At 48.2% G+C, this 57,671-nt stretch carries 48 protein-coding genes (1 of these 48 cut by a window edge); 36 read left to right on the top strand and 12 right to left on the bottom strand.

The window, feature by feature from the left end; translation table 11 throughout:
- Positions 1–894: the 5' portion of a 6-phosphofructokinase gene (locus ACJJIE_RS12460; protein ID WP_444891901.1), read on the bottom strand. 369 nt of this gene lie to the left of the window's left edge; 894 of the gene's 1,263 nt are visible here — the first part of the coding sequence; the start codon lies at positions 892–894; the stop codon falls past the left edge of the window.
- A gap of 287 nt (positions 895–1,181) precedes the next feature.
- On the opposite strand from ACJJIE_RS12460, the gene mpl reads away from it, so the two are divergent.
- The 4 genes from mpl to ACJJIE_RS12440 all read left to right on the top strand — a co-directional run bounded on the left by mpl (position 1,182) and on the right by ACJJIE_RS12440 (position 6,236).
- Positions 1,182–2,564: a UDP-N-acetylmuramate:L-alanyl-gamma-D-glutamyl-meso-diaminopimelate ligase gene (mpl, locus tag ACJJIE_RS12455; protein ID WP_444891900.1), complete on the top strand. Its 1,383-nt coding sequence runs from the start codon at positions 1,182–1,184 to the stop codon at positions 2,562–2,564.
- Positions 2,565–2,595: 31 nt separating this feature from the next.
- Complete coding sequence (locus ACJJIE_RS12450) at positions 2,596–3,258, top strand: flavin prenyltransferase UbiX (RefSeq protein ID WP_444891899.1); 663 nt, start codon at positions 2,596–2,598, stop codon at positions 3,256–3,258.
- Positions 3,248–3,535, top strand: a complete 288-nt coding sequence (locus ACJJIE_RS12445; RefSeq protein WP_444891898.1) for an Rdx family protein — start codon at positions 3,248–3,250, stop codon at positions 3,533–3,535. The genes ACJJIE_RS12450 and ACJJIE_RS12445 overlap by 11 nt, the downstream gene beginning before the upstream one ends.
- A 118-nt stretch (positions 3,536–3,653) precedes the next feature.
- A complete protein-coding gene (locus tag ACJJIE_RS12440; protein ID WP_444891897.1) occupies positions 3,654–6,236 on the top strand; it encodes an efflux RND transporter permease subunit in 2,583 nt (860 codons plus the stop codon).
- Between the two features lie 73 nt (positions 6,237–6,309).
- On the opposite strand, the gene ACJJIE_RS12435 is transcribed toward ACJJIE_RS12440, so the two are convergent.
- Positions 6,310–6,591 (bottom strand): peptidylprolyl isomerase, encoded by a 282-nt coding sequence (locus tag ACJJIE_RS12435; protein ID WP_282931463.1) that lies wholly within the window; start codon positions 6,589–6,591, stop codon positions 6,310–6,312.
- Between the two features lie 194 nt (positions 6,592–6,785).
- Here ACJJIE_RS12435 and ACJJIE_RS12430 point away from each other — a divergent pair, with 194 nt between their 5' ends.
- From ACJJIE_RS12430 to ACJJIE_RS12365, 14 genes are all read left to right on the top strand, one after another.
- Entirely contained in the window at positions 6,786–7,361 is a 576-nt protein-coding gene (locus ACJJIE_RS12430; RefSeq protein ID WP_413663148.1) for an LON peptidase substrate-binding domain-containing protein, read from the top strand.
- 96 nt (positions 7,362–7,457) lie between these two features.
- On the top strand, positions 7,458–8,741 hold the full coding sequence (locus tag ACJJIE_RS12425) for a glutamate-5-semialdehyde dehydrogenase (RefSeq protein WP_444891896.1): 1,284 nt from the start codon (positions 7,458–7,460) through the stop codon (positions 8,739–8,741).
- Positions 8,742–8,765: 24 nt separating this feature from the next.
- A complete protein-coding gene (nadD, locus tag ACJJIE_RS12420; protein WP_444891895.1) occupies positions 8,766–9,473 on the top strand; it encodes a nicotinate-nucleotide adenylyltransferase in 708 nt (235 codons plus the stop codon).
- Positions 9,470–9,847 (top strand): ribosome silencing factor, encoded by a 378-nt coding sequence (rsfS, locus tag ACJJIE_RS12415; protein ID WP_413663146.1) that lies wholly within the window; start codon positions 9,470–9,472, stop codon positions 9,845–9,847. Before nadD ends, rsfS begins: the two co-directional genes overlap by 4 nt.
- 5 nt (positions 9,848–9,852) lie before the next feature.
- Positions 9,853–10,329: a 23S rRNA (pseudouridine(1915)-N(3))-methyltransferase RlmH gene (gene rlmH / locus ACJJIE_RS12410; protein WP_282931467.1), complete on the top strand. Its 477-nt coding sequence runs from the start codon at positions 9,853–9,855 to the stop codon at positions 10,327–10,329.
- Between the two features lie 120 nt (positions 10,330–10,449).
- Positions 10,450–12,348 carry a penicillin-binding protein 2 gene (gene mrdA / locus ACJJIE_RS12405; protein WP_282931468.1) on the top strand — a complete coding sequence of 633 codons (1,899 nt, stop codon included), beginning with the start codon at positions 10,450–10,452 and terminating at the stop codon, positions 12,346–12,348.
- Complete coding sequence (gene rodA / locus ACJJIE_RS12400) at positions 12,341–13,486, top strand: rod shape-determining protein RodA (protein ID WP_444891894.1); 1,146 nt, start codon at positions 12,341–12,343, stop codon at positions 13,484–13,486. Before mrdA ends, rodA begins: the two co-directional genes overlap by 8 nt.
- 42 nt (positions 13,487–13,528) lie before the next feature.
- Positions 13,529–14,539: a lytic murein transglycosylase B gene (mltB, locus tag ACJJIE_RS12395; RefSeq protein ID WP_282931470.1), complete on the top strand. Its 1,011-nt coding sequence runs from the start codon at positions 13,529–13,531 to the stop codon at positions 14,537–14,539.
- Between the two features lie 147 nt (positions 14,540–14,686).
- Positions 14,687–15,562, top strand: coding sequence for a septal ring lytic transglycosylase RlpA family protein (locus ACJJIE_RS12390; RefSeq protein ID WP_282931471.1), 876 nt, complete (start codon positions 14,687–14,689; stop codon positions 15,560–15,562).
- Between the two features lie 249 nt (positions 15,563–15,811).
- Entirely contained in the window at positions 15,812–16,957 is a 1,146-nt protein-coding gene (locus ACJJIE_RS12385) for a D-alanyl-D-alanine carboxypeptidase family protein (RefSeq protein ID WP_282931472.1), read from the top strand.
- A 167-nt stretch (positions 16,958–17,124) separates the two neighbouring features.
- Entirely contained in the window at positions 17,125–17,406 is a 282-nt protein-coding gene (locus ACJJIE_RS12380; protein ID WP_282931473.1) for an HP0495 family protein, read from the top strand.
- A complete protein-coding gene (gene lipB, locus ACJJIE_RS12375; protein WP_444891893.1) occupies positions 17,406–18,107 on the top strand; it encodes a lipoyl(octanoyl) transferase LipB in 702 nt (233 codons plus the stop codon). Before ACJJIE_RS12380 ends, lipB begins: the two co-directional genes overlap by 1 nt.
- Entirely contained in the window at positions 18,100–19,083 is a 984-nt protein-coding gene (lipA, locus tag ACJJIE_RS12370) for a lipoyl synthase (protein WP_282931475.1), read from the top strand. Before lipB ends, lipA begins: the two co-directional genes overlap by 8 nt.
- 930 nt (positions 19,084–20,013) lie before the next feature.
- A complete protein-coding gene (locus ACJJIE_RS12365) occupies positions 20,014–21,729 on the top strand; it encodes an AMP-binding protein (protein ID WP_282931476.1) in 1,716 nt (571 codons plus the stop codon).
- Between the two features lie 70 nt (positions 21,730–21,799).
- Here ACJJIE_RS12365 and ACJJIE_RS12360 read toward each other — a convergent pair whose 3' ends face one another.
- The 3 genes from ACJJIE_RS12360 to ACJJIE_RS12350 all read right to left on the bottom strand — a co-directional run bounded on the left by ACJJIE_RS12360 (position 21,800) and on the right by ACJJIE_RS12350 (position 25,268).
- Positions 21,800–22,090 (bottom strand): DUF1540 domain-containing protein, encoded by a 291-nt coding sequence (locus ACJJIE_RS12360; protein WP_444891892.1) that lies wholly within the window; start codon positions 22,088–22,090, stop codon positions 21,800–21,802.
- A gap of 159 nt (positions 22,091–22,249) precedes the next feature.
- Positions 22,250–22,771, bottom strand: a complete 522-nt coding sequence (locus tag ACJJIE_RS12355) for a GNAT family N-acetyltransferase (RefSeq protein WP_444891891.1) — start codon at positions 22,769–22,771, stop codon at positions 22,250–22,252.
- A 112-nt stretch (positions 22,772–22,883) separates the two neighbouring features.
- Positions 22,884–25,268, bottom strand: a complete 2,385-nt coding sequence (locus tag ACJJIE_RS12350) for an autotransporter domain-containing protein (RefSeq protein ID WP_444891890.1) — start codon at positions 25,266–25,268, stop codon at positions 22,884–22,886.
- Positions 25,269–25,695: 427 nt separating this feature from the next.
- Between ACJJIE_RS12350 and arfB the strand changes: the two genes are divergently transcribed.
- On the top strand, positions 25,696–26,115 hold the full coding sequence (gene arfB, locus ACJJIE_RS12345; RefSeq protein ID WP_444891889.1) for an alternative ribosome rescue aminoacyl-tRNA hydrolase ArfB: 420 nt from the start codon (positions 25,696–25,698) through the stop codon (positions 26,113–26,115).
- A 265-nt stretch (positions 26,116–26,380) separates the two neighbouring features.
- On the opposite strand, the gene ACJJIE_RS12340 is transcribed toward arfB, so the two are convergent.
- A complete protein-coding gene (locus tag ACJJIE_RS12340; protein ID WP_282931481.1) occupies positions 26,381–26,938 on the bottom strand; it encodes a DUF2799 domain-containing protein in 558 nt (185 codons plus the stop codon).
- Between the two features lie 245 nt (positions 26,939–27,183).
- Between ACJJIE_RS12340 and ACJJIE_RS12335 the strand changes: the two genes are divergently transcribed.
- From ACJJIE_RS12335 to ACJJIE_RS12325, 3 genes are all read left to right on the top strand, one after another.
- Positions 27,184–28,605: an amidase gene (locus tag ACJJIE_RS12335; protein WP_444891888.1), complete on the top strand. Its 1,422-nt coding sequence runs from the start codon at positions 27,184–27,186 to the stop codon at positions 28,603–28,605.
- 473 nt (positions 28,606–29,078) lie between these two features.
- Entirely contained in the window at positions 29,079–30,638 is a 1,560-nt protein-coding gene (locus ACJJIE_RS12330; RefSeq protein WP_444891887.1) for a M20/M25/M40 family metallo-hydrolase, read from the top strand.
- A gap of 345 nt (positions 30,639–30,983) precedes the next feature.
- Complete coding sequence (locus ACJJIE_RS12325; protein WP_444891886.1) at positions 30,984–33,608, top strand: TonB-dependent receptor plug domain-containing protein; 2,625 nt, start codon at positions 30,984–30,986, stop codon at positions 33,606–33,608.
- A 139-nt stretch (positions 33,609–33,747) separates the two neighbouring features.
- On the opposite strand, the gene ACJJIE_RS12320 is transcribed toward ACJJIE_RS12325, so the two are convergent.
- The 4 genes from ACJJIE_RS12320 to can all read right to left on the bottom strand — a co-directional run bounded on the left by ACJJIE_RS12320 (position 33,748) and on the right by can (position 37,615).
- The gene (locus ACJJIE_RS12320) at positions 33,748–34,479 is read right to left on the bottom strand and encodes a glycerophosphodiester phosphodiesterase (protein ID WP_444891885.1); all 732 of its coding nucleotides are present in this window, start codon (positions 34,477–34,479) and stop codon (positions 33,748–33,750) included.
- Between the two features lie 159 nt (positions 34,480–34,638).
- Positions 34,639–35,151 carry a flavin reductase family protein gene (locus ACJJIE_RS12315; RefSeq protein WP_444891884.1) on the bottom strand — a complete coding sequence of 171 codons (513 nt, stop codon included), beginning with the start codon at positions 35,149–35,151 and terminating at the stop codon, positions 34,639–34,641.
- A gap of 118 nt (positions 35,152–35,269) precedes the next feature.
- Positions 35,270–36,862 (bottom strand): FAD-dependent oxidoreductase, encoded by a 1,593-nt coding sequence (locus ACJJIE_RS12310; protein ID WP_444891883.1) that lies wholly within the window; start codon positions 36,860–36,862, stop codon positions 35,270–35,272.
- A 96-nt stretch (positions 36,863–36,958) separates the two neighbouring features.
- The gene (gene can, locus ACJJIE_RS12305) at positions 36,959–37,615 is read right to left on the bottom strand and encodes a carbonate dehydratase (protein ID WP_444891882.1); all 657 of its coding nucleotides are present in this window, start codon (positions 37,613–37,615) and stop codon (positions 36,959–36,961) included.
- Positions 37,616–38,043: 428 nt separating this feature from the next.
- Between can and ACJJIE_RS12300 the strand changes: the two genes are divergently transcribed.
- Complete coding sequence (locus ACJJIE_RS12300; protein WP_444891881.1) at positions 38,044–38,553, top strand: GNAT family N-acetyltransferase; 510 nt, start codon at positions 38,044–38,046, stop codon at positions 38,551–38,553.
- A 78-nt stretch (positions 38,554–38,631) separates the two neighbouring features.
- Here the strand turns inward: ACJJIE_RS12300 and ACJJIE_RS12295 are convergent, their stop codons facing one another.
- The gene (locus tag ACJJIE_RS12295; RefSeq protein WP_444891880.1) at positions 38,632–39,828 is read right to left on the bottom strand and encodes an MFS transporter; all 1,197 of its coding nucleotides are present in this window, start codon (positions 39,826–39,828) and stop codon (positions 38,632–38,634) included.
- Between the two features lie 165 nt (positions 39,829–39,993).
- Here ACJJIE_RS12295 and ACJJIE_RS12290 point away from each other — a divergent pair, with 165 nt between their 5' ends.
- The 9 genes from ACJJIE_RS12290 (at position 39,994) to ACJJIE_RS12250 (ending at position 52,493) form a co-directional block, all read left to right on the top strand.
- Positions 39,994–41,910 carry an IucA/IucC family protein gene (locus tag ACJJIE_RS12290; protein WP_444891879.1) on the top strand — a complete coding sequence of 639 codons (1,917 nt, stop codon included), beginning with the start codon at positions 39,994–39,996 and terminating at the stop codon, positions 41,908–41,910.
- Between the two features lie 10 nt (positions 41,911–41,920).
- The gene (locus ACJJIE_RS12285; RefSeq protein WP_444891878.1) at positions 41,921–42,904 is read left to right on the top strand and encodes a GNAT family N-acetyltransferase; all 984 of its coding nucleotides are present in this window, start codon (positions 41,921–41,923) and stop codon (positions 42,902–42,904) included.
- On the top strand, positions 42,901–44,721 hold the full coding sequence (locus ACJJIE_RS12280) for an IucA/IucC family protein (RefSeq protein ID WP_444891877.1): 1,821 nt from the start codon (positions 42,901–42,903) through the stop codon (positions 44,719–44,721). Before ACJJIE_RS12285 ends, ACJJIE_RS12280 begins: the two co-directional genes overlap by 4 nt.
- On the top strand, positions 44,721–46,040 hold the full coding sequence (locus tag ACJJIE_RS12275; RefSeq protein WP_444891876.1) for a lysine N(6)-hydroxylase/L-ornithine N(5)-oxygenase family protein: 1,320 nt from the start codon (positions 44,721–44,723) through the stop codon (positions 46,038–46,040). Before ACJJIE_RS12280 ends, ACJJIE_RS12275 begins: the two co-directional genes overlap by 1 nt.
- Before the next feature lie 826 nt (positions 46,041–46,866).
- Positions 46,867–47,598, top strand: coding sequence for a hypothetical protein (locus ACJJIE_RS12270; RefSeq protein WP_444891875.1), 732 nt, complete (start codon positions 46,867–46,869; stop codon positions 47,596–47,598).
- Between the two features lie 225 nt (positions 47,599–47,823).
- The gene (locus ACJJIE_RS12265; protein WP_444891874.1) at positions 47,824–48,936 is read left to right on the top strand and encodes a phospholipase A; all 1,113 of its coding nucleotides are present in this window, start codon (positions 47,824–47,826) and stop codon (positions 48,934–48,936) included.
- Positions 48,937–49,017: 81 nt separating this feature from the next.
- Positions 49,018–49,422 (top strand): NUDIX hydrolase, encoded by a 405-nt coding sequence (locus tag ACJJIE_RS12260; RefSeq protein WP_444891873.1) that lies wholly within the window; start codon positions 49,018–49,020, stop codon positions 49,420–49,422.
- 250 nt (positions 49,423–49,672) lie between these two features.
- Positions 49,673–51,724 carry an aminotransferase class I/II-fold pyridoxal phosphate-dependent enzyme gene (locus ACJJIE_RS12255; RefSeq protein WP_444891872.1) on the top strand — a complete coding sequence of 684 codons (2,052 nt, stop codon included), beginning with the start codon at positions 49,673–49,675 and terminating at the stop codon, positions 51,722–51,724.
- 28 nt (positions 51,725–51,752) lie between these two features.
- Positions 51,753–52,493: an SDR family NAD(P)-dependent oxidoreductase gene (locus ACJJIE_RS12250; RefSeq protein WP_444891871.1), complete on the top strand. Its 741-nt coding sequence runs from the start codon at positions 51,753–51,755 to the stop codon at positions 52,491–52,493.
- A gap of 72 nt (positions 52,494–52,565) precedes the next feature.
- Here the strand turns inward: ACJJIE_RS12250 and ACJJIE_RS12245 are convergent, their stop codons facing one another.
- Positions 52,566–54,224 carry an acyl-CoA dehydrogenase family protein gene (locus ACJJIE_RS12245; RefSeq protein ID WP_444891870.1) on the bottom strand — a complete coding sequence of 553 codons (1,659 nt, stop codon included), beginning with the start codon at positions 54,222–54,224 and terminating at the stop codon, positions 52,566–52,568.
- Positions 54,225–55,034: 810 nt separating this feature from the next.
- On the opposite strand from ACJJIE_RS12245, the gene ACJJIE_RS12240 reads away from it, so the two are divergent.
- The 4 genes from ACJJIE_RS12240 to ACJJIE_RS12225 are packed head-to-tail and all read left to right on the top strand — an operon-like array spanning position 55,035 to position 57,439.
- Positions 55,035–55,718 (top strand): helix-turn-helix transcriptional regulator, encoded by a 684-nt coding sequence (locus tag ACJJIE_RS12240; protein WP_282931500.1) that lies wholly within the window; start codon positions 55,035–55,037, stop codon positions 55,716–55,718.
- A gap of 4 nt (positions 55,719–55,722) precedes the next feature.
- The gene (locus ACJJIE_RS12235; protein WP_444891869.1) at positions 55,723–56,151 is read left to right on the top strand and encodes a CsgE family curli-type amyloid fiber assembly protein; all 429 of its coding nucleotides are present in this window, start codon (positions 55,723–55,725) and stop codon (positions 56,149–56,151) included.
- On the top strand, positions 56,151–56,552 hold the full coding sequence (locus ACJJIE_RS12230; protein WP_282931502.1) for a curli assembly protein CsgF: 402 nt from the start codon (positions 56,151–56,153) through the stop codon (positions 56,550–56,552). The genes ACJJIE_RS12235 and ACJJIE_RS12230 overlap by 1 nt, the downstream gene beginning before the upstream one ends.
- A gap of 41 nt (positions 56,553–56,593) precedes the next feature.
- Positions 56,594–57,439, top strand: coding sequence for a CsgG/HfaB family protein (locus tag ACJJIE_RS12225; RefSeq protein ID WP_444891868.1), 846 nt, complete (start codon positions 56,594–56,596; stop codon positions 57,437–57,439).
- The last annotated feature ends 232 nt before the right edge of the window (positions 57,440–57,671 follow it).

Genomic DNA, 57,671 nt, shown 5'->3' with positions numbered 1-57,671 from the left:
GAGGTAATCTGCCAGGGCCCAGTGATACTTCAGGCCGAGTTCGCTTTTGACCATGTTGGCCAGGGTCGGTGCAACACCGCCCAGCTGCTTGTGACCAAAGGCGTCGGTGGTGCCGGCATCGGCAAGGAAGGTGCCGTCGCCGTACTGGGCGCCTTCGGAGGCGACGATAACGCAGTAGCCTTTCTCGTCTACGGTCTTTTGTACCTTGGCGAGGAACTTCTCTTTATCGAAAGCGATTTCCGGGAACAGGATAATGTGGGGTGCATCGCCTTCCTGTTCCTGGGCCAGAGCGCCGGCAGCGGCAATCCAGCCCGCGTGACGGCCCATCACCTCGAGAATAAATACCTTGGTGGAAGTAGCGCACATGGAGGCCACGTCCATGGCCGCTTCCTTGGTGGAAACGGCAACATATTTGGCAACGGAGCCAAAGCCCGGGCAGTTGTCGGTCAGGGGCAGGTCGTTATCCACAGTTTTGGGAATATGGATGGCCTGGATTGGATAACCCATGGTCTCGGACAGTTGGGATACTTTCAGGCAGGTGTCTGCGGAGTCTCCACCACCGTTGTAAAAGAAGTAGCCAATATTGTGCGCTTTGAAGACTTCGATCAGGCGCTCGTATTCTGCGCGGTTCTCTTCCAGGCTCTTCAGTTTATAGCGGCAGGAACCAAAGGCACCGGAAGGGGTGTGGCGCAGTGCAGCAATATCCTCTGCGCTCTCTTGGCTCACGTCGATCAGCTCCTCGCGCAGCGCGCCGAGAATACCGTTTAGCCCTGCGTAGACATTGCCAATCTGGTCCGGGTTTTCACGCGCAGCTTCAATTACGCCGCAGGCGGATGCGTTGATCACGGCGGTAACGCCACCGGACTGCGCATAAAAGGCGTTCTTTTTCGACATGGTTATCCTGTGCTTATAGAGATATAGAGAAGTATCCCGATCCGGTAGTCCGCCTCGCATCTAGTTTTAAACATTTGTGCCAGTGGGGATAACCGGGAGCTCGTATCGGGTGTCGACCCTTTCGGGAAAATTCCTACCACCGTACCGGGGATGAGGCCGACCAATGCGGGGGCGGAGTCTAATGGAATAGCGAGTAAATTGCATGGTAACTGGGGTATTTGGCAATTACTGGCCCGAATTGCCGTGTTAAGCTTGCGCCGCAACCCGTAGGAGTACATTTTTCCGCTATGCATATTCATATTCTAGGTATTTGCGGCACATTTATGGGCAGTTTGGCCCAACTGGCGGTGGCGGAAGGGCACCGCGTAACCGGCAGTGACGCCAATGTTTATCCACCTATGAGCACCCAGTTGCAACAGGCGGGTATCCAAATTACCGAGGGCTATGATCCCGCACAGCTGGAGCCCGCCCCGGACCTGGTGATTATTGGCAATGCCATGTCCCGGGGGAATCCGGCAGTAGAGGCGGTGCTGGAAAAAGGGTTGGCTTACACCTCTGGCGCCCAGTGGTTGTGCGATCACTTCCTGGGTGGCCGCTGGGTATTGGCGGTTTCCGGAACCCACGGCAAAACCACCACCGCCAGTATGCTGGCCTGGATTCTGGAAGCGGCAGATATGCAGCCCGGCTTCCTGATCGGTGGGGTCCCGGCTAATTTTGGTGTCTCTGCTCGTTTGGGAGAGTCTCCCTTCTTTATTGTTGAGGCGGATGAGTATGACACTGCCTTTTTCGACAAGCGTTCCAAGTTTGTGCACTACCGCCCGCGCACGGTGATTATCAACAATCTCGAATTTGACCACGCAGATATCTTTGAGGACCTGGCGGCAATCCAGAAACAATTCCATCACCTGGTACGAACTGTGCCTGCTAGCGGCCTGATAGTGGCCTCTGCCGAAAAGAATGTAGAGCAGGTGCTTGATAAAGGCTGCTGGAGTGAAGTGCAGCGGGTTGGCAGCGAGTCTGCCGAAGGTGTGCGAGTGGGTGATTGGTGCGCAGTGGATATTGCCGCCGATGGCAGCAGTTTTACGGTTCAGTTCAAAGGCGAAGCTGTGGCGCGGGTCGAGTGGGACCTGACCGGGCAGCACAATGTGCAAAATGGCCTCGCGGCTATGGCTGCGGCGCGGCATGTGGGTGTCACCCCAGATTTGAGTGCGGCAGCTCTGGCACGCTTCCAGGGGGTTAAACGCCGTATGGAGTGCCTGGGAGAAGTGGCCGGCATCCGTGTTTACGATGATTTTGCCCATCACCCTACCGCGATTGAATCCACCCTCAATGGTCTGCGGGCGAAGGTAGGGGAGGATAAAATCATTGCCCTGATTGAACCGCGTTCCAATACCATGCGTATGGGAGTGCACCAGGGCAAGCTGGCCGACTCCTGCTCCGGAGCCGATATGGTGCTCTGGTATCAGCCTGAGGGAGTTAACTGGTCCCTGGAAGACGTCGCCCACCACTCATCGGTGCCGGCCAAAACTTTTGATTCGATTGAAGATGGTGTGGAATCTGTGTTGCAGCTAGCCGATTCCGGTAGCCATATCGTAGTGATGAGCAACGGCGGCTTTGGCGGTATCCACCAGCGCCTTATCGGTGCCCTGGAACAGAAATACGATCTCTAAGTCAGAAGACTAATGTTTCCTGCGCAGTCCTATGCTCGCAGGGCTTAATAAGGTATCGACTTTGCATCAATCCTCTTTCGAAAAGACCGTGACCCTGGCTATGACCGGGGCCTCCGGCGCTCAGTATGGTTTGCGCCTGTTGCAATGCCTGCTGGCATCGAATGTGCGCGTGTGGTTGCTGTTGTCTGAGGCGGCTCAGGTGGTCATCAACACCGAAACTGATATGCAGTTGCCGGAGGGCGATGAACGCGAGTTGCAGAATTTCCTCGCTGATCGTTTTGCCGCGCAGGAAGGTCAGCTAACTCTGTTCAGCAAGCGCGATTGGTTTTCCCCGGTGGCTTCTGGAACCGGGGCGCCAGCCAGTATGGTGATCTGCCCGGCAAGTGGTGGCACCTTGTCTGCGGTGGCCTGCGGAGCATCGAACAACTTGATTGAGCGGGCTGCGGATGTAGCCCTGAAAGAGCGCCGCCAGCTCATTCTGGTTCCCCGCGAGGCACCTTACTCCGAGATTCACCTGGAAAATATGCTGAAACTCACCCGCATGGGGGCCATGATCCTGCCGGCCAGCCCTGGCTTTTACCAGAGGCCCAGTTCGGTGGAAGATATTGTGGACTTCGTGGTGGCTCGACTGCTCGACCAACTGGGCATCGAGCAGAAGCTGTTGCCCAGCTGGGGAGAGCAGGATGGGCAATGAGATAAAACCGAGTATTACGATTCATTACTGTGTGCAGTGCAACTGGATGTTGCGAGCCACCTGGATGGCCCAGGAATTGCTGCACACTTTCGCCGATGACCTCAATCAGGTTGCATTGCAACCGGGTACTGGGGGAGTATTCGAGATTCGGATTGGCGAAATTTTGATCTGGGAGCGCAAGCGTGAGGGCGGCTTTCCCGGTGCCAAGGAGCTCAAACGTCGCGTCAGGGACACCCTGTTTCCCGAACGCGACCTGGGGCATATCGACAATCCCTGAAAAAAGTTCCAATAAAACGGTGCGGTGGCAAATTTTAGGTTTGCTAATTCATCGCATAGGCGAACAATATGCGCGCCGCAATGCGGCCAGTTTTTAGTTTGGAAAGAAGCGGAAATTTATGCTGTCAGCTTTACAGAAGTCTTATGAATACTTGGTGACCAAGCGGCCCGCTGTGGTGTTGGTGGTTATCGGCCTGTTAACCCTGCTGGCAGCCCTCGGATTGTCCCGCCTGAAGATCGACGCCTCTGCCGATTCCCTCACTCTGGAAGCTGATAAGTCCCTGGATTATTTCCGCGAGATTTCCGAGCGCTATGCCAGTGGTGACTTCCTGGTCGTCACTTACCGCTCCAAGACTGGGGACCTGTTCAGTGATGAGTCCCTGGAAACCCTGGGCAAGTTGCGGGATGAATTGGCCAAGGTAGATGGTGTGTCCAGTGTGCAGAGCATTCTCGATGTCCCACTGCTATACAGCCCCAAGCTAGTTCTCACCGATATCAGCGATGAGGTGCGCACGCTCTCCAGGCCCGATGTCGACCGGGATATGGCCCGTCAAGAGTTCCTTTCCAGTCCGATTTATCGGGAGTTGATCCTGAGTCCGGACGGGCAGACGACCGCCATTCTGGCGAACCTGAAACTGGATAGCCGCGGCATCGAGATGGTGCGCGAGCGGGATGCTTTGCGCAGCAAGCGCAATACAGAGGGGCTGACTCCGGAAGAGGCCGTTCTCCTGGAGGAGATCAGCGCGGTCTATCTGGCCCACCGTACTGAGCAAGAGAAAATTGCCCACCAGCGAGTCGATACCGTGCGCGGAATTCTGGCTGGCTACAACGGCGAAGCGGAGCTGTTCCTCGGTGGTGTCACCATGATTACCGCCGATATGATTTCGTTTATTAAGAGCGACCTGCTGGTATTCGGTGTGGGGATTCTCGCTTTTATCGTGATTACTCTGTTGCTGATTTTCCGCCAGCCGCGCTGGGTGCTGTTGCCGCTGATGACTTGTGTTACCACTGCGGTGGTGATGCTGGGGCTACTCGGCTGGCTGGACTGGCGACTGACAGTGATCTCGGCCAACTTTGTCGCACTGCTGTTAATTATTACCTTGGCAATTACCATCCACCTGGCGGTGCGCTACCGGGAATATATTGCCCAGAACCCGGATTGGGATCTTGAAAAGCTGGTATTGCAGACAGTGCGCTTTATGGCCAAGCCCTGCCTGTATACCGCACTGACCACCATCGTGGCTTTTGTGTCCCTGGTGGTGAGCGGCATTCGCCCGGTTATCGATTTTGGCTGGATGATGACGATGGGTGTGACTGTGGCTCTGCTGCTGTCGTTCCTGATTATTCCCAGTTTCCTGATGGTGCTGCCGAAGCGTGTGGGCAGTGTGAGTGCAGATAACTCCCACGCATTTACCCTGCAGTTTTCCCGCTTTGCTGAGCGCCACAAGTTTGTGGTGCTAGGTATTTCACTGCTGGCAGCCGTCGTGAGTGTGGTGGGCATATCCCAGCTGAAAGTGGAAAACCGCTTTATCGATTACTTCGATGATTCCACGGAAATTTATCAGGGCATGCTGGTGATTGACCGCCGCTTGGGTGGCACTGTGACCTTGGATATTATTCTGGATCAGCCCGAGGAGCAGGAGGCAGCTTTCGAGGGAGAAGAAGATCCCTTTGCGATGGAAGCAGAGGAAGATCCCTTCGCTGTAGAAGAGGACCCCTTTGCCTCCGATGATCCATTTGGCGGTGAAGAGGAGTCAGTGGAGCAGAGCTACTGGTTTACGGTTGCCGGTTTGGCAAAGCTGGAGCAGCTGCATGATTACCTGGAGGAGCAGCCGGAGATAGGCAAGGTTCAATCTCTGGCGACCCTGTATAAAGTTGCCGTGGATCTGAATGGCGGCCCCCTCAATGACTTTGAGCTGGCGGTGGCCAATACCAGCCTGCCGGCCGAAATTCGCTCCGTTCTGGTAGACCCCTATTTATCCGTGGAGAATAATCAGGCTCGTATCACCCTGCGAGTGATGGAGACAGACCCCACCCTACGTCGCGATGAGCTGATCCAGCGCATCTACAACTACGCTCATAATGAGATGGGTATTGCTCCAGAGAATGTCCATCAGACTGGCCTGTTGGTGCTGTACAACAATATGTTACAGAGCCTGTTTAAGTCCCAGATCCTGACCCTGGGTGCCGTTTTTGTCGGAATCCTGCTGATGTTCCTGGTGCTATTCCGCTCTCTGTGGATTGCTCTGATTGCACTGGTGCCAAATATGCTGGCGGCCTGTGTGGTACTTGGTGGTATGGGGCTCGCGGGTATCCCGCTGGATATGATGACCATCACTATCGCCGCGATTACCGTGGGTATCGGGGTGGACCACGCGATTCACTACCTGTATCGCTTCCGCGCTGAGTTTGCCAAAGATGGCAATTACCTGGCGACCATGCATCGCAGCCATGCGACGATTGGTCGTGCCATGTTCTACACTGCGATCACGATTATTGTCGGTTTCTCAATTTTGGCGCTGTCGAAGTTTGTTCCGTCGATCTATTTCGGTCTCCTCACCGCGCTGGCGATGTCCGCCGCACTGTTGGGTTCCCTGACACTTCTGCCCCTGTTGCTGGTGATGTTCAAGCCCCTCGGTCGTCAGAGGCAAGCTGATAAAGTTGAGCCCGAGGCACCGATGCAGGAGGCGCCCAGCGCCTGAAGCGAAGGAATTTGAAGAATAAAAAAAGCCGGGATAACCCCGGCTTTTTTTATGTCTGCTCAACAGTCGGGACTCAGTCCTGGCGGCTGGTAATTTCCAGCAAGTGGTAGCCAAACTGGGTTTTGACTGGGCCATGTACCTTGTGCAGCTCTTCGGAAAATACGACCTTGTCAAACTCGGGAACCATCATTCCCTTGCTGAAAGAGCCCAGGTCACCGCCGGAACGGCTAGAGGGGCACTGGGAGTACTGCTCGGCAATTTTACCGAAGTCAGCACCGTTCTCGATTTGCTGTTTCAGGTCCTGGCACTGCTGTTCATTTTCAACCAGGATATGGCGAGCGGTTGCTGTAGGCATGAAAAATCTCCGTTTGGTCAATTTACCGCAGCAGCTTAAAGGCTGGGTGTTGGGCTTGCCAGCGACAATTACCGCAAAGTGGAAAAACTTGCTCGCAATCCAACCGGTTGGCGGTAAAAAGTCTCTTAACCTGCCGCAGAGTTCCCTAGGGCGATGTTATCTTTAGGGCACACAAAAAATAATGAGTGATGACTTTGCAACAGATACCCCTTTTTCCCCTGAGTGTCCCTCTATACCCCGGCGTGACTTTGCCCCTGCGGATTTTTGAGCAGCGCTATATTCACCTTGTCAGTGAGTCCATGAAAACCAATAGCGGCTTCGGCATTGTATTGATTCGCTCCGGGGGTGAAGTGGGGCGCGCTTCAGTATGGCCTCTCGGTGTTTATGTCGACATCGTGGATTGGGGACAGGGCGAGGGAGGGCTGCTAAACGTGGAGGTGAAAGGTCGGCGTCGCTTTCGCATTGTCCACACCCGTCGCGCAGAAGATGACCTGCTTCTGGGGGACGTGGAATGGATACCAGATGAAGATGAAAAGCCGATTCCAGCTGATTGCGATGGTCTTCTGTCGGTGTTGGAGGAGTTGAAGGAGCGGGCGCAGTCGCTATCACTTAAATTTGAGCCGGTGGAGTCTGCGGACTCACTTTCCTGGCAATTGGCTCAGCTTCTGCCACTGGAGGATAAGGTTCGTACAGATCTGTTGGCGGTAGAAGATCCTCTTATGCGGCTTGCCACCATCGCCGAGAACCTGGACCGTTGGACGCGGGAATAGCTAGATACAAAGCTGTGCGGCCCGGTAATCGGCACTTTAAACCGGGTCTCGCTGGGTTATACTGCGCGGCCGACCGGATTTTGCACGGAGAGCCAAGTGACCGCCACAGACACCGCTGATCAGCAATCCACTCGCGCCAAGCTCGAACAGATGGGGCGCGCCGCCCGTACCGCAGCCAAACAGATAGCTGCCGCGGATACCTCCACCAAAAATAATGCTCTCAAAGCCATCGCTGTCCAATTGGAGACTCAGCGGGTGTCTCTACTGAAGGCCAATACATTGGATATGCAGGCGGGTCGCGAGCGCGGCCTGGATGCGGCTCTTCTAGATCGCCTGGAGCTTAACGATGCCCGCATCGATGGCATGATCGAGGGCCTGGTGCAGGTGGCAGAGCTGCCCGATCCGGTGGGAGAAGTTGAAGATTTACGCTATCGCCCCAGCGGCATTCAAGTGGGCAAAATGCGTGTGCCCCTGGGGGTGGTGGGCATTATTTATGAGTCCAGGCCCAATGTGACCATTGATGCAGCGAGTCTGTGCTTAAAATCCGGCAATGCCACAATTTTGCGTGGAGGCAGTGAAGCGCTGCACTCGAACAAGGCAATTGCCACCTGTATTACCGCCGGCTTGCGAGAAGCGGGTTTGCCGGAAACGGCGGTGCAGGTTGTCGATACCACCGATCGAGCGGCGGTGGGTGCCCTGATCACCATGCCGGAGTATGTGGATGTAATTGTACCCAGGGGCGGAACCGGCCTGATTGAAAGGGTCAGTCGCGAAGCCCGGGTGCCGGTGATCAAACACCTGCACGGTGTTTGTCATGTGTATATCGATGATCGGGCTGACCTGGACAAAGCTTTCGATATCGCCCTCAATGCCAAGACCCATCGCTATGGTGTTTGTAACGCCATGGAGACACTTTTAGTTGCCGAGATGGTTGCGGCGGATATACTGCCGCGCTTGGCTAGTGCCTACGAAGAAAAAGGGGTTGAATTGCGCGGTTGTGACCGGACCCGTGAAATCATTCCTCACTGTGTAGCGGCGACAGAAGATGACTGGAGTGAGGAATACCTTGCCCCGGTTCTCGCTGTGCGTGTTGTTGCGGATATGGAAGCGGCTATGGACCATATTGCCTGTTACGGATCCGGCCACACCGAGGCAATTGTCACTCAGGATTACAGTCGCAGCCGCCGCTTTATGAGTGCTGTGGATGCCAGCTCAGTGATGATTAATGCCTCAACCCGTTTTGCTGACGGTTTCGAGTACGGCTTGGGGGCGGAAATTGGTATCAGTACTGATAAAATCCACGCCCGCGGCCCGGTTGGCCTGGAAGGGCTCACTTCGCAAAAATGGATTGTGTTCGGAGATGGCCATATCCGGCAATAAGCATTTTTCCCTTTGGGGCAGCGAGTGCGAGAGGTACGAGAAATAATTGTGGCGAGCAAAAGGCATACGTTGGCCCTGTTTGGCGGAACCTTTGATCCGATTCATCTCGGTCATTTGCGCATGGCGCTGGAGCTGCGGCAGGTGCTCGAATTTGATGAAATGCGCCTGCTACCCAGCCACCAGCCTGCCCACCGGCAGACGCCAGGTGTATCGTCCCGCCAGCGCAGCGAAATGCTGGCTCTGGCGCTGGAGGGGTGTGAGGAGCTCACCCTGGATGAGCGAGAACTCCATCGTGGCGGAGCTACTTATACGGTAGATACCCTGGAGGAGCTGCGCAGTGAACTGGGAGGTGAAACCTCCATCAGTTTCTGTATGGGATTGGACTCCCTATTGAGTCTGCACCGCTGGCACCGCTGGGAGCGCCTCTTGGAGCTGGCACATCTGGTGGTGGTAACAAGGCCGGGCTGGCACCTGCCAGATCGCGATAGCGAAGAGCATGGCCCTCTGGCAGAACTGCTGGAGAATCATCGGAGCACGGTTGCAGACTTGCATACACGAGCATGTGGTTGCCTGCTGTTGCGGGAGCAGACCATGTTGCCGATTTCCGCGACGCAAATTCGCGAATTAATTAAAAGTGGCCAGTCGCCACGCTATTTGCTGCCCGCAACTGTGTTGCAGTACATAGAAGATCATCGACTTTATACAGAGGTTGCTTCAGGCGACCCGCAATGAATCAAGGTGTTATGACAAATATTAAAGATATCGCTCTCAATGCGCTGGAAGATTTGAAAGGTAAGGATATTGTTTCCCTGGATGTTTCCGGGCTTTCAGATGTAATGGACAATCTGCTGATCTGTACTGGTACTTCCAGCCGCCAGGTTAAGTCCCTGGCAGAGAACGTTGTAGACGAGCTGAAAAAAGAAGGTATTCGCCCCATTGGTGTTGAAGGTGTCGACCAGGGCGAGTGGGTATTAGTCGACTACGGTGACTTGGTTGTCCACGTGATGCTCGCAGATGTTCGCGGTTTCTACGATCTGGAGAAACTCTGGTCTATGACTCCGAATACCCGTGACGATGCCGATGGCAGTGATCCGCACCAGGGTTAATTGCTGTGAAAATCCGCATTCTTGCCGCCGGTGGAAAAATGCCGGCTTGGGTGCAGGAGGGCTACGCCGAGTACGCTAAGCGCCTGCCCCGGGAAATTGCTCTGGAAATGGTGGAAATTCCACTCGGCCAACGAGGCCAAAAGAGCTCTGCAGCCCTGATTGAAAAAGCGCGAAAAAAAGAGGGCGAGGCGATGCTCGCCGCTTTGGGACCGCGGGATCACGTGGTAGCGCTCGATGTGAAAGGCAAGCCCTGGAGTACCGAGCAGTTGTCGGCGCAATTAAGTGATTGGCAAATGCTCGGGGAAAATATCAGCCTGTTAATTGGCGGGCCCGACGGTTTATCTGAAGACTGCCTCGCCCGTGCGCGCCAGCGCTGGTCCCTGTCCCCACTGACCTTGCCGCACCCGCTGGTGAGAGTGGTTCTGGCTGAACAAGTTTATCGCGCCTGGACATTATTGGCCGGCCATCCCTACCACAAATAAAGCATTTGCGATAAGTCGCGGAGAGATTTGCCGACTCGGTTCTCTCTCCTGACTCGCCCTGTGTTAATGTAGGGAATTAGTTTTTTTGTACGCCAGTCAAAAACCATCGAATAAATTCTGATGCCGCACGATTACCACCTCAAGGACCCTCATACCGAGCAGCGATTGTTTCGCAATCGTATGTTGGTGGCGCTTTTGGGTGTTGTCTTCTTGTTGGGAGTCCTCGTTGCACGTTTCTATAACCTGCAGGTCGTCAATTATGAGGACTACCGCACCCAGTCTGATGAGAACCGCATCCAGGTGCGTCCGGTTGCGCCAACCCGGGGGTTGATCTACGACCGCAACGGCATTCTATTGGCAGATAATCGCGCCAGTTATAACTTGTCGATTGTTCGCGAGCGTGTTCGTGATATGGACGCGACCTTGGAGTTGATCGGTAATCTGGTGCGACTCGATGAAAACGATGTTGCCAAATTTCAGAAACGCCTCAAGCGCCGTCGCCCCTCATATGAGCCGGTGCCTCTCCGGTTTCGATTGAATGATGATGAAATTGCTCGGATCAGTGTTAACCAGTTCCGTATGCCGGGAGTGTTGGTGGAGGCGGAGCTGGTGCGTTACTACTCCCTGGGGGATCTATTTGCCCACAGTGTGGGTTATGTGGGGAGAATCAGTGATAGCGATCTGAATAACTTTACCGAAGATGATGTGCGCCGCTATCGGGGTACCCGCAGTATCGGTAAGGTCGGGTTGGAACGCTCCTACGAGGACCTTCTGCTCGGGGAGGTTGGTTACGAAAATGTTGAAATTAATGCTCTTAGCCGAGTGCTGCGCGTACTTGAGCGACAAGATCCCAAACCGGGCGCTGATCTGGTGCTCAACCTGGATGCTCGGCTGCAACAAGTCGCCTCTGATGCCCTGGGAGATCGACGCGGCGCAGTAGTTGCAATCGATGTAAATAGCGGTGGAGTGCTGGCGTTTGTTAGCAAGCCATCGTTCGACCCCAATCTGTTTGTGACCGGCATTAGCTTTGCCGACTATCGGGCGCTCAGCGATTCCCTCGATGTACCTCTGTTTAATAGGGCTGTCCAGGGTCGGTATCCACCAGGTTCTACTTTAAAGCCGCTGATGGGGCTCGGTGGACTCCAGGCAGGCATTATTTCCCGGGAGACTACGGTTAAGGACCCAGGCTTTTACAAGCTACCTAATGATCCCCGCATCTATCGTGACCACGTGCGCTGGGGGCATGGTGAAAAAGTAGATCTTGTGCAGGCTATGGCGCAAAGCTGTGATGTTTACTTCTGGGATATGGCGCACCGTTGGGATATTGATGATATGCATAGTATCGCCTCCCATTTCGGCCTGGGTGCCAAGACTGGAATTGATTTGCCGATTGAGAATTCTGGGCTATTTCCCTCTAGGGATTGGAAGCGTGGTGCCCGCGGAATGCCCTGGTTCCCCGGAGATAGTTTAAATGCGGTGTTGGGGCAGGGGTTTGTATTGGCCACGCCACTGCAATTGGCAGTGATGACTGCCACGATAGCCAATCGAGGAACTCATTATCGCCCGCAAATGGTCAAGTCGATCAACGGGGTGGAGCAGCCATCGGAGATATTGCATAACCTCGAGGCACGCCCGGATCACTGGGATCTGGTATTCGAGGGAATGGAGGCTGTAGTCAACCACAGTACAGGTACTGGGAAGCGGGCAGGTAAAGATCTGGATTTTCGCGTGGCGGGTAAGTCAGGCACTGCTCAGGTGGTCGGCATTGCCCAGGGGGCACGTTACGACTCCGAAGCGCTGCAGGAGAGGCATCGCGATCACGCCCTATTTGTGGCCTTTGCGCCTGTGGATAACCCCCGTATTGCCGTTTCAGTGCTGGTCGAGAATGGCGAGGGTGGCGGCAAGGTTGCTGCACCGGTGGCTCGGGAGTTGTTTGCGGAGTGGATGTCACGCCCGCAGCAAGAGCTGCAGAAAGCTGCGAATGCTACCCATTTGGGCGAGGGGGCGAGCAATGGCTAGTCGTGACTTCTCCCACCGTTTGTCAGATGTCCATGGAAGTCTGCGCAGACCGGTCAGCCTATCCCGCCGCCTGCATATGGATATACCGCTATTAGTGTTGTTGTTAGTGTTGGCAGCCTTGGGACTTGGGGTGCTATACAGTGCCTCCGGCGGTGATATGAATTATGTGCGACGCCAATCGATTTTTATGTGTGTAGCCTTTGTGGGCATGTTTATCGTTGCACAAATCCCCCTGGATTTTTACCGACGCTGGTCCCCCTGGGCCTATTTGGCCGGATGTGTACTCCTAGTTGGGGTATTGTTCTTTGGTACCAAAGCGATGGGAGCGCAGCGATGGTTGGAAATTGGTGGATTTCGCTTCCAGCCATCGGAAGTGATGAAGCTCGGTGTCCCCATGGCAGTGGCGGCTTATCTGCATCAGCGCCGGCTGCCGCCCTCGTTGATAACAGTGATAGGGGCGCTGGCAATTGTGGCAGTTCCCGCAGCCCTGATTGTGCGCCAGCCGGATTTGGGAACTTCAATCCTGATTGCGGCATCGGGCTTATTTGCCCTGTATCTAGCGGGGTTGAGTTGGAAGATGATCAGTGTGGCGGCAATGGCCTTACTGGTTGCCGCCTACCCTATTTGGCACTGGGGGCTACACGATTACCAGCGCCAGCGAATTTTGACCCTGCTCAACCCAGACGATGACCGTTTTAATACTGGCTGGAATATATTTAACTCCAAAGCTGCTATCGGCTCTGGTGGCATTTATGGCAAGGGCTATCTGCAGGGAACTCAGTCACAGTTGGACTTCCTGCCGGAGAGTCATACCGATTTTATTATCGCGGTACTGTCGGAGGAGTGGGGCATGCGCGGCGCCCTGTTGCTGCTTTTGCTATATGTACTGATTATCGCCCGTGGCATTTACATTAGCTTTATGGCCCAGCACGTATTTGGTCGATTGTTGGCGGGGAGTATTACCCTCACTTTTTTTGTCTATGTATTTGTAAACATTGGTATGGTTACAGGATTGTTGCCGGTAGTTGGGGTGCCCTTGCCAGTGATTAGTTACGGCGGGACATCCTTGATTACATTGATGGCCGGGTTTGGCCTTCTTATGGCTGTTGGCACGGAGAGGCGCAGAGTGCATTTTTGATGGGCACTGCACAGGGACAATAACCGGATTTAGAGACGCGAGATGAAGACAGGAGCGGTCGTTTTGAAGTGGACCTCGGGATTATTAATCGGGATGGGACTGGCCCTCGCTGCCTGTGCGCAGGAACCGGGTCATGGGGACAATAAACAAGCGCAACAATTCGTTGATTATATGGTGGAAGAGCACGATTTTAATCGCGAAGAAATGCAGACCTTGATGCGTGAGGCCAAGCGCAAAGACTCCATCCTAAAAGCGATCAAACGGCCAGCTGAGAAAGCCAAGCCCTGGCACGAGTATCGCAAAATGTTTCTCACCCCGCAGAGCATTGCTGGTGGGGTGGACTTCTGGGATCAAAATGCTGAGGCCCTGGCTGAGGCTGAAAAGAAATACGGTGTACCCGCTGAAATGATCGTCGCTATTATCGGTATTGAAACCCGGTACGGCGGTAATATGGGCGGCTACCGAGTTCTGGATGCTCTTTCCACGCTGGCATTTAACTACCCTCGTCGCTCGGCGTTTTTTACCAAAGAGTTAGAAAATTACCTACTGCTGACTCGTGAGCAGGATATGGACCCCCTGGCTCTCAAGGGCTCTTATGCTGGGGCTATGGGCTACGGTCAATTCATGCCTTCAAGCTACCGCTCTTATGCGGTGGACTTCAGCGACGATGGCAAGGCGGATATATGGAATAATCCTACCGATGCGATCGGCAGTGTGGCTAACTATTTCGTGAAGCACGGTTGGAAGCCCGGCGAACCGGTCGCGGTACTGGCCAGCCCCCGGCCGAATGCAGATATGACAATCGTCAACGATACTCTGCAGCCGCAGTGGACCGTTGGAGAATTGGCGGACAAAGGCTTTAACGCTACTAGCCAGGTGGCTCCGGAAATGCCAGCCAACGTATTCTCCCTGCAAACTGAGCAGGGAAAACAGTATTGGCTCGGTTTGAATAATTTCGCGACTATCACCCGCTATAACCGTAGTCGTCTCTACGCTATGGCCGTCAATGACCTGGCCCAAGAGATCGTTAAAGCGAGAGGCGGCAAGTCTTAAGGCGGCTTCAGTCCCGCAGCTAAATTTAACCCAAATGGAGGGAACCATTTGGGTTTTTAGTGTTCATATTTTTCTATTTTATTTAGCAGTTCCAGATAATAGCGGCTTGGAGACGGCAGCAATAAGTTGTCGCGCGCCGGGGGGATTATGTTTCAGTGCAAAGCGCGTTGGGGAGTGGCCCTGGCGGTCCTGATATTAGCGGCCTGTAGTGGCCCGCAGCCAAAACCACAGAAAACCGAAAACACAAAGCAGCCGGACTTTAATAGCATCAAGGATAGTGGCCCTGCTGCTCCGGTAAATATGCAAGCAGCCCCTGAACCGATCCCTGTCCGCGAGCCGATCGGCGACGCCGGCAATAAATCCCCTTATAAGGTCAACGGTGTCACGTATCGTGTACGCAATGACGTCAAGGGTTATAAAGAGGTGGGGCAGGCTTCCTGGTATGGAACAAAATTCCACGGCCGACGCACTGCAAATGGCGAGGTCTACAATATGTATGCCATGTCTGCTGCCCATAAAACGCTACCACTGCCCAGCTATGCCAAGGTCACCAATCTCGACAATGGCCGCAGTATTATCGTGCGGGTAAACGATCGGGGGCCCTTTGTACACGGGCGCATCATCGACCTCAGTTATACTGCTGCGCAAAAGCTCGGATACATTGATAAAGGCATTGCTCGGGTTGAGGTAGAGGCTCTGGACCCGGCCGCGTTGCCGGCGGCCAATGAAGTGCTGGCCAATAGTGATGGCACCGCTGGTTTGGCGGAAGATACGACTATCAAGTTACCCGACAATACCTATTTGCAAGTTGGTGCTTATAGCAGTTCCGCGCAGGCTCAGGAAATTCGCACCCAATTGGCAGCGGCCATTGACTATCCTGTTGCTGTTAGTTCTGTTCAGAGTGGCGGCAAGACTTATTATCGAGTTCGAATTGGCCCACTCACCCAGCAGAGAGCTTTGGCAACAGCGCGGGAAACTGTTGAGCAAAAGCAATTTGGACAGCCACAAGTAGTTTACGAATAGTGTTGTGGGCTTTTGGGTATCAATAGGGAAGGGTGATATCTGCCTTAAATGATTGTGACTGATGCTATCGGTGGCAGTCATTTGAATACCCGTTCACAAAATAGTGCGCATTGACGCGTTTTTTCTTGTATTTTGTAATTTTGTAATGATAGGCGGCGTTTGGTGACAAGCTCTAGTGCCGCTGATTAACCTTGTAGATTTCGTTGCAGGTTAAGCCAACGAAAACGAGGAATGACGAGACATATACCTATGATCACACGGATTATCGCCTGTTCTTTCCTGTTGTTATGTGCGGGCCTGGCCCAGGCGCAATCTCTTATCCCTGCACCGCCTCAATTGGCGGCAAAGTCTTACCTGCTCTTAGATGCCAATACCGGTCAGGTCCTGGTTGAGCACGAGGCGGATACTCCGGTACCGCCGGCAAGCCTAACCAAGATGATGACGGCCTATATCGTTTCTGAGGAGATCCTTAAGGGGAGCATCAAAGAAAACGATATGGTTCGTATCTCTGAAAAGGCCTGGCGCAAGGGTGGCTCCAAGATGTTTGTCAAAGTGGGTGACCAGGTGCCGGTTATCGACTTGATGCGCGGTGTGATTATTCAATCCGGTAACGATGCGAGTATTGCCCTTGCAGAACACGTCTCCGGTAGTGAAGAGGTCTTTGCCGAAGTTATGAACCAGCAGGCAGAGCTGCTGGGAATGGAAGATACTAACTTCGTCAACGCCACCGGCTGGCCTGCAGAGGGGCATGTAACGACTGCCCATGACCTGGGTGTACTGGCGCGCGCGCTGATAATGGACCACCCAGAGCATTACGATATTTATTCCGAGAAGTATTTCAGCTACTCCGGCATTAACCAGCCCAACCGCAATCGTTTGCTGTGGCGCGATTCCTCTGTAGATGGAATTAAGACCGGCCATACGGAAGAAGCAGGGTACTGCCTGGTAGCTTCTGCAATGAAGCGCGGCATGCGCCTGGTTGCTATTGTTGTCGGCACCGACAGTGATGAGAAACGCGCCTCTGAGACCCAAAAACTACTCGCCTACGGCTTCCGCTACTACCAAACCCACAAGGTCTATGGTCAGGGTGAAGAGCTGCAGACGGAGCGTGTCTGGGGTGGTAAAGAGCCCAGCGTGGGTATTGCCGTAGCTAAAGATGTTTTCGTTACCATCCCCCGTGGCGGTGAGGAAGGCATTAAGGCCGACCTGATTGTGGATGGTGAGCTGGAAGCGCCTGTGCAGAAGGGCCAGCCAGTGGGTAAAGTTGTTGTGACCCTGGATGGTGAGACTGTCGCCGATGTTAAAGCCGTTGCTGCTGAAGATGTGGAGCGTGCCGGTTTCTTCAAGCGCATGTGGGACTCTATCAAGCGCTTTGTAATGGGCTTTTTTAGCTAATTGCTGATTTAGGGATGGGAATGGTTCCCATCCCTGTCCATCCCTCCCCACTCTCTGTCCACTTCCCCTTTTGCTCACTGTCCACTGCTGTTTAGCCGCTGTATAATCGCCGCCCGGCTGTGCCTAAGCTTTTCTCAATATCTAACAGCCCGGCCCCGGAGAGTGGTATGAGTCAAGATCCCAATCAAAAAGCCCCGAAAATTGAATTTCCCTGCGAAGACTACATGGTCAAGGTCGTGCGTGATGCCAATGATGAGGCGCACGAATTTGTACTGGATGTGATGCGTCGCCATGCCCCCGGCCTGGATGAAGAGCGCGTTACCTTGCGTGACAGTAGTACTGGTAAATTCACCTCAATGACTTTCTTTATCCTCGCCACTGGTGAGGAGCAGCTCAAAGCGTTATTTGAAGAACTGAAACAGCACCCCGCTGTGCATATGGTGCTCTGATGACCATTGTTCGCGATCTTGCGCGGCGAGATTATAAGAGTGTCTGGCAGGCCATGTCGCGCTATACCGATAGTCGCGATGGCGAAACTGCCGACGAGATCTGGTGTGTAGAGCACGAGCCGGTTTTCACCCAGGGGCAGGCAGGCAAAGCCGAGCACCTGCTGAATACTGGTGATATACCCGTGGTTCAGGTGGATCGTGGGGGACAGGTGACTTATCACGGCCCCGGCCAGTTGGTGGTGTACCCATTGCTGGACCTGCGCAGAGCAAAAATCGGCGTGCGTGATCTGGTCACTACCCTGGAGACTGCCACGGTGGCAATGTTGGAAACTTTTGGTGTTACAGCGGCACCCAGGACCGATGCGCCTGGGGTCTACCTCACTGAAGGCCCACGTGTGGGAAGTAAGATTGCCTCTATCGGATTGCGAGTTCGGCGGGGGTGCAGTTTCCACGGTATTGCCATCAATATCGATATGGATCTGGCTCCATTCCTGCGGATCAACCCCTGTGGCTACGCGGGGATGCAGATGGTGCAGATGGCTGAAATATTGGAACCAACCCCGAGTTGGAGCCAGGTCGCCGAGATTTTTGTACGCGAGCTGCTCCACACTCTTCAGTTGCCCGACGCCCAGTGGCAACCCATTGATGAAAAAGTATTTGCGCAGCTGAGCGCAGAACAGCAGGAATTAAGTAATGGCTGATAAACCCGACCTGGTGCCCGTTAAGCGCACTCGCCGCCTCCAGCAGGGGGAGAAACTTCGCGATGGCGATAAGGTAGAGCGTATCCCGGTGAAGGTAATTGCCAGCGATAACCTACTGCGTAAGCCTGACTGGATTCGCGTAAAGGTTCCCGCTTCAAAAGAAGTGGATCGCATCAAAAATATTCTCCGCTCACAAAAACTGTCAACGGTTTGTGAAGAGGCGAGCTGCCCTAATTTGGGAGAGTGCTTTAGTGGCGGTACCGCGACATTTATGATCATGGGTGAAATCTGTACCCGTCGCTGTCCTTTCTGCGACGTGGGCCACGGTAAGCCCAATCCACTGGACCCGGAAGAGCCTAAGAACCTGGCGGATGCCATTGCTGCAATGAGTTTGCGCTATGTGGTAATCACCTCTGTTGACCGGGATGACTTGCGCGATGGTGGCGCCGAGCATTTTGCCAATTGTATTCGTGAATCGAGAGCGCAATCCCCGAACCTGCAAGTGGAAATTCTCACTCCGGATTTCCGAGGCCGTATGGATGTAGCGCTGGACATTCTGGAGAAAGAAGCTCCGGATGTGTTTAACCACAATTTGGAAACTGTGCCACGCCTGTATAAAGAGTCTCGTCCCGGTGCTAATTACAAGTGGTCTTTAAAGCTGCTACAGGAATACAAAAAGCGCCGCCCTGACGTACTGACCAAGTCCGGGTTGATGGTTGGCCTGGGTGAGGAGAAAGAGGAAATTTTCCAGGTAATGGACGATATGCGCGAGCATGATATCGATATGCTTACGATCGGCCAGTATCTGCAACCGAGTAAAGAACACTTGCCGGTACAACGCTACGTCCATCCGGATGAGTTTGAAGAGTATCGCCGCTACGCCGAGCAAATCGGCTTTAAGCACGCGGCCTGTGGTCCCTTGGTACGCTCCTCTTATCACGCTGATAAGCAGGCCCACGGGGAGAAAGTGGGCTAACATAAGTTCAGAGTGGGGGAGTGGAATTTCATTTTCCTCTCCCTGTTTATTCTTTTGCTACTCTTCTACGAGAGTTCACTTTCTTTTTATCAGCTATTGGCAGTTAGTCGGTATAGCAGTGAGTTTATTTTCTTGATAAAGCGGATTAACTTTAGATCGCTTAATTGTCGAGATAAATATTTCTGAGATACGTAAAAGTTAATTGTTTCATTTCTAATATAGTGCTGTTTTAAGAAATCTCCATTTTCTATCTGGGGGCTTTTATAGTGCCTGTTGATGAGGCTTCTCCGTGATCTGACCTTGGACCTTTAAATTAAAAGGTTTAATAGTGGCTGTCTGTATATAGAATAATAATCTTTGACGGAAACATGTATTTAATGACCAGAGGCTTTTGTTGGTTGCGTGATAGGTTTCTGAATTGAATGTGGTTGTTTTTGATCAAACTCCAGTAGAAATAAAATTAATGTTTGTAAATACGAATTGCTCTCTGATTGGAGCAGCAATTTTAATTTGTGCCAACATCAACGTTTTTTACTAACGTACTTTGGGCTCTCTATTGGCCTAGCAAATTAAACTCTACTAGTAAGCATACTTTTGTTAGATCTTATGTCCCAATTAGAAGCTAGAAGCCCCTCTGTATGTGACTAACCGTCCGAGCTTTCTATGCGATAACAGTAATTGCACTAATAGGCGATCTTCAGTAACTTTAGATAAAACAATAACTGTCAGAGATTCTGCCTTTTTAGGTGTCTCATCTGCCATATTCAATGGGCTGATCTAGCCAAGCTAGGCAAAAGTCGTTATTTAATTACTTTAGTGCTAAGCAACCTTGGTAATTTTGTCTACGGTATGCTGCATATTGGTGCAGTCTACCCGGACATATAACGTTATCCATAATTAAAAAAACACAATAATCAGAGAGGACTAGCGATGACCCCAGAAGAAAAGTACGAGAAGGTGAAAGACCTGCAACCCTTGGAGATTCTTTACCGGAGGGAGGCTCAGCAGGCTGAAACCGTTTTTCTTCGCCAAATGCAGCAGCGCCAATGGAGAGATTATACTTGGGGTGAGGTAATGGATCGGGCTCGGAGGATCGCTGGCTATTTACGCAGCAAGTACGAGCCCGGTGATCGCATCGCTATTCACGGTAAGAACTGTGCGGACTGGATCATTGTGGACGTGGGTATCATGTTGGCGGGAATGATCAGCGTGCCACTTTACCCGGGCCAATCTGTCTCCTCGATGACCTATGTATTACAGCACTCAGAATCGAAGATGCTTTTTTGTGGTGCCACTGACAATAATGCTGCTCTGCAGGAAGTCGCTGATATGCTGCCTTCCGTCGCTATCCAGCGCTGTGAAATCCGTTGTGATCAGGACCTGGAAACCTTAATCAAAGATAGTGAGCGCTATGAGGAAAAACCAGTATTCGGTCTGGATGATATTTTCACGATCATGTATACCTCTGGAACTACCGGCAATCCAAAAGGCGTTATGCATAGCTGGTCTTCAGTGGTCTTTGTCTCTCCGAATATGATCCGCGGTTATGGAATGGATGAGAATGATCGCGTTCTTTCCTATTTGCCTCTAGCCCATGCCGCAGAGCGAATACTGGTTGAATTCCATTGCTTATATTCGGGTACACCAATTCACTTCCCAGAATCCCTGGATACTTTCCTTGAGGATTTAAAGCGCACGCGTCCAACGATGTTCTTCTCGGTTCCCCGGCTCTGGACCAAGTTTAAAGAGGGGATTGACGAGAAAATTCCGCCGTCACTGCAAGAGGTGTTACTGCGCATTCCGGGAATTAATACCTGGCTGAGAAAGAAAGTTCGCAATGGCTTAGGGCTGGATGATGCCGAAATATTGGTTAGTGGTGCATCCCCTATTTCCATTGAATTGCTTCGTTGGTACCACCGCATGGGGATGAAGGTAGCGGATGGTTATGGAATGACTGAGAACTTTATTTATGGTTGTTTTGCACCGCCGGGAGAGGACCCGGTGCCGGGAACGGTTGGTAAGCCTTATCATGGATGTGAAGTCAAAATTTCTGAAGATGGGGAGATACTTTTCAAGAGTGACTCCTTGATGAAAGGGTACTATCTAGAGCCTGAAAAAACAGCGGAGGTAATAAGGGATGGTTATTACCACACAGGCGATTCAGGTTTTATTGATGCAGACGGCCTAGTTCATATTACCGGTCGAATTTCAGAGACCTTTAAAACCAGTAAAGGAAAATTCATTCAGCCTAGTCGTCTCGAAGGTTATTTTGGTAATGAGACATCATTGGCTCAGCTGTGTGTACTTGGGCATGGCATGGATCAGCCTGTGATGTTGGTGACTATTTCTGAGTCTGCTGAAAAATTAGCGCGTGAGGAGGTAAATGAGCATTTACAGAAGCTGCTTGCCTCCGTGAATGATAAATTGCCGCAGCATGAGAGAATTAAGACCATCTTTATTACCAAGGAAGAATGGACGCCCCTCAATGAGTTCTTGACGCCGACATTGAAAATTAAGCGAAAGGTGCTTGAGGCTCATTATCAGCCCTTATTTAAACAGCATGTGGATACCTTAGGGGTGGTGTGGGAGCCTCGTACTTCAGTTGGAGTGGATTCAAAAGAGGCTTCACTTGAGCCTGTAAGTTAACAAATCGAGTAGAAATAAAAAGCCCGGCGAGTTTTAAGTCGGGCTTTTTATTGAGTTATTAATAGTCTAATTAATGGGTGTAACTCTGGCAGTGTTGGGAATTTCCTCTCAATCCAATTTGAATACTTTCTGCTGAGCACTCGAAGTCATCATTAAATTTGCAATCTTCCATTTTGCAGGCGCCGACACCGGCGGTGCGAGAGCTGCTTGAGTGGCGAGAATTTGTGAAGAAAGTATCACAGTCGGGATCTGCGCCATCACCAATGGTAATTGCTCTGGCGTGGCAGGCATCGTTGGCATTATAAGCGCATTGGCTGGCAGCACATTGACTGACTTCTGGCATATCTGTTGCGATAATCATGGCAGTCCTCTCCTTAATAGTAAGTTGGAGACTAGCTCAGCATACTTACATGTCAATGGAAAACCATATGATCTGTAGGGAATTTTTACTTTCAGTATTGAGCTGCAGTATTTGTTGCTAAATGTTTTTTAGAATCTGATTTATATTGCAGAAAGTTATTTAGTTTGACGCTTCTTTTTGCCAGGTCATTAATAATAATTCTTTAGTCTCACCCGGTAAGGCAACATTTGACTCGCAGTTCAAGCCAAGCTTTTCTAGTAGTCGAATAGATGGTGTATTTTCTGGCTGTGTAATAGCAAGGATTCGCTGAAATCCCAACTTCTTCTTGGCATATGCCATTACGGCTTGCGCGGACTCTAGAGCAAAGCCCCGGCCACGGTAATCGGGCAAAAAGGCAAAGCCGATATCCACTCCATCGAGTCCATCCCGTTTAACCAATCCGCAGATACCTATTGCTGTGCCATCTTTCAAAGATACTTTGTACATACCAAAGCCGTGCTCGCGATACATGGCGATAGGGCCGTTTAGAATATAGTGACGAGCTTCAACCTCAGTGCGAACTCCGCGATCGCCAATATTCTGCAAGAAGTCAGAGTCGTTAAGTAATGCCAGCATTAACATAGTATCTCGATCTTCATTTAACTCTTGAATAACCAAGCTGGAAGTTTCCAATTTGAGCATTTGATGATCTCTATTTCTGTTGGATTAAATCGGGTGAGGCCGAGGTGCGTCAATTACTGGAGGTGAGAAGTAGGGAGGGGGATGTGCCCCCGGTTGGGGGCACAGTTACCACTTAGAAGCGGTAGGTCAAATTAACGGATGCAGATTCAGTTGTTGGACGGGAGGCAACAGTTGCACTTACGGCAATGGTGTCAGCCGCTTGCCAGCGAATACCAGCAATCATACCCATACCGCCGTTGAAGATACCTTCGTCAACACTGGCGTAGCTTGGCATCGCATTCATGTTGCCTTCCATGGATTTAACGCCCACTTCGATAGTGTCTTCTTCGGTACCATTGGAATCTTCGTACCAAATTTCTGCGTAGGCATTGATGTTATCCCAGCTCTTATTGGTGAAAGCACCAAAACGCATATTTCTCAAGCGGCGATCCTGATCGCCATAGTTCATACCCAGGGGATCGAGCTCGTTGCCACTCAGGTCGGTGTAGGTGAACCCTTCAATAGCATCTTCGGTATAGCCATCTACATCAGTGGTCACTCTGGTGAAGCTCACAAAGGGCCCAAACTGGAAGCTTTCGCTGCTGAGCAGGTTGGCACCCGCGGTAATGCCCAGAGATAGGTTTTCACCAGAGGTGCTACCGGTCAAGTCACCATTGTAAGTATCACCCAGGGAGATAGAGCGGCTAACCTCGTCATAGTCCACATCAGTCAAGGTCGCATTGGTTTCGACAAAGAAGATGTCGTAGTGCATGCGACCGAATACGCTGTAGTTGGTAGAAGTCGATTCGATAGCCAGTTGTGAGTTGTCCACATCAATATTGGAGCGACTCACGGCAAAACCGATCTCAGCGTTATCGCGCAAAGCAAAGGTCATACCGAGGACATTCGAATAACCATCACCTCTGACATTGGCGGTGTAGTCAGTGTCGTAGTCAATGTTGCCGAGGGAGCTACCAGCGAAAACGCCAGTCTGAGCAGAGCGATAACGAACACTCGCCAGACTCTCGTCCAGGCTATTGGTGTGGCTACGACCAGCTTGTATAGCGATATCCGGCAGTTGGCCGGCAACCTGGGCTGCATTTACGATAGCGGTGTAGTAGTCGGCAAGAACTTCCTGGCCAACTTGAGTTGGGTGCACGCTGTCATTGAAAATCAGCTGGTCCGCATCGGGGTCGGAGCCATCAATGCCGTATACTGGGTGCTCAATGCAGTCGTTGCCGCTGTCATCGTAGCAGTATTGGCTTTGATCAACATCGCCGGCCAAGCCCAGTAGTTCCGCATTATTCAGTGCGACTTTCAGTAAGCCCGCCTGGTCTACCATCAGCACGCCATCAATATCCTTGGCCTTGCTCAATAGATCAGAGTTAAAGCTTTCAGAAGCTGCGCTGGCTTCCAGTAAAATGCTGTCGATAGCTGCAGTTAACTCGGCAGTGGCTTCATCTTCAGTCATCAATCCAGCTGCAACAGCAGCTTCTAGTGTCGCTGCATCATCGCTGGAGTAAACCGCTTCATAAGCGGCAGCATAAACCCCTGGGGTTTTGCTGATATCCGGTACATTGGAAACCAAAATATAGTTGGCGCCAGCGTCAGATAGGGCTCCAGCTGCACTCGCCAGCATGGTAGATGCGAGGGAGAGATCTTCAGTTACTTCGTCGATAGTAGATGTGCCAGCGACGACATTGGCAAAGCCATTAAGCAGGTCATTACCGCCGCCATTTACCCAGTAGAGCGCATTGTGATCGGTGCTTCCCAGGGTGCTTTCCAGGTAGCCCAGGCCCAGAGGGTGCGGGTTACCGGTTGTGCCTGAGTCGGCGATGATAGTTGCAGGAGCTGCATCGATCTGAGCCTGAACAGCCTCCGCCTGGGCAGTGTAATAAGCGGCAGTGTCACTATCGCCGGCAGCTTCATATTGTTCAGCAGCTGCGGTTAACTCTGCAACAATAGAAGGCCCTTGAAGTATCAGTGCCAGCTGGGTCAGGTCCGCGTACATTTCTGTATCGGTTTCGCGGGTTGGATCTGGGAGTAGCGCGCTGGCAAAGTTATGAATGCTGGAGTCATAAGTCAGGCCGTTGGCACTCAGGTACTCATAGTAATTTTCAGTACCAATTACATTCAGTAGGACATCTGCTGCTCTGTGGCCGCCAACGGCCCAGCCGTTACCAGAGTTGGAGAAAGCTTCCAATACTTGTACTTCAGCTTCCGCCAGCAGTTCTTCTGTTGTCATGCTGGTATCGGTCAGATCGATATTGGGCAGGCAAAGAGTTAAATCTGCACAGGAGGGAGTTACTTCACCCAGACCTAAGTTCTGCGACAAGATGCTGATTGCAACTTCACGGTCGTCGCCGCCATTAGTGAATACATCGTAGTTGCCGACATCGGTCAGGCTGTCACCAAAGGCGATAACCTGGGAAAAGGCTGTGTCTTCGGCAAAAGCCGCAGAGCTTGTCATTGTTGCGAGTGCAATGGCCGCTGCGAGGCTACGCTTGGCGTTATGCATGGTTTTCTCCTTGTCGCGGTAATCTCACACCCGCTGAGACATCGGGAGCAGTCCAGAGGAAACTACAGGGCGAGAGTCTTTATTGTTCTTTGCTCCAATACTTCAAAGGAGCTAGGCAATGTTAGCGGATTTGACTGAAACTTTGAAATAAGTCACAAGTAATTTCGCATGTTTTAGCCGGCCTTTACGGACGTTTTAATAGCTTTTATTCGGCTGACGCAATATTACTTAATACAGGTTTCCTGGTAAATGAGGTTTACCCCTTGATACTCTCACTTTATAGAAAGTATTTTTTTGTAAATTGATTTCTGTCAATGGCGAATTGTATCTGTGTAGCGGGGCTGGTTAATAGCTGCACTATTTGGGCAAAATTGTCATTGGTTTTTGCATTTTTAGTAAAATGAAGTAGCTCGGGTTTTGGATATTTATGGTTTTTAAAAAAAGTGGGGTATCAATTTCTCAAGATGAGATTGAGCTGAGTGCGATACGTGCTCAAGGCGCCGGCGGCCAGAATGTAAATAAAGTTTCCAGTGCAATTCATCTGCGCTTTGACATTAAGGCTTCTTCCCTTCCGCAGTTGATTAAGGAAGGCCTTTTAAAGTTAAAAGACCGTAGGATTTCCTCTGATGGAGTGGTGGTCATCAAGGCGCAGAGGTTTCGCACTCAGGAAAAAAACCGTGCTGATGCCTTGGAGCGGTTGCAGGAGTTGGTGGATAAAGCCGCATTTAAGCCTAAGTTTCGCGTGGCGACCAAGCCTAGTCGTGGCGCCAAAGAGCGTCGTCTACAAGCAAAAAACCACCGCTCCCAGGTAAAATCAATGAGAGGCAGGGTAAAAGACCAGCATTGATCAGAGGTTTTCTTTGAGGGGGAGAGCTATTTTTTTGATTATTTGGTTCTTTGGTACAATTTTTTGACCGACCATCAAAGGCCAACAAATTTTGTTTCATCCTGCCATTTGTAAAAATAATTTATTTTCTGCATTTTGTGCCAACCGGTATCATTAGGTTCTTGAAGCAATTGTGGCTGGTTGGTGGTAGCTGGCAGGGGTAAATGGAAGTGGGATGAATCTCTGCAGATTTAAATGTCCACAGAGATTTATGGTTGAGGAACTATTAGTAAGGAGAGTGGGCTAGAACTTTCTGATATGTCGCTTCCCGTTGCATTAGCTCGAATTGCAAGTCTGTGATTTCCATACCCAGCTCTGAATGCTTAACCTTTAAACGAGTAATATCGGCAAGAAGTGTCACCCGTTCAGAGTTGTCGATCGTCTCATCCATCAATAGCGAACCAATTTCTGTCATGTCATCAAGAATGTGCTCTCTTTGCAATTCCAGGTCATGAATTGTAGACACAAGTTCCTCGACGGCTGCTTTGGCAAGAAAAATATCCTGGCCGGAGTTGTACCCCTTCAGGAATAACCCCTCGAGATCTGCAGGGCAAACACCGTTGTAGTTGTTGCCAGAGCGCCCCTGGTCGAACCCGCGCAGTTCGGTACAAAAAAGCTCAAGCCCTTCACCCCGCCCATTGCGGTATGCCTCTGTTTTGACTGATATTCCATACTTTGCACAAGACTCGCGGCGCGCTCCCAAGTAAGAAAGGTCCCGGCCAGCTGCACCATCTTCATATCCGATTGCCTGCCAGTCCGCGACATAGCATTCGTCTTTACTCATTGTGGCACATCCTGAAATCAACGACGCAAAAAGAAAGCAGAGGGCAGTTGTAGAAGTCAATTTCACAGCGGTTTTCCATGTCGGTGATTTCGCTATAGCTTAATTCCCAAATCCTGTCTGGAAGCTGAAGATATAGGATAGTGTGAAATCATTTCACTAAGTCTTTTCGCGGGGGTGCTCTAGTAATTATCTATTGGCGACTAGTCTGATGGTGTCAGCTAATCAGTAATTGAGAGTCCTTGTCGATGAGCGATTTTGTTGGGATGACAGCCCTTGAAATGTTGCGGGGATATAGAGCGAAATCATTTTCGCCAGTTGAGGTTGCCCAAGAATTGCTCAGCCAAATTGAACGTCTAAATAGACATGTCAATGCTTTTTGCTTAATTGACTGCGAGACGAGTCTCGCCTACGCGCGTGAATCTGAGCGACGTTATATGTCCGGTGCCGTAAAAGGGATGCTCGACGGGGTGCCAGTAGCAATAAAGGATGTTTTCTATACACCCATGTGGCCGACAGTTTTTGGTTCCCAAACTATTGATCCAGAAACGACGCTAGGGTGTACGGCCCCTAGTATTGCAGCATTACAGCGCCACGGTTATACGCCAATAGGGAAAACCACGACACCGGAATTTGGGTGGAAAGCGGTTACAGATAATGCCATTGATGGTATCACGAGAAACCCATGGGACAGGGATAAGACTTCAGGTGGCTCAAGTGGCGGGGCTGCTGTATCCGTATCATTGGGGCTGAGTCCCTTGGCGTTGGGAGTCGATGGTGGTGGATCTATCCGGATTCCAGCGAGCTTCTGTGGGGTTGTTGGATTTAAACCTAGTTTTGGGCAGATTCCCCATTGGCCTTTGGGGGCTTTCTCCTCTCTGGCGCAGGTGGGACCCTTGGCTTCGACTGTGCAGGATTGTGCGCTGTTGATGAATGTCATCAGTGAACCGGATCATCGGGATATCCGTGCAATACCTCGACGTGAAATAGATTTCCTTGCTGTCACTGGGGAGGGGGAGTTTGATGGCATAAAAGAGTTACGTATTGCCTATAGTCCCAGTCTTGGCTATGTCGAACCCGACCCTATAGTTGAGCGTAGAGTTTCTGACAGTGTCATGCTGTTCCAAGAAATGGGTGCCGACGTTGTAGAAGTTGCCCCCAGTATTGATGACTCAAGTGCAGTTTTTGGGTGCCTGTTTAGTGCGGGTATCGGGAGTACCCTGAGGGGGATGGATAGTGCAAGACGCCAGTTGGTGGAACCTCAGTTGCTGGAGGTTGCAGAGCAAGCAGACAGAATATCCTTAACCGGTTACCTCGATGTATTGAAGCGGCGAGATAACTTTGTTGAGCGATTGCAGGACTTTTTTCTGAGATATGATCTGTTGGTAACCCCGACTTTGCCTATTACAGCATTTGCTGCGGGTCTTAATATGCCGGATAAGGCCCCCGGTTCTCTTTGGTATTCCTGGACACCATATACGTATCCCTTCAATTTATCCGGTCATCCCGCAATATCGCTGAATTGTGGTTTCTCATCCAGTGGCCTGCCTATTGGCTTGCAAATCGTCGGTAGGAAATATGTCGATGAGATGGTTTTATGTGCGGCCGCTGCATTGCAAAGTCGGCAAGGGTTAAAATTGGTGCTTCCCGATTGGGTGAATTTTGTGTAAGTCACTGCCTTGAAAATAATCTCGTAGATCCAATTAAGATAAAGGGCTAAAAAACTCTTTAGTTCAGAAATTACTCCTAGTTCCATTTGCTATTAATAATCTTTTTATATTCTATGTTTTTTGTATATATGTGATCGACTTATAGTTTGTTGCGGCTCCTACGTTGAATTGTGCCAAATTGTTTTAGTATTTATTTGAATGTGCTAGCTTTTCCTTGCCGGGTTGATCAACCCGGTTTTGTTTGTTCTCTCTGCGCTTTTCAAAATTTGAATAATAAAAATATTTTTGGATTGTCTGTGGTTGTGTGTTGGTGAGGCGTGTCGTTCCATTCTCGATATTTTTTATATTATTTGAATATTATTGATATTCAAAACTGTTGTTTTGTGCAGGCTTCTTGCATGTGTATTTATTGCCTGCCTGTGTTTTTGAGATGTTTGGAATTCGCAGAGGGCTAACTCAATGTGGAGAAGATAATGAAAAAAATTATTAGTAGATCTTTGGTTGGGGTTCTTGCACTCCCCGGCGCTGTTGTGGCAGAAGAGCTGTGGATAACTATAGGTAGTGATGGCTATCAATCGTTAAAGAAAAACAGCAGCCTTGTTGCCAAGCAACCACTCACGATCCAAGGTGAGGAGCGTAATGGAGTTACTATCTTAAAGGTTGATGAAAGCAACCTTTCCGATATATCAACACTGATGCATATTAATCATAATCGCTGCGGTGGCTTTATGGTGCATGACTCACTGGAGGAGGCAGAAGCTGCACAGGTTTCATCGCTGACGACAACCATAAATAATTTGGTCACTTACTCTATTGATAATGCAGATGTGGTTAATGCCCTACAGGCAGAAATCTCAGAATCCAATATACGATCAACTATTGAAAGTTTGTCGAACTTTACTAATCGCTATTACACCACTTCAACCGGTGTAGATGGTGCTGAGTGGATAAGGGATGAATGGCAGGCACTAACGAATTCACGTAGTGATGCCTCTGTCGAACTTTATAACCACAGTTGGGCACAGCCTTCAGTAATTTTGACTATCGAAGGGCAAACAGATCCGGATGAGATTATTGTACTTGGGGCGCACCTGGATTCAACGGTCGGCTTTGGCACTGGTGAAGGTACAAGGGCGCCGGGGGCCGACGATGATGCTTCGGGTATCGCAACGCTGACAGATGTTATTAATGCAATTGTTAGTACAGGCTATAAACCGGATAAAACACTGGCATTTATGGGGTACGCTGCTGAGGAAGTGGGGCTAAGGGGGTCGGATGATATTGCCAGCGATTACAAGTCACAGAATAAGAATGTGATTGGTGCATTGCAGTTGGATATGACTAATTATTATGGTTCGAATAGTGATATCTACATTATTGGCGATTACACCGATAGCAGTCAGAATAGCTTCCTCGAAGACTTGGCTGAGACTTACCTGAGTGATCTTACTGTTGCAACAACGTATTGTGGTTATGCTTGTTCCGATCATGCATCCTGGTACAACCAAGGTTACCCTGTTTCATTCCCTTTTGAGGCGACTTTTAATGGCTCAAATCCTTATATCCACACTTCAAGTGACACCTTAGCCAATAGTGGTGGAGATGCCAGTCACGCAGTGAAGTTTGGAAAGCTTGCTGCGGCCTATGTCGCAGAGTTGGCCAAAGGTTATATAGGGGATGATCCTGGCCCGGATCCCGACCCGGATCCCGATCCAGACCCCGGTGAGGAACAAACAGAAACCTTTAGTGGTGATGTGGGCCGTGGTTCGGAGGATCACTATGGACCTCTCAGTGTAACGCCTGGTACAGACTTTATTGCAGACATGACAGGCACCAACGATGCCGACCTATATGTCCGTTTTGGTGCGGCACCTACTTGGCGCTATTACGATTGTCGTCCCTATGAAGGGGATAGTTCGGAAAACTGTTCTTTAACCGTGCCTAGTGGTGAGAGTGAAGCCTATTTTATGGTGCGGGGTTATAGTCGTCTGGGATCGGATTATGAGGTTGATGTTACATATACGCCTCAATAAACAGCGTTGATCTTGCATATTAAATTTTATGATTAAGTCTCTTGTAGTTAGCCGCATTTAAAACTTACTAAAAGTCACGTTTGACAGTTTTTGGTTTTTGTTAAACGTGTACTCCCTCCTTTGAAAAGAAATATCGCGTCATTAATTTTTTGATTTGTTGGATGTTGGGATTTAATCGCGTAAAAGATCTAACCGAGGTGTGCACTTACATCTGGCATGGATGCAAATTAACGAAATTTCAGTATGTGACTAGCTCCTGCACAGATTTTAGTTCTGGTGTGCATTGCTTCGAGTATCTGGTGGTTTTCTGCTTGACGTTAATAAAGATAAGAGAGGGTGGTGAATATGAAGTGTTACTTGTTAAGGCCTTTGTCGCTGGCGGTAGCAATTGCCATTTTTAACTCTGGTGCGTATGCCAGTGATGAGGAGCGGGAAGATTCCTCCAATACTGAGAATCAGACAATGGAAGAGGTAATAACCACTGGTACACGCAAAGAAGGTGTATCTCCTACCGAAACGCTCTCTCCTGTAGATGTTGTAGGTGGAGAGGAAATCGCCGATCAAGCGAGCTTTGATCTTACAGAGTCCCTGGCAAAAATTGCTCCTTCATTTAATACACAAAGATTTCCCATTGCCGATGGAACTGCTTTTATCCGCCCGGTAACTTTGCGTAACTTATCGCCAGATCAAACGCTGGTGTTGGTTAATGGAACCCGCCGACACCGTTCTGCACTAGTCAACTTACAGCTCGCCCCTTTGGGAACAGTCAATCAGGGAGCTCAGGCTGTGGATTTTTCGGCATTACCTTCTATGGCAATTGAGCGAGTTGAGGTTTTGCGCGATGGAGCTTCAGCGCAATATGGCTCTGATGCAATTGCTGGTGTCGTTAATATTATCCTGAAGGATGATTCTGAAGGGTTTAGTTTATCCGCACAGACAGGGGAGTATTTTGAGGGTGATGGGACTCGGATGAGCATTGCGGCAAATACAGGATTTGCCCTGGGGAACGCTGGATTTATTAACGGAACCATCGAATTTTCTCGTGCTGATAAAACCTGGCGCAGTGAAGCAAGGCCGGATGCGCAGTTTGTAGGGTCAGTTGTGGGGGGTAATCTAGTGCCTCTGGAAGGTTTGGGGCAGCGGTGGGGAGATCCTGATGTCGAGTCCCTAAAGTTTTTTGTAAATAGTGGATTAGAAATCTCGGATTCGGTAGAACTTTACGGAAACCTGGGTTATTCACAGAATGAGACAATTTCAGATTTCTTCTATCGCGGCCCGGTTCTCGATCCGGAATATCAATTTACCGCTAGGGGTACTCTGCAAGTAGATAGCCCAAATGATCCTTTGGACCCGGGCAGTATTGACTACACTCCCGATCCGGCGCCTCAATCCTTAGTGGACTCTATTTTAGCGCAGGGCCTTAACCCGTCTGATTATCTGGTAGAGGATTCATCCAGCGACAGCGGCTACGTATTGCGCAATCCGATTTATACCCAGTTCCCCGGTGGCTATAACCCTGAATTTGGTGCAGATATTTATGATATTGCCGCTGTTGTAGGAGCGCGTGGGGAATTTGCTAGTGGTCTCTCGTGGGATGTGCGTGGCCGCTTGGCAGAAAATGAAGTTGATTATGTTCTGAAGAATTCCATTAACCCAAGTTTGGGTATTCTGTCTCCTACTTCCTTTAAGCCGGGAACGCTCACGCAGGAAGAATCCAGTCTTAATGCAGACTTTGTCTATCCCATTGATGTTGTGGCTTTTGCCTCCCCACTAAATCTTGCGTTTGGGGCTGAGTGGCGCGAAGAGACCTATTCAATAGGCAGGGGAGATACTGCATCCACAGAGGTGGGCCCAACAGCCGCATATTTTGGTGTGGGCTCAGATGGTTTTCAGGGTTTCCCTGTAGAGGCGTTAGGCAGTTTCAGTAGTGAGAGCATTGCTGCTTATATCGATCTTGAAGCCAATGTGACTGATAAATTGACCTTGGGTGCTGCCCTACGATTGGAGGAATATGATGAATTTGGTTCGACGTCAGATTGGAAGTTATCGGCTCGATATGATGTGAATGAACAACTGGCACTGCGGGCAACAGTGAATACTGGTTTTAGAGCACCGACTCCTGGTCAGGTCAACACCTTGAACGTTACTACTACGACTGATTCCAGTGGCAATTTGATACCCAACGGTACCTACCCCGTAGCTCATCCAGTAGCGTCTGCGCTCGGAGCGGTTGAATTGGAGCCGGAAGAGTCCACCAGTTTTACATTGGGTGCAGTTTTTTCTCCAATGGATAATACCAGTATGACAATTGATTATTACAACATCGATATCGAAGATCGCTTGGCCTTGCGCAATAATGCCATTAGGAATGACGAAGTGCTTTTGTTGCAAAATGCCGGCATAGAGAATGCGGCACTTCTTAATGGCAGCAATGCAAATTACTTCGTTAATGCTTATGACTCGGAAGTGTCCGGTGTAGATCTGGCAATTACTAGTGATTTTGAGATTCTTGAGAGTTTATTGGTGGTGGACTTACGCCATAATCACAATCGCCAGGAAGTTACCAGTGTTGCGGCAAACACAATCAATGCCTCGCGAGTATTTGACCTAGAAAATCAAGTACCCAGCGATCGGACGACTTTAACCTTTGATATCGATACCGGTAGTTTATTTGAAGGGTACCTGCGTTTAAATCGATATAGTAGCTGGGAATCAACCGGTGGTCTGTTTGGCGCAGGAGACGCCAGTGATACTTATAGATATGGCAGCGAAATTCTCGTAGATATCGAAGCGACTTTTAACATTTATGAAAATTACAAATTGTCGCTGGGTGGTGAAAATATATTTGATGTAATGCCGGATGATGAGCAGGAACCAACGCTGCGATACCTTGGGGTGCGTCATGCCCTTACATCGCCGTTTGGATTTAATGGTGGTTATTGGTATGTACGTGCAAGCGCAGAGTTTTAGGCAGTCTATGTAGGAGTAAGGTATAAAGAGTCAGCCCGTTCCTTGCTCTAAGTAACAGCAGTAGCTCGGTAGGTAAACCGGGTTACTGTCTGGTCTTTATGTTTTTGGGGATTATCTTTGCTGAACCTTCAGCAATTCCCTATGTGCCAGTTTTTGTGAATTCAGCACGGGCATTAAAATCTAATACGATTTGGGGTTCATCGGTGAAAACCCCATCCACCCCTTGAGCTGCTAAAAGTACCAAATCGTTAGGGTCGTTGACAGTAAATACGTAGTTCTTAAGCCCGCGTTGTTTTGCATCAGCTATTAAATCTGCATTTATAAAATCCACGTTCGTATGTAATGAGTAGGCTTTTAAGGGGGAAGAGCAGGCTGCAAGATCGAGTGGAACACCGGAAATCAGCACTCCCCTTCTGACTTCTGGAGCTAATTGCAAGCACTGGAACAGCTGTCGGTGGTCGAAAGACGAGACGATATACTGCTCGTAGCTTGCGCCAGTATCCTGAGTAAAGGTGTGGATTTCATCTGCGAAAAGACCTGCACAGTTGGGTCCTTTAAGTTCGATATTGAGCAGGGCACTATTGCCTACAAGCTCCAGAACTTCCCGCAATGTGGGGATTTTATTTCCGCAAGGGAGAGATCTCTCCTTTAGGGCATCGGGGTGCATTTCGGTGATTAGCTCAGAGCCCGCTATAAGGCGCCCTAGACGTCGGTCGTGCTTTACTAGAAGCTGTCCACCAATATTCCATACATCAATTTCAATACCCCCTACGTTGAGTTCCAACGCATGCCCGATTGCCTGGAGAGTATTTTCACTGGCCCGCTGTTGATAACCCCGATGGGCGAAACAGAAGAGCGTAGCTGAAGTCATGGTTTATCAGTCCATTTTCACGGTTTGCTGTAGACTGCCCTTAAATTATTACGAGGTCACTAAAGCAACACCAAGGTTTCTGCCAAATACTGGTTAATTGGCATTAAAAATTTATTTTTATAGCTTTTGGGAAGATTTGCCAGTTTGGAAGCTTTGTTGTTATTCTCCAGCCAGGGCGCGATAACACCCCTGATGGAAAACCAAAGGTTCACCGCCAAAAGCAGAAAATTCGAGAACCTCACCTAAAAGTATCGTGTGGTCACCACCATCAATGCACTGTATCCGGCGACAATGGAAGTAGGCTGCACACTCTTCAAGACGGGGTATTCCATTGGGGCCTTCATACCAACTGACTTGTCCAAACTTGTCTGCCCCCCGACCGGCAAAGAGGTTGGAAACATGTTGTTGGTCTGCCCGCAGGATATGCACCGCAAAGTGCTCTCGAGTGGTAAATGCCTTATAGCCCATGGATTGCTTGTCTATGCTCCATAGAACCAGGGCGGGGTTCAGAGAGACGGAATTAAAGCTATTAGCTGTCATTCCAGCTGGTTGGCCGTTGGTATCCTGAGTGGTAATGACAGTCACACCGGTAGCAAAGTGGCCGAGGGTGTCCCGTAACAGCCGGCTTTGCTCGGGTGACGGGGAAATCGTACGGCTTTTCTCTGTCGTCATACTAAGGCTACTTGTACCAAAACTGTAAAGGGCGGCCATTTTAAGGCAAAAGAGAGCGATTTGCGCGCTTTACCTCGAATTGTTATTGAAATAAAAACGATTACCAGTCATTTTATGACTAATCGTTCATTATTGGTTGGCATACCTGGCTGAGTCTTTCCTTGTGGATAATCGCACTGCCTGTAAGAGCAAAGCCTAGTAAGTCGCCCTTTTGATTACGAAATTCGGCACAAACTCCAGAGTCTTCCCGGCTGACCTTCCAGCTTCCTTTGGCATTGGGACGAGGAGGGCAAACGATAGTTGGGTGTAGGGTTGTTTTTACGGCTACGGGAATTACACCAAAACAAATTTGGCTCGGATTGCCAGATAAGGTTCGTGCCAGGTTTTTTGCACAAGTGATTAGGGGAGCGACAAAGAGCAGTTGGTAGCCGTCAATTTCCGCACAATCCCCCAAGGCGTAGATATTTGGATCGCTTGTTTGTAAGTACCGATCTACAGCAATACCTTTTTGTGTGTTTAGGCCGGCCATGGTGGCTAATCCTGTATTGGCTTCGAGACCTAATGCAGCCAACACAATATCGGCTTCTATTTGCCTTCCCTCTTTCAAACATGCACGGATACCGGTGTTTGACTTTTCGATATGGGTTAGTGGTGCGCCCCCATAAAAGCGTACGCCATAGCTCTCCAAAGAACTCTGAAGATCGCGAGCGGCAATTTCGGGAAGTAGTGTTGCCAGTGGCCATTTCTCCTTGTCAACCAGGCTCACTTCGAAGCCCGCCTGAATCAGGTCGTTGGCAAATTCACAACCGATCAAGCCGGCACCCAAGAGCAGTATGCGCTTGTGACCTATCAAGGCGGTACGAAAACGGTGGTAATCCTTGAGATTATTAATGCGAAAGATATGTGCCAGGGCATTGCCTTCGAAGTGGGGAAGCTTGTGACATTTGGCTCCGATTGCAAGTACCAGCTTCCCGTAGGAAAGCTTGGATATATGCTCTGCGCCATCCTGTTGAATCGTCAGGACTCTTTTGGTGCGATCTATATGTATGACCCGAGTGTGAACCAGAATCTGTGCTCTGAGTTCCCTGGCCATATCTTCGGCACTGGCAGAGCTGAGCTGTTGCGCCGTCTTACCGTGAGAAAAAGAGGCTGACAGCAGAGGTTTGGAGTAAAAGGCTCCGTCATCAGAAGTAATCAACAGGAGGGGGGACAGGGGAGCAAGCTTGCGAAATTCCCGCGCCAAATTGTATCCAGCTAGCCCTGTTCCAATAATTACCAGGGGTATTGAGGTTGTATTATCGGCATCTTTGATTGCCAAAGGGGGAGTTTCGATAGGACCTTGCCTTACAAGGACCATATCGAACTCTTGCTTACTCACACCACACTGTGGACAGCTCCAGTCTTCGGGAATATCCTCCCAGCGAGTACCGGGATCTATGCCATCATGAGGACGTCCTTCGGCTTCATTATATGTCCAGCCACATACCATGCATTCCCAGATGCGAAAGCCAGTTTGACTATCTTGAGCAGTATCGCCACTGACCTGCAGCATGGAGAAATCTTGCTTGGCGGCACCACACTCAGGGCAGTACCAATCTTCAGGTATATCTTCCCAGCGAGTGCCGGGAGCTATTCCGTCCTCAGGCCAACCTTTTGATTCATCGTATATCCAGCCGCAGTTCTGGCACTGCCACTTTTTGTATGCCGACATGTTTATCCACCAAGCAGGGATGGACCCGGTAGCTAAAATGGCCGGGTCTTTTCCATTTATAGTGGTAAAAACACAGGACGTAGTGAGTAGGTTGTATTATTCAGCGCCGCACTGGGCGATTTTACTGAGAGCACTTTGGTAAATATCAGCAATTTCCCCGGGGTGCTTGATTGAAATACCTAAATCATGCACCAGACCATCTTTGAGACCATATACCCACCCATTAACGGTGAGTTCCTGGCCCGCTCGCCAAGCATCGCGAACAATAGTGGTCTGGCAAACGTGTATTACCTGCTCCAGAACATTGAGTTCACACAGTAAGTCTGTGCGCTGTTGTTGCTGGAAAAGATCGATCAAGGTGTGGTGTTTATCCCTGACATCTTGAATATGTCTCAGCCAGTTATCTATCAGGCCCAGTTGCTCATTATTTAAAGCTGCCTGGACGCCGCCACATCCGTAATGACCACAGACAATAATATGTTTTACTTTTAGGATCTCTACGGCATATTGCAGTACTGATAGGCAGTTCAGGTCTGTATGAACAACGACATTGGCAACATTTCTGTGCACAAAAAGCTCGCCCGGTAGCAGGCCGACAATTTCATTGGCGGGAACGCGGCTATCAGCGCAGCCAATCCAGAGGTATTCGGGGCTTTGCTGCTCGGACAGTTTAAGGAAAAAGTCAGGTTCGTCTTCGCGAGTGGCCTCTGACCAATGCTGGTTATTCTCTATTAAATGATTGAGCGGGTGCAATGAATCTATCCTGATGTGACCGTTTGGACAATTAGCCCGCAGCATAGCGACTTTGTTCGTGCGCGCCAAGTGCATCTGGTCTAATCTAAAAAAGTGACTATTGGCTCGAACCTGGTCTATAAAGGAATCTAAGATCATGGGAAGAAAAAAAAGCGCCATTCCAGGAAAGCGGCAGAGGGTTTCCAGGCGCTCCAACTCAGTGGGGCGGCATCGCCTAAGGGTGCGCCAATTGCTGGCTAGGAGGACACGTTTACGCAGTTATTTACAGTATTTCCTAGCGGAGGATAATGGAAAGTTCGAATCGATATCAGGGCAAAGGGATACTGAAGTTACCTAGTAAATTCGTTATTCTACCTTTCTAGAGTAGGGCTCAAGAAATCATATTTAATGAAGTTTTGAATGAATAGGGAAGTAAAAACGAGAAATATATGGCGTTAGCAGGTTTTGATGTCGATATTCATTTAAAGGTTGATCTGGCAAATTACGATGAACCAGAGGATGCGAAGAGCGTAGTCGCTTTGATGGAGGAGTACGCGCTCCATCCATTCGGTGGGGGAGAACCTCTTTCAGAACTCTGCCGGTCTAGCTTGGTGCCAGCATTAAAAGAATTTCCCGGGGCCTTTAGCATTCTTGCTTACCGAGGTGAAGCTGCAGTAGGACTTGTTAATTGCTTTACTGGCTTTTCCACTTTTTTATGTAAGCCACTGATCAATATTCACGATGTAGTTGTTAGTGAATCAGCTCGAGGGTTGGGGGTGTGTACTGCCATGATGGATTTCTTGGCAAAAGAAGCAAAAAGGAGAGGTTGTTGCAAACTTACTCTGGAAGTTCTGCAAAGAAATTATACTGCACGGGCTGCTTATCTTAAGACGGGTTTCAAACCTTATACGTTAGATGAAGAGATGGGGCAAGCTGAGTTTTGGCAGCGCTATCTTTAAAGAGCAGTGTTCGCAATCTAGCTTTTGAGACAGCAATTACCGAATTAAATAGGTAATTGCTGTGATTCACTTCAGAGATTATATAGCACTTACGTTAGGTGATTTTTTCCAAGAAATAACAAAGTTTGTCAATGTGAGTATGGCTATTAAACTGACACTGAATAACATTCCTATTAAAGGTTGCGAAGAGCTTTGTTCATAGAGCCAGCCACCAAGAGCAAAGCCTATTGTGTAGCCCCCAGTGTGCATTAGTGACAAAAGGCCGAACAAGCGGCCACTACGTTGTTGCCCTCGGCTCACGAGAGCGCTGTAGCCTGGAACCAAAAAGGCAACACCAATAACAAATAGCATCAGACCTGGAGCTGCAAGGGCACTACCGAGAGTTAGAGACAGGGTCATAGTGCCCAGGCATACGCATAAAACCCCAATCATTAAACTGATCTGTGGGCGTTCTATTTTTCTTACTAATCCCACCTGTACAAGAAAGCCGCAAATTGCGACGGAGGCGAGAAGAACAGCAGTTGTCGATGATGCCCCCAATGCACTTAAGCCGTATAAATCTTGTAGCACTGGCCCCATGACAACTTGTAACTGCCCAATACTTACCGTGCCTAACAACGCTATTGTGAATAAACTAATGGTTGCAGTGGGAAGGTTAGTTTTCTCAGTTTCTTTTGCAGTTATAGTTTTTTCTGGGGATTGGGGCAAAAAGAGTGTCAGGATTAATGCGGAAAAAGGCAGGAGAAGTAGCCACAGTAATGGCCATAAGCTACCTGCGATGAGTGCAGGCAGGGCAAGTAAAGGTCCCAGTCCTCGCCCTAAATTTGCGGCAGCGCTGATCCCCGAGAGAATAGATAACTGCTGGTCTTTCTCTCCCAATTCAAGAGCCCAAGCCTGGCAGCAGGGGAAAATCGCAGCGGCATTCAATCCGTAAAGGACTCTACTGGCAACCAGGGCTATAAGTGCTGAGTTAGTTTCCAGGTGTCCTTGGGCCAAGGCAACTAATAGGGCTACGAATAATACCTGGGAAAGCAGTGCCCCACTGAGCCCGAATAACAGTATCGGTTTCCTTCCAATTTTGTCGCCCAGCTCTCCCCAAATAGGGCCTGCAATCATTAGGCAAAAAGTACTGACCGCAACCAGTGCGCCAAGGGTTGCCAGATCCAGTCCACAGTACTTGATGATCAAGGGGATCTGGGTCAGCAAGATGACCTGGGCCGCACCTTGGCTGGCAACAATCCAGTTTATTTTTTGGAAGTGAGTGGGGCTGCTCATTCGGGCTCCAGAGATTAAAACCTGGGAAAAAGTCCTATTTTCCTTAAAGAAAAGTTCTCAGCCGAATAATTTCCCTACTAAAAGGCTTGATATGTACTAATTTTCAAGACATGATAATATAAATACAAATCATTCTCATTACAATTCTGTAAAAGAACCTTACTCATGAATAATCCAGATCTCAACGGGGCTTCTTTGGGCGCCGCTACAGGAGCTTCTGATGCTCATAGTATGAACCCGGCTACTTCTGAGCGGCCGGCAAATATGACTGCTGAAAAGCAAAAGGTCAAATGTTCTGCTGAAAGACTGTCAGCTAATTGCTTCTTCAATGCATTGCTGCGTGAAACAAACAGTGGCCAGTGGTACGAGCATAGCGACACATCATTCCCCGAGGGCATCAAGGCTCCTGCTGTTTGTGTATCTCTCCCGGAAACTGGGACTGAGTTATGGCTGAACGTGATCTATCGTAGTGAATGTGGCAGGCACCAGTTCGAGTTACCGATAGTTTGGCGACAAAGCTCCTTAAGAAGCCAAGTGGTATCGATGGCTGAATGTGCTCGGTTGATTGCTGATGACCCCGCTTTTTTCCCCGGAGCTGGAGAGCAGTCGCGACAGGTGTTTGCCGATCGTGTGCAAGCGAGTGTCCGGAACATGACTCAGGCCTTACAGGCGCGCAACCAGGATATGGAGCGCTTGTTTGGTGAAGTGTTGTCTTTTGGTGAGTCGGAGCAAGCTTTACTTTGTGGTCACTCCATTCACCCAACCCCCAAGAGCAGGGAGCCTTTCACTGATCGGGATGCTGAGTGTTTTGCCCCGGAATTCGGCAACAGTTTTTCACTGATGTGGCTAGGCGTAGATCCTCAGTTTTTATCCGGTGCTAGTGGAGCTCAAGAGTCAGCAGATCAACTCGCTGATCTTGTTCGTGAAACTGATGGTGTCTCTCAGCCGCCAAAGGGGTTTGTTGCAATTCCCGCTCATCCCTGGCAGTGGCAACAGTTGCAGAGAGATCACAGAATCACTCAGTTATTGGAAAGTGGCAGCGTCGTTGAGCTGGGGCTAGGCTCTGGAGCTTGGAGAGCGACATCATCGCTACGTGCAGTGTATAGCGCTGAGAGCTCCTATATGCTGAAGTTCTCCCTCAGCCTGCGCTTGACTAATTCGGTGCGCACTTTACAACCGAAAGAAATGACAAGGGGATTGGAAGTCCTAAAAGTACGAGAGACTCCAATTGGTCAAGATTTCGCTCAACGTTATCCTAATTTTCAGGTTTTAGCTGAGCCGGCCTATTTGATGCTAGCTGACCAGTCCGGAAATCCGGTGATCGAAAGTCTGGTAATGTTCCGGGAGAACCCATTCGTTGGCGAGGCAGCAGAAAATACTTGTCTGCTAGCTACTTTAACCCAAGACCACCCGGATGCAGAGAGCTGTCGTGCAGCTCAACTTATCTCTCAGCTGGCAAAAGAGCAAAATCTATCATCTATCGTTGCTTCCAAGCTTTGGTTTGATGCATTTGTTGATGCTGTGATTGAGCCTTTGTTAATAGCTCAGGCAGATTTTGGAATTCTGTTTGGCGCACATCAACAAAATTTAATTCTGCGCTTTGACGGACCTATGCCAGTCGCTGGATATTTTCGTGATTGCCAAGGTAGCGGTTACAGCTATCTCGGTGAAGAGCTGCTGAAACCTTATTTACCTAATCTCGCGCAAAATAGTGAAAATGTAGTTAATGAAGAAATGGCCAACCGTTTATTCGTTTACTACCTCATTGTTAATAGCTGCTTTGGCTTGATTTCGGCAGTTGCTGCCGCTGGGCTAGTTAGTGAAAGGGACTTGCTAAATCAACTCCGTGACCGGGTTCAGAAACTCTATGACGGTCAGCGACGTGATCGCAGTGGGTTGGAATATTTACTCCAGTCTGAACAGATATGGGCAAAGGGGAATTTCCAATGTGCAGTTATTGGCATGAATGAAAATACTAGTGATGACCCGTTGTCAATTTACCACTCTATGATTAACCCTTTGAAAGAAACTGAAGAACCATCCCCTGCTTGTTCAGATAGCCTGGACTGTTCAAATACCTAAGGATCGATTGATGAGCGACATAAAAGCTAAAGCCGAACTAGAAGTAATGCAGCAAGGAGCCCTACCTGATGGAAGGCGATGGACTCTTGATGGTGAAGGTTATCAATGTCAGCTGGATAGCAATACTTTTTTTGCGTTATTGAATGTAAATAATGGCAGTAATGCTCAAATACAAATCCCCCATGATGAGGCTGAATCGTCTAAGTTAAATGGATGGCTGGAGTGGCTATTTGATATCCATGGCGATGTTGCGATTGTTGAACTTGTTTCTTTAAATGGGGATAAAATAAAAGAAATATTCAAGTCTGATTTTTATCAGCAGACAGAAATCTGGTATCGAGGAAATAATGGCGGAACATTCCCACTGAGGTGGGTCGAAAATGATCAAGGTGTAAAACATCCTTTCAGAGCTGAGCCTGTGAAGGGAGAAGTGTACAGGCGTCATTTCCACACCTTGGGGATGGATCTTAGCCTCCGTCATTTAGATCCAGATAAAGATCTGGAGCTTTTTACAAGCTGGATGAATGTAGGGCGTGTTGCGAAATTTTGGGAAGAAGAAGGCGATCTAGAAAAGCAGAAAAAGTTTATTCGGGAGGTTATTCAAGATCCCCATAAGTATCCGTTAATTGCTTCCTTTGACGATGTGCCCTTCGCATATTTTGAGGTTTATTGGGCGCTTGAGGATCGTATAGCTCCTTACTACGAATGCCATTCCTTTGATCGTGGGGCGCATATGTTGGTGGGTAACAGTCGTTTTCTTGGTCGGCGTTATGCGCTGGCTTGGCTTAAGGGCGTATCCCATTTTATGTTTTTGGATGATAGTCGAACACAGACCCTAGTTGGTGAGCCTAGAGCTGATAATGGTCCCCTACTGAAGTATATGAATGGAACTTTTGGTTGGAAAAAAGTAAAAGAGTTTGATTTTCCTCATAAGCGAGCGGCACTTATCTCCTGCGATAGAGCTGACTTCTTCGAGGGGGCGGGGAAAGTATGAAGAAAGATAGTTATTGGGCTCAGGCAAATCGAAAAACGCTTGCTAAGTCTTTATCAGAACTTTGCTATGAGCAAGCTTTAAGCGCTGAGCAGGAATCTGAAGAATCTTATATTGTTAGGCTTAAGTCTGGGGTGAACTATCAATTTAACGGTATCCCGACTATCTGGGATTGGCTGCTAATTGATGGGGAGACTATTCAAAGGTGTCAGGGTGCTGAAAAGCTGATTGCAAATGATGTGGCTCAGTTTTTTATTGATGCTGCGGAAGACCTAAAAATAGCAGCCAGCACACTGGGTGGCTTATTGCATGAATTGGCAAATACCTTAGTTGCTGATGTTGCTTTACTTGAGAAGCGTGAGGCTTTCTCAGCAGAAGATTTGGCTCAGTTTACTGACGAGCAACTGCAATGCTTTTTGGATGGGCACCCAAAAGCAATGATCAATAAGGGGCGTATTGGCTGGGGGGCTCAGGAGTTTAGAACCTATGCTACTGAAGCTGGTGAGGGTGTTCGCTTTTTATGGTTGGCTGTTCGCGAGGAAATGACTGTCAATGGGCATAGTGAGCGTTGGAATTGGCAGCAGTTACTAAAAGAGAGCCTGTCAGCTGATCAAATACAGTTAATGGAAGATGCTTGTCAGGAAAAGAAGGTCAATTGGCAAGAATTTATTCCACTTCCAGTTCATCCTTGGCAGTGGCAGCACCATATTTCTCAGCATTATGCGCAGCAGATAAGTCGTGGTGATATTGTACTTTTGGGGCAATTTGGCGATCATTACCTACCTCAAGTCTCGTTGCGTACTTTCTCCAATGTGCCACGCCCGCAATCACTGCACGTCAAACTGCCACTAACAGTATTAAATACATCGTGTTACCGTGGAATTCCCGGTAAATACATGCAGTGTGGACCATCTTTATCACAATGGATGCAGGAAATTTGTGTTAAAGATTGTGAGCTATCTGGGCGAGGCACCGGTATCTTGCAGGAAGTTGCTGGGTTACATGTTCCGCACCTCCATCACGAGCAAGTAAAGGGAACACCCTACCGTTACAGAGAGATGCTGGGGGCGACTTGGCGCCAAAGTCCAGCCAGCCACTGCTTAGAAGGAGAGCGCCATTTACTAATGGCTGCATTGTTACAGAAAGACTCCAGCGGAAGATCTGTAATTGCAGCACTAATTCGTAGCTCCGGTCTTTCTGTTGAAAAGTGGTTGGAATACCTTTTTGATGCGACTGTGGTGCCTTTATATCATTTGCTCTGTCGATATGGTGTTGGATTAGTTGCTCATTCTCAGAACTTGACTTTAGTTTTGAAAGGGGATCGAGTAGCGCGAGTTCTACTGAAAGATTTTCAAGGGGACCTGCGTCTTTCGCAAGGAGAATTTCCTGAGCGGAGTGATATTCCTCAGGCAGCAATGGATGTCCTTGATCAGCTGCCTCCTAACTATATTATTCACGATCTTTTTACAGGGCATTTTGTAACAGTTCTGCGTTACCTGTCTTCCCAGTTGATGTTAGAGCTCGATTTTCCTGAGTCCAAATTTTATAGCGTTTTAGCTTCGGTTTTACGTGATTATCAAAAAAACATTACAGGAAATAGCCCTAAAATGGCCGAACGTTTTCAGATTTTTGATATTTTCCGTCCTCATATCGAGAGAGTTTGTATCAATCGGGTGCGATTGTCGCATGGATGGGGTGATAGCGCTGAAAGGCCGGTACCGATAGTTGGAGGAGATTTGGAAAATCCCCTTTGGCTATCAGAGCAGAAGCCAGAGAAAAAAGAATCCAAACTTAATATAGTTTCCTCCACAGAGATATAATGATGAGTAATATATTAGATCTAGCTGGTATTGGCGCCGGTCCTTTTAACCTCGCGGTTGCCGCTCTAATGTGGGATAAATCTTTAAAGCATCGTTTTTTTGAGGCGAAATCAGAGTTTTCCTGGCATCCTGGGCTGATGTTACCTGGTGCTATGATGCAAACGTCTTATTTAAAGGATTTGGTAACACCAGTTGATCCAACTAATCCGTATAGTTTTCTTGCCTATCTAGTTGAGAAAAAACGCTTTTATGACTTTCTGAATGCGGAGCAGCGCACGGTTAGCCGTCAAGAATTTGCTGATTACTTGGGGTGGGCTGCAAAACGTCTGGATTCTTTGGAGATGGATAGTCGAGTACAAAGTGTTCTGGATAAGGGGGAGTATTTTGAGTTGGATATCCATGGTCCAAAAGGGCAAGAGATAGTCAAGGCTAAAAATATATGTGTTGCTAGTGGTAAGAAGCCTAATATTCCAGAATTTTGCCGTCCGCAATTATCTGAAACCTGTTTCCACGCTCTGGAAATTGCGCTGCGTAACCCTGATGTTCAGGGTAAGCGAGTTGCAGTTATAGGTGGGGGGCAGACTGGAGCCGAGGTGGTAATTAACTTGCTCAATCGGCAGTGGGGAAAGCCAGAGCAGATTACTTGGGTTTCTCGTCGTAGTAATTACCTCCCGCTGGATGAAACCCCTTTCACTAATGACTGGTTTACACCTGAATATGTTAATGTATTCCGTCAACTATCTCAGCATCGCAAGGAGCAGGTTGTAGCAGAACAGAAGTTGGCCTCAGATGGTATTTCACCAGATACCTTGAAAGAACTATATCAACTTTTTTATCGATTGGTGCACCTTGAGGGTGATACGAATCGTATGGTGCTTATGCCCAATCGAGAAATGCTAGAAATTTCCAAATGTGGTGCTTATCGAGTTCAGTTACAAAACCATTTAGTGGGTGGAACTGAAGGGCAAGAGTGGTTAGATGCGGATATTGTTATTTTATGCACAGGCCTCAGTGAAGCGTTACCGCCTTGTATTACACCTTTGCAAGACCGTATCGCCAGAGATGGGGAGGGACGCCTTCTTTTGAGTGATTCCTTTGCAGCCCAATTAAATAGTGATGAAAGTGATCGTCGACTTTATTTCTTGGGTACTGGACGATATAGCCATGGTATTGCCGAGCCTCAATTAAGTCTTTCCGCCTGGAGGGCTGCGCAGGTTGTTAATGATTTACACCGGGAATCCATATACGACAACCAGGAATCAAATAACTTTATGAACTGGATTAGCCCTGGGAAAAATCTAGAGGCCGCAGTAGCCTAAGGTAAATTCTAATCAGTGGCTGAGTGCTCTAACTCAGTCGCTGATTTTTGGCTACTGGCTACAAGGCACTTTTGTCTAATAGACGATTGGTTTGCGTGTGGCGGTCGCTAGTATGTAATTGACGTTGCCTTCTACCAGTTGGGCCATTTCAAGGCGTACTAGTCATACGTCTTGCAGGTGATAAAGAGCTATTGGATTTTCCCAGCCTTGATGAATGTCGGTATTTCGGCTAATAGATTGGTGGTCCAGTATTGACATGAAAAGTATTATTCATGATTTGGATATTGAATAGTGATTTTTTTGGGGCTTACTTTTAACATTTTTAAGTTCAGATTTTCTCGCCTGCGAATCACCTCAATTATATTTATTTTTGTTTAAACTTGTCCTCTTCTTGTGTTTACAGGGCCCTGCTTGGCGTAATAATAATAAAAGCTCTAGTTGTAAGTACTTTTATAGATATAACCTTTCCCGATTTTAGTGGGTCATCTATTAGTAAAGTTTCATTTTAGTGCTTCTTCTCCACTAAAAGCTTCCCCCACTAATGCCTTAAAATGAGCTTTTTGAAGTTTTGGTCTGACAATCACCCTATTGGTGCATGATCTTAAAAAGTTCCTTTTTACTCTTTATCGGTAGCACATTTTAGATGCAAATTAGCATTTTTATTATATTGATCCGCATTTAAGATCTTGGATTAATCACCACTTCTTTGAATTGCTTTTTATATTAAAGGTGGCGTGTAAAGCTAGGTTAGCTTCCTTCCATGTGCAATACTTTTTGGGTACTGGACCACCAGTCTGGTGTGCAGTGGGCAAGGAGGGAATCTGCGATGCGTTTAAATTCAACTTTGGCTCAGGGCCGATATCATTACAGTTGTGATGGTCGGGAGATGCCTGTACAGGATAGTTGGCAGCTCGGAGATGATGAGGAGGGGCGGCGCTCTCTCGTTAGCCGGCGCTTAGTAGGTGACAAGGGGTTCGGTATAGAAGTTTTTGCCTTTTTGGAGCAAGGGCTTGTGAGCGAGTGTGTAGTCCACTGGCGGGATGAAGTTGATAATGTAAGCGCTCACTACAAGCTGTTGCCGAAGGGTGGGATGAAACCTGCGATAGGCGATGATATTCAAGCCAGTTGGACAGGTCCCAATGGCCCACAGCAACTTAGCCTTGAGGGGGAAGAGCGGCTTTTATTTCCTTTAATGCGGGTGTTTATGGGGCCGGTCTTGTCGAGATTAGTTCAATATGAGGGGGGGCTGGAAGTTGTCTCACCAGATATTGTCGACCCATCTCAGCGAGGTAAGCTGCTTTCCCCAAGGGTCAGCCACCGCACTGCAAGGCCAATGGCTGGGGATGTAGCGGGGCAGAGGTCCCAAGAGTTGGGTGCCGACATCAGTGCCTATATTTATCAAGGCGATGAAGCTGAGAGAGACGCCCATTGTTACGTAGATAGTCGAAGTCTACTAGTGGGGTATGACTGGCCATCTAGCACTGGTCGTCTATGGCAGGTCAGGTTGAGAGATTTAGAGTGGTCATCGGACCTTCAGGGGTTACTATGGCCCAAATGAGTAGACTAAATAGCCATAATTGGTCACATGAATATATCATTCTTTGGAATAATTGTTCGCCAGTATGTAATTGTTAAATTTTTTTCCTCTTTAAGTTGATAAAACGGCTTCTCAAGTCTGATTGGTTGTATTGTCACTATAATCGCAAAATTATGTAGTGGGACTTGTAAACCTCTCCAGTGTAAGCTTGCACCGTATTTGCAATAAATGACTGGGGGAAGCGTTTTGTCCTACTATCGAAGAGGGGTCTATGCCGGGCTTACACTACTTTCTTCTTTTGGGTTAGTTGCACAGCCACCTACGGCTTTTGCTGAAGATGTACCAGAATCAACTTTCTCTGTGGATGCAGGGGAAAGCCTGCAAACCCATCACAAACGTTGCCTGAATGAGCAAATTCTTGTTTCCGATGCGGATGTCACAATAAGGGAAATTCGGCGTATCTGTGCTCAAAGAGTCCGGGCTGAACTGACCTTAGAAGAAGACCCTGTGATAGCGGATTTCCTTGTTGATGAATATGAGGAAGAACTACCGACGGATAAAGTACTGCTAGGAGGAAGGGCTAAGGCGATCAAGGATGCTGCCAATAACCCGTTTACCTTGGCATCCCATAAAACCAATTATGTGTTACCAATGGTCTACAACCCAGCTCCTGAAGAGGGTGGGTTGGCGGATATTGAGGGGTTAGCTGAGGCGGAGGAGCTGGATAATGTCGAAGTCCAATTCCAGCTATCTGTACAGGTGCCTGTTTGGCGTGGTTTTTTAGGCCGGGCTTCCGTGTTGAGTGTAGCCTATACAAATCGTAGCTTTTGGCAGGCGTATAACGATGATGATTCTTCTCCCTTCCGCGAGACAAATCACGAGCCAGAATTAATTTTAAGTTGGCTCAATGACTGGAGCGTGTTCGGTTGGAATAATGTGGCCAATCAAGTGGCGATTAACCACCAGTCAAATGGGCGTAGTGAGCCTTACTCCCGCAGCTGGAATAGGGTATATGCGAACTTTATTTTTGAACGTGATAATTATTCGATAAGCCTGAAACCCTGGTATAGGCTACCAGAGGACAAGGATGATGATGATAACCCGGATATCGAGCACTACCTTGGGCATTTCGAATTGGGTGGACGTTACCGCGATGGGGGTCACACTGTATCCCTGATGTTACGTAATAATTTGCGTTCAGATAATCGCGGTGCTGTGGAGTTGACCTGGGGCTTCCCTTTGGGTAGGCGTGTCGACGGATATATCCGTTATTTCAATGGGTATGGTGAGAGTCTCCTTGATTACGATGAATCGGTACAGACAATAGGCTTTGGTTTTGTTTTAGCCCAGGGGTTCTAATTTCAATGGCGAGAGTGTATTCAAGACAAATAGGCTCTCGTTTTCCCTTTTTTCAAGCTGACTCATTATCAGGGTATATTCATGGCCTTTGATGATAGTTACCGCCTCAGTGCCCACGCAGTAATAACCAATCCTTATGGAGAAGTATTGCAGCTGAAAGCGACCTATGCGGAGCGCAGGTGGGGTCTGCCCGGTGGCGCACTAGACCCGGGTGAAACTGCCCATGAGGCTCTGGTGCGGGAGTGCCATGAAGAGCTTGGTAAGGAGGTACAGATTGAGTATCTCAGTGGCGTGTACTACCACAACGCTTATAATTCACACGTTTTTATTTTTCGGGCCCATTTTACCAGTGGTGGAAGCTGCGTTCTTTCTGATGAACATTCACATTGGGCTTACTTTCCCCTGGACAGATTATCTGAGGTTCAGCGCCACAGGGTCGAGGACTGCCTGAGCTTTAACGGCATTGTGCGTAGCGCAAAGTTCTAACTTTATTATCTTCCTTGGCAATAGATCTGGTGTGCCAAGGTACATTTGGCGAAAATCGCCAAATGCGTTGTAGTCGCAGAATTCCCCTCCCTCCTACATTAGTATTTGCCTCCTGGTGTTTAATGCCCTGGAATTCCAGAGCCTTCGCAGTTTGTGGGCGCTTTATAAAAGTAAATAAAATTAAATAGTTAATAAATAATTGATACAGCAGGCTGTACAAAGCTGCAAGCTATGCTGATGGATAAGAATTATGGGTTTGGATTTGAAGATGCCTGAGCTGGGCAACCTAAGTGAAAGCAGCCATAAATTAGAGTGCCGAGTCGCTCTGGTCAGTTCTGATAGCAAATTGGCCAATGAGTGGGTAAGTGCCCTCAATAATACGGCAGCAGTACATGACAATCCTTTTGGTCTCCATTTTATGGTAGTGGCTCCCTCTGAAGCTGAAAGGTTGGCAAAAGAAGAGGATTGTCTCCAGGCAGTTATTGTTGATGGTGGCAGCGATGGAAAGGGGTTGGATGCTGCAGATGACCTAGCTGACCGAATTCATGTATTGCGTTCCCAGCTTAATATCTTCCTAGTTGCCCATAGTGGTTTTGCCGGCACAACGTCAAAATCAAGCAAAACTGCTTCCAAATCCATAGCCAATTTACGCCGTCGTTTTGATGAGTTATTCGATCGTCGTGAAGGTAACTTCAACCACATGTTCCGCTTGGTGCAAGCATTTATTGCTCGTAGGGCTTCGACGCCTTTTGCCGATACCCTGAAAGAATACGTCTTCTCCGCGCGGGATGCTTGGCACACCCCAGGCCACTCTGGTGGTGATAGCTTGCGAAATAGTCCCTGGGTAGGGGATTTTTATCGTTTTATGGGGGAGCATATCTTCAATACGGATTTGTCCGTATCGGTTCAAGTGCTGGATAGTTTACTCGAGCCCCATTCCGTTATTCAGGAGGCCCAGGACTTGGCGGCTCAGGCTTTTGGAGCTCGTCATACCTTTTTCCTGACTAACGGTACCTCTACCGCGAATAAAGTGGTTATTCAGCAAATTCTTGGTGGTGGTGGGAAAATTATTGTTGACCAGGCTTGTCACAAATCTGTTCATCACGCGATTGTGATGAACCGGTGTGAGCCGGTTTATTTGAAGTCTGTCCTGCATCCAGAGTTTGGAATTTACGGACCGGTGAAGCGTTCCGATATAGAAGCCGCCCTTGATGAGCACAGTGATGCGCGCCTGTTGGTAATTACTTCTTGTACCTATGATGGACTGCGCTACGATCTCAAGCCAATTATTGACTACGCCCATGAGCGAGGCGTGAAAGTATTGGTGGATGAGGCTTGGTTTGCTCATGGTTTCTTCCATCCTGAGCTGCGTCCTACTGCACTGGAGTGTGGTGCAGATTATGTGACGCAAAGTACCCATAAAATGCTATCCGCTTTCTCCCAGGCCAGCATGATTCACGTGCAAGATCCGGATTTCGATGAATTCCGTTTTCGTGAGAATCTGAATATGCATGCCTCTACCAGCCCTCAATACGCAATGATTGCGAGCCTCGATGTGGCCCGTAAGCAAATGGCGATGGAGGGGTATGGCCGCTTGAAGCAATGCTTGCAAATGGTGGAAACTTTACGTAACGCCGTAAATGAAACTGGCGTATTCCGTGCACTGACTCGTGATGACTTAATTGCTGATCCCCTTGCCGGTGATAATATTCGTCTTGATCCCACCAAGGTGACAATTGATATTTCCAAGAGTGGTTACTCTGGAAATGAGATGCAGATTAAATTATTTGATCAGTATGGTATCCAGGTAGAAAAGACCACCTACAATACCATCACTGTGCTTGTTACTCTCGGTAGCACAGAGAGCAAGTTGCTTCGCTTGATACATGCACTTAAGCAATTGGCCGGAAGTACTCAAAAACGCATTCATATTGGGTCACCGCGGCGCCTGCCAGAATTTACCCGGTTTACTTGTTTGCCGGCAGATGCCTACTTTTCGGAAGCAGAAGAATTGCCGTTGATGGATAATGGCACAGAAGCCATCGAAAATTTGGTAGGTCGAACCAGTGCCGATGAAATTGTTCCCTATCCCCCTGGCATTCCAGTTCTTGTACCTGGCCAGGAAATTTCGGCTCAAATAGTACAATTCTTACAGCAGCTTCTTCAGGGGCAGAATACAACGGAAATCCACGGCCTAATTTTCCGCTCTGATGAGCCAATGCTAAGGGTGGTTAAGGAAACCCCTAAAGCTAAGCCTGGCAAGGCGCAATCTTCCGCAGAAAAAAAGGCAGGAAAATCATAACACTTCATAATCCGGCACGGAGGCCGGTATGCTTGAAAGTCCACAATCTGTGTTAATTGCCGGTGCCTCCGGCGGAATTGCACAGGCTATTGGCGCCGAAATTATTCGGCGCCATCCTCAGGTTACTCTATTGACCCTGAGCCGAATTACAGTCGACATGATTCCTGGTCATGTTGGAGAGCGTCATCATTTATCTGTTTCCCTAGAGGAGGCGGAGTCTATTGATATCGTTGAAAATTTTTTGGCAGAGCACTCTGAACCCCCAGATTGGGTAATATGTTGCTGTGGAATTTTACACGATGAATTTCACGGACCTGAAAAGTCCCTATCGCAATGTGATGATCACTGGTTGTTACAGTCTATGCAGGTCAATGTACTTTCCCATTTACATTTAGCACGGGCACTAGATGGATTCTTACGGCGTAGGCACCCTTTGTTGTGGGCATCACTTTCAGCGAAGGTGGGAAGTATTACGGATAATTACCTTGGTGGCTGGTATAGTTATCGCACCAGCAAAGCAGCATTAAATATGCTGGTTAAAAACCTATCTATTGAGTGGGCGCGAAAACTGGAAGAGAGTTGCGTAGTCGCAATTCATCCAGGTACAACAGATACTTCACTATCCAAACCTTTTCAAGCTAATTTGCCGCCAAGCAAACTCTACAGTCCTGAATTGAGCGCTAATCGTATTGTGGATGTCTTAAGTCAGTTGACACGGCTAGATACTGGTAAATTATTATCCTGGGATGGAAGCCAGATACCCTGGTAGTAACTGTGTTTGAACTATTTACGATAATTAGAAACCGTCTGACTTCTAAAAATTGGGAAAGCTCTCTGTTATTTATGTTACAAGAGGGTTGCCCCGATCCAGTAACGTTTTGATATCGATACCAGTTGGTAGGCATCCAGTATTTTGTAAACCACTGGCTCCTATTCTTGATTTAATGAAGGCATCAGTGACACAGGAGCTACTTCCTTGTAAGAGAAGATGAGCCTGCATGGTAAGAGCCATTTGATCAACAATATGGCGAGCACGATATTCAAATTGATTTAGGTCAGAAAGTTCATTTCGTAGCTTGTCAACAGCTGTATCAAATAAAGTATTTATACCTCGGCTAATCCCCAGTTCATCGAACCAGTGACTAATAACGGTTGGTGTTTTTGTGATGGCGCGCAAAACATCAAGTGCTTGAATATTGCCTGACCCTTCCCAGATTGCGTTAATTGGCGCATCTCGATACAGTCGTGCCGTAATAAAATTTTCAATGGCGCCGTTTCCCCCCAGGCACTCCATGGCTTCATATGCGTGATGGGGACTGCGTTTGCATATCCAGTATTTGCCCACTGCGGCCCCCAGCCTGAGCAGCATTCTCTCATGCTCGCTGTCCTCTTGGTCCATAGCTCTGGCCATACGCATGGAAAGAGCAATTGAACCCTCAACTTCCAGTTGTAGATCAGCCAGAACATTTTGCATTAGTGGTTGATCAATCAGTTTTTTGCCAAATGCTTTACGCACACTTGCGTTATATATTGCCTGGATAACTGCTTGCCGCTGGCCTGCTGTTGAGCCGACCATACAATCAAATCGTGTAAGCGCTACCATCTTTATAATGGCCCTGATTCCTCGTCCCTCTTCCCCAATCAGCCAGCCTAATGCGCCGCGTATTTCAACTTCTGAAGATGCATTGGATACATTGCCGCACTTCGTTTTCAAACGTTGAATTTCAAGCTGATTCTTCGATCCATCAGGCCTCCATCGCGGAACTAGAAAACAGGATAGGCCGCTTGGGGTTTGCGCAAGAATTAAAAAGGCATCGCACATAGGTGCAGACATAAACCATTTATGTCCAAATAATTCATAAGTATTTTCTTCGAGAGGGAGGGCAGTAGTGGTATTTGCCCTGACATCTGACCCCCCCTGTTTTTCTGTCATACCCATGCCTATGGTCAGTGAGCTTTTTTCAAAATAGGGGCGATTACTTCCGTCATAAGTTCGATTGGTTATCTTGGGGATCCACTCGTTGGCGATTTCAGGGTTTAGCTTGATAGAAGGAACTGAGGCGAAAGTCATAGTGATGGGGCATCCATGCCCTGCCTCAAGTTGTGAATGTAGTAAGTTTTTTGCGGCTCTGGCGACATTGGCTCCAGGACGAGGGTCGGTCCAGGGAGAGCTATGTAAGCCCTCGGAGAGCGCAAGTTGCATAAGTTGATGGTAGGAGGGGTGGTACCTAACCAGATCGATGCGATGACCAGAGCGATCGTGACTTTCAAAGATAGGTTTAAACTCGTTGGCGGCATAACCTCGCTCAATCATTTCCGGTCTACCACATACTTCCCCATAGCGCTCCAGTTCTTCTTTCGCCCAGTATGCCCCATTGACATGTACGGCTTCCTGTAATGCCTGATCGCCAATATAGAGGTTATGGCCAGATAGAGGGCGTGGCTGATTGGTAACTTGATATGTGGGGTTATAACTTGGCGTATAACTCTTATTGTTCATATCTTTACCTTAGAAAATGTGTCTATTTGGGAGAGTTTTTGCATAGCCCCTAAATACCCCTACAGAGCTTATAGCTGCAGTTGATTAGATCCAGCAACTGTAGTTCATTGCAAGGCTTCCTCTTCGGATCTTTCAGAGGCACCTTCACATGGTACGAAATCATAAGTTGTACAGTTTTACTAATTGCGCGAAGGGATAATTTCAATGCATAGCTGAATGTGAGTATAAAACAAGTTTTTTTCTGATTACTATTTAAGCTCTTTACCTGCAGTGAGTTATTTTGCTGTTTTTATTTTCAAGGATGGGTTTTATTGATTCACAGAGGTATTTATTCGATCAAATATGGCTTAAAAGTAATGAATTGAAATTTATATTTTATTGCTATCGAATACCATTTTGTCATCTTGTCTCTAATAAGACTCGAACCATCTTATGTTTGTCACCTCATTGTCGATAGAGGAGTTCTTTACCGCAAATTAAGCGAAATAAATCGGTTAATACTGTCGACTAGTCCAAAAAAAATGAAGCTTTTGGGGTTCTAATTCTGCTCAAAAATCTATACCAAAGCATGTTGATTTTTTAATTCAGCTTATCTATCCGTGATACCTTTGTATTACAAACTGGTATGAGGGAACCAGGTTGGCACACTTAAGATTGAATTTTTGATATCTAGATCACTACTGGTTGCAGTAAGTGAGTTGATCGAATAGATTTAGCTCACAGCGTAAGATGAGCGCGAGAAATTAATTAAAAATAGTAAGGCTGGTAACAGGCCGAAATATAAAGGGACCGCACATTGGGGGAACCCAGATGAACTTGCATAAGGATTATGCACCACTAAAGGTTGTTAGCCCTAAGTCAGAAAAGTCAGGGGTTACAGTTGCCTTTTTAACCGCATGCGTCAATCTTCAGTCCTCAATATTTGCAGGGCGAATTGAAGATGAGTTTAAGACTACTTGCGCTATTCTGCAGCGCTCTACACTTTCTTCTCTAAGTGGTATTAAGGCTGAATACCTACTTCTAGATTGTGCCGATATTTCCTCTCCGGATCTTGAGCAGCTTTTGCGGGAAATACACTCGTTACCAACCCCTCCTAATCTTGTGTTGATCAATGTTGATCAAAGTTCAGATATTGATTTTGTTCTTCACTGGGAAAAGGTTCTTGGCTTGATACCCTCGGAGTGTGAAGCAAAAGTCATTATGGAGAGGTTGGGTAGGATATTCTCAGGAGAGTATTGGTTTCCAAGGGATGTTCTTCATAATTTCCTCAGGCAACACAGAAAGCCAAAAAAATGGTGTGATAAAGCCTCTAATCTTACTCAAAGAGAGAGGCAAATTTTACAGCTGATCTGTGACTGCAATACAAACGCTAATATAGCTGAAACACTTTGTGTTAGTGAGCATACTGTTAAGAGTCATCTCTATAAAATCTATAGAAAAATAGGCTGTAAAAATCGTCTCGAAGCAAGTAGTTGGGCCAGTCAAAACTTGTAATATTATGAAATCAATATTTTTGCGTGCAGCTGTGTTTACGGCTGCACTTTCGTGTATCTTTTGCAAAATTCATGCGCAAGAAGCAGATAATCAAATTGGAGAGGAATCCCTACTTACTGGATTAGTTATTGATAATACGGTAAGTGGTATTGGCCATGAATTTGCCAGATCTCTTTCTATTTATATTACAACCAATTTACAAGGTTTTGATTATAACCTTACTGTTCATGAGAGGCCGTCCGCTAGATGGGGGAGTGTTGTCTGGGTGACTTATGAAAGTCAGCAGGTTTTCAAGACTGTTATTTACCCTGGGCGTAGAAAATTTGGTGCAGTTGTCGAACAGGCCGCTTCACAAATAAATAATAATGTTCGACAGCAGAGGTTGCAGGAACTTTTATCTCAAAATATTGATTTGGCGGGGGATGAAATATAATGAAATGTTATTTTTTGATGGCTGTTTTTCTGTTTTCTGGGGCTGTAAGCGCAACGGAATTGGTATATACGCCAGTTAATCCATCGTTTGGAGGAAATCCTCTAAATGGTAATTATTTATTGAATAATGCCAGTGCGCAGAACAGTAAAAAAGACCCTGATGCTAAAGATTCACCTTACTCTGATTCCTCTTCTCTAGATAGATTTACTGACACACTGGAATCTCGCTTACTCTCGCAGCTGTTGACAGATGTGGGGAATGGTAATGATGGCACCTTGGTTACAGATGACTATATCGTGAACATTATTGATGTCGATGGTGAGCTGACAATAACGATTACAGATGCCGTTACAGGTGAGATATCTGAGATTGTAGTCGTGGGGCTCAATCCAAGTAATTAATATAAATTTATTTACGGGCTTAGGTTTTGTGGGGTGGTGCGATGTTGTCGAGAATATTTGTTTTTATAATTATTTTTGGTCTTAGTGGGTGTAGTTCGGTTAAGGAAGCGCTGTTTGGTCCAGGCCAACAAAAGGCAACTTTAACAGATCGGATGAGTACTTATTCCGACTTGGTTAGCTTACCTGCTCCAAGAGGGAAAATAGTCGCAGCAGTGTATGGATTTAGTGACCAGACGGGTCAATACAGACCGGCACCTTCGAGCTCATTCTCAACTGCGGTGACGCAGGGGGCGGCAGCTATGTTGGTTCAAGTCTTAAATGAATCAGGATGGTTTGTAACTCTTGAGAGGGAGGGGTTACAAAACTTATTGACGGAGAGAAAAATAATTAGGGCCGCCCAAAAGGAGCAGAGTAGCCCCGCTAGTCCGGTATTTGATCTGCCTTCTCTTATGTCAGCTAATATTATGCTCGAAGGAGGGATTGTTGGTTACGATACTAATATTAAAACAGGGGGGGCCGGAGCCCGTTATTTTGGTATAGGGATATCTGAACAATATCGAGTAGATGAGGTAACAGTTAATTTGCGTGCAGTGGATGTGCGAAGTGGTCGAGTACTCAGTAGTGTTTTAACCAGCAAGAAAATTTTATCAAGGCAGGTCCAGGGGGATGTTTATACATTTGTAGAGTATAAGCGGCTACTTGAAATTGAGGCTGGTATGACAACAAACGATCCGGCTCAATTATGTGTTCTGTCCGCGATAGAATCTGCTGTAATTCATCTCATTTCGCAGGGTGTAAATGCTAATTTGTGGGCTCTGGAAGATAACAATCAATACCCTATGTCAGTTCTTAGTGAATATGCGGCTACGCCGGTCAAGATATTGTAATATCTTATTAAATAATTAACTTTGTCAGTGTATGTCTGTGTTTGTATATGTAATTTAGTGAAATGGAATTTTGTTAAATTATGCCGTTTTATATTTTTATATGTAATTTGATGGAATGGATTTCTTTTGGGAAATATGCATTTTAATTTATAGTGCTTCCTTAATACAAAAGTTTTACGTTCTAGTTGTTCTTTCCAGTTAAATATAATCTTTCTTCTGATTTAAGATTTAT

Source organism: Microbulbifer maximicatervae (SeqCode), from assembly GCF_052467325.1.
The sequence above is the reverse complement of the archived record's forward strand: the minus strand, read 5'-3'. Positions and strand labels throughout refer to the sequence as shown.

Bases quoted from the DNA above. Each gene is read 5' to 3' on its own strand.
- ACJJIE_RS12260 (WP_444891873.1), top strand. From the start codon at position 49,018: ATGGCCTTTGATGATAGTTACCGCCTCAGTGCCCACGCAGTAATAACC.
- rodA (WP_444891894.1), top strand. From the start codon at position 12,341: ATGGCTAGTCGTGACTTCTCCCACCGTTTGTCAGATGTCCATGGAAGT.
- ACJJIE_RS12350 (WP_444891890.1), bottom strand. From the start codon at position 25,268: ATGCATAACGCCAAGCGTAGCCTCGCAGCGGCCATTGCACTCGCAACA.
- ACJJIE_RS12390 (WP_282931471.1), top strand. From the start codon at position 14,687: ATGTTTCAGTGCAAAGCGCGTTGGGGAGTGGCCCTGGCGGTCCTGATA.
- ACJJIE_RS12380 (WP_282931473.1), top strand. From the start codon at position 17,125: ATGAGTCAAGATCCCAATCAAAAAGCCCCGAAAATTGAATTTCCCTGC.
- arfB (WP_444891889.1), top strand. From the start codon at position 25,696: ATGGTTTTTAAAAAAAGTGGGGTATCAATTTCTCAAGATGAGATTGAG.
- ACJJIE_RS12285 (WP_444891878.1), top strand. From the start codon at position 41,921: ATGAGCGACATAAAAGCTAAAGCCGAACTAGAAGTAATGCAGCAAGGA.
- ACJJIE_RS12240 (WP_282931500.1), top strand. From the start codon at position 55,035: ATGAACTTGCATAAGGATTATGCACCACTAAAGGTTGTTAGCCCTAAG.
- ACJJIE_RS12335 (WP_444891888.1), top strand. From the start codon at position 27,184: ATGAGCGATTTTGTTGGGATGACAGCCCTTGAAATGTTGCGGGGATAT.
- ACJJIE_RS12445 (WP_444891898.1), top strand. From the start codon at position 3,248: ATGGGCAATGAGATAAAACCGAGTATTACGATTCATTACTGTGTGCAG.
- ACJJIE_RS12290 (WP_444891879.1), top strand. From the start codon at position 39,994: ATGAATAATCCAGATCTCAACGGGGCTTCTTTGGGCGCCGCTACAGGA.
- ACJJIE_RS12235 (WP_444891869.1), top strand. From the start codon at position 55,723: ATGAAATCAATATTTTTGCGTGCAGCTGTGTTTACGGCTGCACTTTCG.
- mpl (WP_444891900.1), top strand. From the start codon at position 1,182: ATGCATATTCATATTCTAGGTATTTGCGGCACATTTATGGGCAGTTTG.
- ACJJIE_RS12295 (WP_444891880.1), bottom strand. From the start codon at position 39,828: ATGAGCAGCCCCACTCACTTCCAAAAAATAAACTGGATTGTTGCCAGC.
- mrdA (WP_282931468.1), top strand. From the start codon at position 10,450: ATGCCGCACGATTACCACCTCAAGGACCCTCATACCGAGCAGCGATTG.
- ACJJIE_RS12270 (WP_444891875.1), top strand. From the start codon at position 46,867: ATGCGTTTAAATTCAACTTTGGCTCAGGGCCGATATCATTACAGTTGT.
- ACJJIE_RS12355 (WP_444891891.1), bottom strand. From the start codon at position 22,771: ATGCTCAAATTGGAAACTTCCAGCTTGGTTATTCAAGAGTTAAATGAA.
- ACJJIE_RS12245 (WP_444891870.1), bottom strand. From the start codon at position 54,224: ATGAACAATAAGAGTTATACGCCAAGTTATAACCCCACATATCAAGTT.
- ACJJIE_RS12225 (WP_444891868.1), top strand. From the start codon at position 56,594: ATGTTGTCGAGAATATTTGTTTTTATAATTATTTTTGGTCTTAGTGGG.
- ACJJIE_RS12310 (WP_444891883.1), bottom strand. From the start codon at position 36,862: ATGTCGGCATACAAAAAGTGGCAGTGCCAGAACTGCGGCTGGATATAC.
- ACJJIE_RS12255 (WP_444891872.1), top strand. From the start codon at position 49,673: ATGGGTTTGGATTTGAAGATGCCTGAGCTGGGCAACCTAAGTGAAAGC.
- ACJJIE_RS12435 (WP_282931463.1), bottom strand. From the start codon at position 6,591: ATGCCTACAGCAACCGCTCGCCATATCCTGGTTGAAAATGAACAGCAG.
- ACJJIE_RS12300 (WP_444891881.1), top strand. From the start codon at position 38,044: ATGGCGTTAGCAGGTTTTGATGTCGATATTCATTTAAAGGTTGATCTG.
- ACJJIE_RS12315 (WP_444891884.1), bottom strand. From the start codon at position 35,151: ATGACGACAGAGAAAAGCCGTACGATTTCCCCGTCACCCGAGCAAAGC.
- ACJJIE_RS12385 (WP_282931472.1), top strand. From the start codon at position 15,812: ATGATCACACGGATTATCGCCTGTTCTTTCCTGTTGTTATGTGCGGGC.
- ACJJIE_RS12340 (WP_282931481.1), bottom strand. From the start codon at position 26,938: ATGAGTAAAGACGAATGCTATGTCGCGGACTGGCAGGCAATCGGATAT.
- ACJJIE_RS12450 (WP_444891899.1), top strand. From the start codon at position 2,596: ATGCTCGCAGGGCTTAATAAGGTATCGACTTTGCATCAATCCTCTTTC.
- ACJJIE_RS12275 (WP_444891876.1), top strand. From the start codon at position 44,721: ATGATGAGTAATATATTAGATCTAGCTGGTATTGGCGCCGGTCCTTTT.
- ACJJIE_RS12280 (WP_444891877.1), top strand. From the start codon at position 42,901: ATGAAGAAAGATAGTTATTGGGCTCAGGCAAATCGAAAAACGCTTGCT.
- ACJJIE_RS12360 (WP_444891892.1), bottom strand. From the start codon at position 22,090: ATGATTATCGCAACAGATATGCCAGAAGTCAGTCAATGTGCTGCCAGC.
- ACJJIE_RS12230 (WP_282931502.1), top strand. From the start codon at position 56,151: ATGAAATGTTATTTTTTGATGGCTGTTTTTCTGTTTTCTGGGGCTGTA.
- ACJJIE_RS12330 (WP_444891887.1), top strand. From the start codon at position 29,079: ATGAAAAAAATTATTAGTAGATCTTTGGTTGGGGTTCTTGCACTCCCC.
- ACJJIE_RS12320 (WP_444891885.1), bottom strand. From the start codon at position 34,479: ATGACTTCAGCTACGCTCTTCTGTTTCGCCCATCGGGGTTATCAACAG.
- lipA (WP_282931475.1), top strand. From the start codon at position 18,100: ATGGCTGATAAACCCGACCTGGTGCCCGTTAAGCGCACTCGCCGCCTC.
- ACJJIE_RS12365 (WP_282931476.1), top strand. From the start codon at position 20,014: ATGACCCCAGAAGAAAAGTACGAGAAGGTGAAAGACCTGCAACCCTTG.
- ACJJIE_RS12250 (WP_444891871.1), top strand. From the start codon at position 51,753: ATGCTTGAAAGTCCACAATCTGTGTTAATTGCCGGTGCCTCCGGCGGA.
- mltB (WP_282931470.1), top strand. From the start codon at position 13,529: ATGAAGACAGGAGCGGTCGTTTTGAAGTGGACCTCGGGATTATTAATC.
- lipB (WP_444891893.1), top strand. From the start codon at position 17,406: ATGACCATTGTTCGCGATCTTGCGCGGCGAGATTATAAGAGTGTCTGG.
- rsfS (WP_413663146.1), top strand. From the start codon at position 9,470: ATGAATCAAGGTGTTATGACAAATATTAAAGATATCGCTCTCAATGCG.
- ACJJIE_RS12325 (WP_444891886.1), top strand. From the start codon at position 30,984: ATGAAGTGTTACTTGTTAAGGCCTTTGTCGCTGGCGGTAGCAATTGCC.
- ACJJIE_RS12440 (WP_444891897.1), top strand. From the start codon at position 3,654: ATGCTGTCAGCTTTACAGAAGTCTTATGAATACTTGGTGACCAAGCGG.